The following is a 57,671-nucleotide window of genomic DNA, read 5'->3' as shown; positions in this document are numbered from 1 at the left end:
CGGACGAAGGCGTCCCGCGTCATGCACGGCGTGTGGCTGCTGCTGTTCGCCGCGCTGCTGCCGAACGTCCTCGGCTACATCCCGATCCCGGCCCTCGCGGGCATCCTGGTGTACTCCGGTGCCAAGCTGATCCCCGTGCGCGAGATCGTGTCGCTGTGGCGTGAGCACCGCGGCGAGTCGCTGATCCTGGTCGTCACGGCCGTGTCGATCGTCGCGGTCAGCATGTTCGAGGGCGTGCTCATCGGCCTGGCACTCGCGGTCGTCAAGACCGCCTGGGAGGCCTCGCACATCAAGCTGGAGGTCGTCGACAAGGGCGCAGGGCCCGTACAGGCGTACCTCTCGGGCAATGCGACCTTCCTGCGGCTGCCGAAGATCCTCGACAGCCTGGAGGCGCTGCCCCAGGACCGCCCGGTGGAACTGGACCTGTCCGGGCTGCACCACCTCGACCACGCCTGCCGTACGGCCCTGGAGAACTGGGCCGAGCGGCACAGCGCGGTCGGCACGGAACCCGTGCGGGTCACGGCGCAGTAGCCGTATGACAATGCCCGGTCCGAAACTCGCCCAGAGTCTCGGACCGGGCATATCGTTACATGAGCGCACATAGCGGCGCGCGCGGATGCGAAGGGCCTCTCGACGAGGAGGTCGTGATGGTCGAAGAGCTGCTGGGAGCGGCCGTGGCCGTCGGTGCCGCGGGCCTTGTGTATGTCTCGGCCGCGGCACGGGTCGTCAAGCAGTACGAGCGCGGGGTGGTCCTCCGGCTCGGACGACTGCGTGGCGGGGTGCGACCACCGGGGTTCACGCTGATCATCCCCGGTGTGGACCGGCTGCGTAAGGTCAACATGCAGATCGTGACGATGCCGGTGCCCGCGCAGGAGGGCATCACCTGCGACAACGTGACCGTACGGGTCGACGCGGTCGTGTACTTCAAGGTCGTGGACGCAGCAGCCGCGCTCATCAACGTCGAGGACTACCGTTTCGCCGTCTCGCAGATGGCGCAGACGTCGTTGCGTTCGATCATCGGCAAGAGCGACCTGGACGATCTGCTGTCCAACCGGGAGAAGCTCAACCAGGGCCTGGAGCTGATGATCGACAGCCCTGCCGTCGGCTGGGGCGTGCAGATCGACCGCGTGGAGATCAAGGACGTGTCGCTGCCGGAATCGATGAAGCGGTCGATGGCCCGGCAGGCGGAGGCCGACCGGGAGCGGCGGGCCCGGGTCATCAACGCGGACGCGGAGCTGCAGGCCTCCAAGAAGCTGGCGCAGGCGGCCGGTGTGATGTCCGAGCAGCCCGCCGCGCTCCAGCTGCGGCTGCTCCAGACCGTGGTGGCGGTGGCCGCCGAGAAGAACTCGACGCTGGTGCTCCCCTTCCCGGTGGAGCTGCTGCGCTTCCTGGAGAGGGCGGCTCCGCAGACACCGCAGGAGACGCCACAGCAGGCGCCGCCCCGGAAGACCATCGAGCAGTGACGCGTGCTACCCGCGCGAGGCCCCGAGTGGGGCGAGTTCGCCGGTGTCACCTTCTCCCCCGACGGGCGCACGATGTATGTCAACTGCTGCACAACCGGCACGACGTTCGCTGTGACGGGGCCCTGGCGCAGGTAGCGGGGGCGCAGGGGCGCGACTAGCGTTTCGTACATGCACCGCAGGCTCGTGATCTTCGCCGCCGCGGCGGCAGTGGGGCTCTCCTCGGGGTGCGGGGACGGCGGCGGTACGTCGGTCCCCGCGCCCAGCGCCGCGCGGCGGATCACCGTGACGAGCGGCGCCTTCTCCGAGGGCGGCACCGTCCCCCGCCGCTACACGTGCGACGGGGCGGACGTCTCACCGCCGCTGGACCTGTCCGGCGTCCCGGACACCGCCGCCGAACTGGTCGTGCTGGTCGAGGACCCGGACGCCCCGCACGGCACCTTCGTGCACTGGCTGATGTGGGGAATCGACCCGCACGACACCCACTGGGCCGCCGGAGAGGTACCGAAGGGCGCCACCCAGGGCCGCAACGGCTTCAAGAAGAACGCGTACGGCGGCCCCTGCCCGCCCAAGGGGAAGCCCCACCACTACGTCTTCTCGGTCTACGCCACCGACAAGGCCCTCACCCTGTCCGCCGACGCCACGGCCGACGACGTCAGGCGCGCACTGACCGGCCATACGGCGGCTTCCGGCACCCTGACCGGCCGCTACGGGCGCTGACCGCCGGGCGCTGACCACGGAGTGGTGCGGCGATACGCGATTCGCCCGTTTCATCCATTTATGTTCGTACGATGATCAGTCCCGTACGACCTGTACGCGTACACCATGCAGCCGCCGCCTGTGCACTCGGCGCCGTGCTCACCGCCTGTGGCGCACCCGACGCGCCCCATGCCGCTCGCCCGGCTCCCTCCGCGACCTCCGTCGTGCCGTCCCGGCCCCCGACCCTCGCACCCGGCCCCGCCGGTCTCACCCCCGTCTTCAAGAACGGCCCGCGCACGCAGGGCAGGACGGTCGCGCTCACCTTCGATGCCGACATGACCGCCGACGAGGGGGCGCGCGCCGCGGCCGGCGAGCGGTTCGACAATCCGGAGCTGATCGCGACGCTGCGCGCGCTGAAGGTTCCGGCGACCGTGTTCATGACAGGGCGGTGGGCGGACGAGTACCCGGTGCAGGCGCGGTCCATCGGGCGGGACCCGCTCTTCGAGGTCGCCAATCACTCCTACAGCCACTACAGCTTCACCGGGGACTGCTACGGGCTGCCGACCGTCTCCGGGGACCGGATGCGGTCGGACGTGGAGCGGGCCTACGCCGCGTTCCGCAGGGCCGGGGTGCCGGACGCGATGCCGTACTTCCGCTTCCCGGGCGGCTGTTACGACCGGCAGGCCCTGAGGGCGCTCGCCGCGACCGGCGTCACCGCCGTGCAGTGGGACGTGGTGAGCGGGGACGCGTTCGCGACGGACGCGGACGCGGTGGCCCGGCAGGTGCTGGAGGGGGTGCGGCCGGGCTCGGTCGTCGTGATGCACTGCACGCGCAGCGCCGCCCCGGTGACCGGGCAGGCGGTCCGCCAGATCGTGCCCGAGCTGCGCAGGAAGGGCTTCCGCTTCGTGAAGGTGTCCCAGCTGATCGGGGCCACGAGGGGGCAGCAGTGAGCGGCTTACGCTGGAGGTGTGAGCGAGGACCACTGCACCATCCGCGACGCGGCCGAGCCGCCCCGGGCGGAGGGGCCGCCGTACGCCGAGTGCGTGCTGTGCCGCGAGCCGACCGAGTACCCGGAGTCGTACAAGGGGGTCACGCTGTGCCCGGTGTGCGAGTGGCAGGAGGCTCAGCGCACGGCGTGCTCAGGGTGACCCGCGGGAGCTGAGCGCTCAGGCCGCCCTGCCCCGTGAGCGGCGCAGGGCTGCGTCGATATCGGCTCCGCCGCGTGGTCGGAACAGCCCCCACCGACCCGCAGCGTCATCACTGCTCCCAGCCGACCGCCCGCTCAGGGCGAGCGGCGGGACACGAGGGCGCAGGCAGCCCCCATCGCCGCCGCCGCGATGACGGCTGATGCGGCCAGTGGCACCAGGGGCACGGGGACCCTGCCGGACTGCGAGCCGGCGACCAGGCCGCTGACCGCCGCCTGCGCCGGCGAGCCCGTCGTCACCGCCGACAGCAGCGCCGCGAGCAGCATCGCCGGGACCGCCCGGCCGGGCGCCCGCAGCACCGGCCAGTTGGTGAGCGCGCCGACGGCGGTGCCGAGCAGCGCGCAGGCCTGCGTGGCGAGGAGCCCGGCCAAGGCAGCCGGGAGCACTGCGATCCGGGTCCGGTTGTCGGTGCTCACCGGGGCGCTGATCAGGGTCACGACGAGGACCGCGGCCGTACCGAGCGCCGCCGCCGCGATCAGTGCCACCAGCAGCCGGGCCAGATGCGCCCGCCCGGGCCCGGAGCCCGCGGCCACGCACGCGCGTGCCGCGGGCGGTTCGACGGTGACGCAGATCCGTACCAGCCAGGCGGCGACGGGCAGCAGGGCCGCGGCCGCGTAACCGAGCGAGTCGAGGACGGGCTGCCCGCTCTGCACACCGATGCCGAGGAACGCCGCGTACAGGATGACCGGCGGCAGCCAGCGTTGCGACCGCAGGAGAAGGGCGGCCTGGTAGCGCAGGAGAGCTGTCATCGGCGGCTGTCCTTGTCGAGGGCGTGCACGCTGACCACGTGCCACGGAGGGCGGGCTGTCAGCAGGGTGCGCAGCACGACGTCCGAGTGGGAGGCGGGGACGGTGAGGCGGTATGTGCCCGGCGCGGCCTCCTCGGCCGAGACCAGGGCGCCCAGTGCCTCGACGGGCGGCTGCCCGCCCTGCGGGCCCTGCACCTCGACCACCATCTGAGGGCCGCTGTCGGCCGGTGCGGTGGTCTCGCGCGTACGGCGTTCGAGGCCGCCGTCGCGCACGGTGTACGTGCTGTCGGGCGCCCCGGCGAGGCGGCGTGGATCATGGTCGACGAAGACCACGGCGCAGCCCGCGGCGGTGCGCTCCGCGACGGCCCGCTCCAGCTCGGTACGGGCGGCGGCGTCCAGGCCGGTCCAGGCCTCGTCGAGGACGAGCAGCTCCGGCTCGGCGAGCAGGGCCTGTGCGACGGCGACCTTCTGGCTGCTGCCCTTCGACAGCTGGGCCATGGGGGTGCGGGCGTAGGCGGAGGCTCCGAAGCGGTCCAGCCATTCGCCTGCGGCGCGGGTCGCCGTGCGCCGGGAGAGACCGTGGATGGTGCCGAGGTGGGTGAGGTAGCCGTGCGGGGTGAACGGGAGGGCCGAGGGGAAGCGTTCGGGGACGTAGGCCGTGCGGGGACGGCCGGTGATGCGGCCCTCGCTGGGGGCGTCCAGGCCGGCCAGCAGGCGCAGGAGGGTGGACTTGCCGGTGCCGTTCGGTCCTTCGACGCGGGTCAGCGTGCCGGGCGTCACCGCGAGGTGGACGCCGCGTAAGACCCAGGGGCCGCGGATGCCGTAGCGGCGGCCGACATTGTCGAGCCGAAGATCACGTCGCATAGCGGCATCTTCGCAAAGTGGCACTGCCCGGCACCCCCTTAAGGTTGGCTGATGTGAGCCAAGATGTGACGTCCACCAGTGACAGCCCTTTCCGGTCCGAGCCCAACGAGCGGGATCAGGCACCGCAGTTCGTGCTGCCTCTCGTCGTGCACATCGAGAAGGCCGCGCCGCCCGCCCGTACCGACGCGCTGGAGACCGCCGCCCGGGCCGTTCTGGTGATGCTCAGCGACGAGCGGTCCCTCGGGGACGGGGAGTGGGCCCAGGTCATGCGGGACTGGCAGGACGCCCGGATCCGCAAGGTGGTGCGGCGCGCCCGCGGCGCCGAGTGGCGGCGGGCCGGGGCGCTGCCCGGGATCACGGTGAGCGGCAAGTCGGCCGAGGTACGGGTGTTTCCGCCCGTACCTCTCGACGGATGGCCCAAGGACCTGGCCAAGTTGCAGGTCTCCGGCACCGATCTCGACGACCCGGAGCCGCCGGCAGAGGCGGATCCCGCGGTGCCCGTGCTCTGGCTCAACCCCGACCTCGACATGTCCGCCGGCAAGGCGATGGCACAGGCGGGGCACGGCGCCCAACTGGCCTGGTGGGAGCTGTCGGACGAGGAGCGGGGAGCCTGGCGGGACGCGGGTTTCCCGCTCGCCGTACGGAGCGCCGACCCGGGCCGCTGGGCCGAACTGACCACGAGCGGGCTGCCGTTGGTGCGTGACGCGGGCTTCACGGAGATCGCGCCCGGCTCCTGCACGGTGGTGGCCGATCATCCGGCGCTGCGCTGACCCGGATCGGAATGCCGGACGCCCGCGCTGGACGTGCAGCTTTACCATTCCGTTTGGTTTTTTACCTGTTTTTGAACACTGCGGGCGTCCCGCGCGTACCTCCTGGCATGCGGATCAACGGTACGGCCCTGCTAGTCGCGGCCATCGTCGTCACCCTCGGAGCAATCGCGTTCCCCATGTGGTCGTACGCCGACCGGTTGGGCACCGGTCAGGCGAACGTCGCGGCGGGGACCGTGAACACCCAGTGGGGTCCGCTGACCGCCGCCGACCGCGATCTGATCGTGCGGGTGCGGCTGGCCGGTCTGTGGGAGCTGCCCGCCGGCCAGCAGGCGGTCGAGCGCGCGCCAAGCCAGGCGATCAAGGAGGCGGGCGACCATCTCATCGTCGGCCACACCGACCTCGACAAGCGGGTGCGGATCGTCGCGGCCCAGCTCGGCGTCGCACTGCCGAACCAGCCGAACGAGCAACAGCAGGGCTGGCTGCAGGAGATGACCGCGGCGACGGGCGCGGAGTACGAGTACAAGTTCGTGAACCTGCTGCGCTCGGCGCACGGCAAGATTTTCCCGGCCATCGGCACCGTCCGGAACTCCACCCGCAACACGCTCGTACGGCAGCTGGCCTCGGACGCCAACCAGACGGTCCTCGACCACATCACGGTGCTGGAGAAGACCGGCCGGGTCGACTTCGACGCCATCGCCAACGACGCGGTGGCCACCACGACCGCCAGCCCGACCGGCCCGTCGGCACCGATCCCCGGCCAGGTGGCGCCCTCGGCGCCGGCCGCCGAGGCCACCGGCGACATCGGCACGACCTCCCGGCCGTCGCCGGGCGCGCCGGGCACGGTCAACACGAACCGGCCGGATCCGCAGGACTCGGCGGGCGTGCTGGAGTGAGCGGACCGGGACGGGGGCCCGGGCGGGCCCAACCTCAAATCTTCCTCTGAAGGTGCGCGGGGCCGGGTTCGCCGCCGGTCGCCGGGGCCATACCCCCGTCACGTCCGAGAAGACGACGTCGAAGGAGACGAACGCAGGGCGGACCGGATGAACGCCGAGGAGGGGACGGACCATGGAGCGACTGGGAACGGGCATCGGGTGGCGGCCGGAGATCGCCGACGCCGTGGAGTGCATGCCGGGCATCGACTGGGTCGAGGCCGTGGCCGAGAACGTGTGCCCCGGGCACCTCCCCGAGTCGCTGCGGCGGCTGCGCGCCCGTGGGGTGACCGTCGTCCCGCACGGTGTCTCGCTCGGCCTCGGCGGCGCCGACCGGCCCGACGAGCACCGGCTCACCGCACTCGCCGAGCGGGCCGAGGCGCTCGGTGCGCCGCTGGTCACCGAGCACATCGCGTTCGTACGGGCCGGCGGGCCGCTGACGGCGTCCCCGCTGCTGGAGGCCGGGCATCTGCTGCCCGTGCCGCGCACCCGGGACGCCCTCGACGTGCTGTGCGAGAACGTCCGGATCGCACAGGACGCGCTGCCGGTGCCGCTCGCCGTCGAGAACATCGCCGCGCTGATCTCCTGGCCGGGCGAGGAGATGACCGAGGGACAGTTCCTGTACGAGCTGGCCGACCGGACGGGCGTACGGCTCCTGATCGACGTGGCCAACCTGCACACCAACCACCTCAACCGCGGCGAGGACCCGGCCAAGGCGCTCGCGGAACTCCCCCTGGAGGCCATCGCGTACGTCCATGTAGCGGGCGGCTTCGAACGCGACGGCGTCTGGCACGACAGCCACGCCCACCCGGTGCCGCAGCCGGTCCTCGACATCCTGACCGACCTCGCCGCTCGGGTCTCGCCGCCCGGGGTCCTGCTGGAGAGGGACGAGAACTTTCCCGAACCGGCCGAGCTGGAGGGGGAGTTGGAGGCGATCCGGGGGGCCGTGGAGAAAGGACGGGCGATACGGGAAGAGACAGCGGCAGAGGTTGCGGCGGAGCCCGAGCCGCTGACGGGCTCCGTCGCTCCTGCCTTCGACGCCGCCCGTCAGCGGCTCGGGCTCGCTCAGGCCGCCCTGCTGTCCGCGCTCGTCGCCGGGACGCCCGTGCCGGAGGGGTTCGACCGGGTGCGGCTGGGGGTGCAGGCGCGGGCGCTCGCCGGGAAGCGGGCGGATGTGGTGGCCAAGGTCGCGCCCGAGCTGCCGGAGATTCTCGGGGACACGTACCGGCCCGCCTTCCTCGCGTACGCCCACCGGCACCCGATGACCGGCGGCTATCGCCGGGATGCCCTGGACTTCGCCGGGCAGCTGCTGCTCGACGGGCGCCTGGAGGAGGGCCGGGCCCGGCGGGAGCTCAGGCAGTGGTGGCTGGAGCGGTCGGGGCCAGTACCGCGCTCGCAGCGGCCGGCGGTGAGGATGGCCAGGGCGGCGCGGCGGGTGCTGCTGCACCGCTGAGCCCGCGTCCCTCGAAGGCGTTCGAACTCCTTAGTAATATGCGGTGCCGTAGGAGGCACCATGCGACCGCGACCACCCGTCACCGGCCGAGGCATATTCAGCGGCACCGGGGTCATCATCATCGGCCTGACGGCCACCCTGTTGGCGTTGATCTTCCCGATCTGGTCGTACGCCGACCGGTCCGGAACCGGCGTCGACGTGCTCAACGCCGAGACCGTGTCGACGCAGTACGGGCCGCTGTCCGCGCTCGACCGCGACTTCGTCACGAAGGTCCGGCTGGCCGGCCTGTGGGAGCTGCCCGCCGGGCAGCAGGCCGAGCAGAAGGGCACCACCCAGGCCGTACGGACCGCGGGGCAGCATCTCGTCCTGGGGCACACCTTCCTCGACCAGCGGGTACGGGAGGTGGCGGCCAAGCTCGGGCTGGAGCTGCCCAACGAACCCAACGACCAGCAGAAGCAGTGGCTGGCGACCCTGAACGCGGCGCAGGGCACGGACTACGACAGCAAGTTCGCCAACATTCTGCGACTGGCCCACGGCAAGGTGTTCTCGGTCGTCGCCCAGGTCCGCGCGAGTACCCGCAACTCGCTGGTGCGCGCGCTCGCCGACGACGCGAACACGACCGTGCTGGACCACATCAAGGTCCTGGAGGCCACGGGCTACGTCGACTGGGACGCGCTCGCCCAGGACATGGCCTCAGCGAGCACTCCCCCGCCGGCCGACCCGACCACGGGCCCCGGCCCCGTCGTCCCGCTCGAGCCGTCCTCGTCCGCGACCTACACGCTCCCGCCGGCCGCCTCCAGCCCGCCGCCGTGATCTCTGCCCGGCCACCAAACGGAACGTCACATACCGACAACACTCCGTCCGCATCGTGAACAGACCATGGATTTTCCCCGGGCATCTGGCATAGAAACACGGCATGTTCTGGGTCGTTCTCCTGCTGCTGGCCTGGGCCGCCGCCGGCACCGCGTGCACGCGGTTGTGCCTGGCCGCCGTACGTGCGGCGGCCGGTGACGCGGACGTCAAAGCGCATGCCCGGCGTCATGACCTGACGCTCTACGAGGCCGCCTTCCTGTCCGGCGGGCCCGGCCGGGTCGCCGATCTGACCATGGTCTCCATGGCCCGGCAGCGGCGCCTGCTGCTCGCCCACACGGGCTGGGCGACGGTGGTCGACCCACGCGGCCGGGACGACATGGAGCGGTCCGTCATTGGGGCCATCGGGCCCGAGGGACAGAGCCGCATCGCCCCGGTCCGGGCCGCGGCGGCCTCCGCGGACGCAGTCGCCGGTCTCGGCGACCGGCTCGTCGACGCGGGCCTGGCCGTGCCCGCCGGCGCCCGGACCACCGTCGCGGCCGCAGTGCGCCAAGTGCAACTCGCCGCGGTGGCCGTGCTGGTGCTGGGGGCTGTCGCGCTGCTGGTGCCCGCCCAGCCGGACATGCCGCGCGGCCTGGTCGCCCTGTGGTTCGCCCTGCCGCTCGCGCTGACGCTGAGCTGCCTGGCCATCGCCCGGGTCGAGGCCCACCCGTACTCGCGCTGGGCCTCCCCGGCCGGGCAGCGACTGCTCGGCGCCCTGACCCGGCGCGTCTCGTACGGCGACGACCGTACGTACCTCACCTCCGTCGCCGTACGAGGCGTCCGCGCGATCGGCGAACCGGACCTGCGCGCGGCCTTCGCGCACCGCGACCAGTCCTGGCGTGAACCACACGCCAGGGGCGCATAGGGGGCATTGAGGCCGACACCGCCGAGGCGGTGCTTGCCTTCTGCATGCACCGAACGAAACATCCCTTTTGTCGCTGCCATGCACCGAAGGGATACGTCATGAGAGCTGCCGCCCTCTACTCGGCCGCCGGATCCTTGCTCCTGACCGCCCTCGCGGCCGCCCCGGCCGGCAGCACCCCTGTCGCCCCGGACGCGGCCGAGCTGCACGGAACGGCGGTGGCCGCCGCGCGCGCCAGGGCGGCCGGCATCGAGTTCGGGAAGTGCTCCGCCGCGCAGGACATGCCGGGCACCATGGAGTGCGGCACGGTGTCCGTCCCGCTCGACTACGCGCATCCCCGCGGCAAGCAGATCAAGCTGACCGTCAGCCGGGTCACGGCCACTCACAAGGACCCCCACAACAGCAAGCGACGGGTGCCCCGGCAGGGCGCCCTGGTCTACAACCCCGGCGGGCCCGGCGGCGACGGCCTGTACTTCCCGCTCGTCGGGATGCTCCCGGAGTGGAAGCGGCTCGCGGCGGCCTACGACCTGGTCGGCTACTCCCCGCGGGGCGTCGGCAAGTCCTCGCCCCTGTCCTGCGAGGAACCCAAGCTCTTCTTCAAGGCACCCTCGCAGGCTCCGACGTACCCCTCCGAGGCGTACAAGCAGGAGCGCATCAAGCAGGCGAAGGCCTACGCGACGGGCTGCGCCAAGAGGTCCGGTGGCGGGCTGCAGTACTTCAACTCGCTCAACAACGCCCGTGACCTGGACGTCGTGCGGGCTGCCCTGGGCGAGGGTAAGCTGACGTTCATGGGTGCGTCGTACGGCACCTACTTCGGGGCGTTGTACGCGACGCTGTTCCCCTCGCACGTGCGGCGGATGGTGTTCGACTCGGCGGTGAACCCGGCTCCCGAGCAGATCTGGTACCGCAACAACCTCGACCAGTCGGCCGCGTTCGAGCACCGCTGGGCGGACTTCCGGGAGTGGATCGCCCGGCACGACGACGTGTACGGGCTGGGGAAGACGGCCGACGAGGTGCAGGCCAGTTACGAGAAGGCGAGCGAGCAGCTTGCGGCGAAGCCTGCGGGCGGCAGGGTGGGGCCGGCGGAACTGCAGGCGGCGTTCCTGTCGGCCGGGTACTACGACGACTACTGGCCGACCCGCGCGAAGGCGCTGTCGGCGTATCTGAAGGGTGATGAGAAGCCGCTGGTCGAGCAGGCCGGTCCGGCCACCGAGACGGCCGCCGAGGCGGAGAACACCAACGCGGTGTACACCGCAGTCGAGTGCAACGACGCTCCCTGGCCGACGGACTGGAAGGTCTGGGACGAGGACAACACACAGCTGGCGCGTGTGGCGCCGTTCGAGACCTGGGACAACGCGTGGATGAACCTGCCGTGCGCCTACTGGCCGGCGCCCCGGCAGCAGCCCCTCGATGTGCGGACCGGGCCGGGTGAGCTGCCGCCGACGCTGATCCTCGCCGCCGAGCGGGACGCGGCGACGCCGTACGACGGCGCCGTGGAGTTGCACCGGCGGCTGAGCGGCTCGGTCCTGGTGACCGAGCGGGAGGCGGGCACACACGGCATCGCGGGCGGCCCGAACCGGTGCGTCAACGGCTATCTGGACTCGTATCTGCTGGAGGGCCGGCTGCCGGTGGAGCAGGCGTCCTGCGCCCCGCACACGGAGCCGAACCCCGCCGCAACGGGCGGCCGTTCCCGCCCGGCCCCCGTCAAGGAGAACCTGAAGGAAAAGACCGCCCGGCCCTGACCGCCACGCGACAACCAGGCGCTGCCTGCGCCAGACCCGCGATGAGCTCCGCGAGGTCCTGGCGGCGCCCGGTGCTGCATCTTCCGGGGGACGCCGCAATCGTCAGCCGCTGCGCGGCGGGCCGGACCCCCGGCCGGGCACAGAGCGCCGCCTACGGTCAGGCGAGCCCTTCGACCAGCTCGGCCACGGACTTGCGGCGCCCGGTGTAGAACGGAACCTCCTCGCGGACGTGCATCCGGGCCTCGGAGGCGCGCAGGTGGCGCATGAGGTCGACGATGCGGTACAGCTCGTCGGCCTCGAAGGCCAGGATCCACTCGTAGTCGCCGAGAGAGAACGAGGCGACCGTGTTGGCGCGCACGTCCGGGTAGCCGCGGGCCATCTTGCCGTGGTCGGCGAGCATGCGGCGGCGGTCCTCATCGGGCAGCAGGTACCAGTCGTAGCTGCGCACGAAGGGGTAGACGCTGACGTAGTTGCGGGGCGTCTCGTCGGCGAGGAACGCCGGGATGTGCGAGCGGTTGAACTCGGCGGGGCGGTGCAGCGCCATGTTCGACCAGACCGGCTCCAGGGCGCGGCCGAGCTTGGTGCGGCGGAAGAGGTTGTACGCCTCCTGCAGCTGGTCGCTGGTCTCCGCGTGCCACCAGATCATGAGGTCGGCGTCGGCGCGCAGGCCCGACACGTCGTAGGTGCCGCGGATCGTCACGTCCTTGGCGGCGAGCTGGTCGAACAGCTCCTGGACCTCGTCGGCGTAGCCCGCGCGGTCCTCGGGCAGCACGTCCTTCAGCCTGAAGACGGACCACAGGGTGTAGCGGATGACCTCGTTGAGGTCCTTGGCCAGCTTGCCCTTGTTCGCGATGCGGTCCGGGGCGGTGGTGGGGGCGTCGTCACTCATGCGGCTATTCTCCCGCTCCGCCGTGCAGACTCTGCACCGGGTTGGCGGTGAGCTCCTCCACCCCGCTCAGGTCACCGCCGATCTGGTCGACGGCTGCGTACGCGCTCGCGATGCAGGCCGGGATACCGACGCCGTCGTACTGGGCGCCACAGACGGCGAGGCCGGGCAGCTTGGCGACGTGCTCACGGATGCGGGCGACGCGCGCGTGGTGGCCGACGGGGTACTGGGGCAGGCCGTCGGTCCAGCGCGTGACGCGGGTTTCGAGGGGCGTGGCGTCAAGGCCGGTGGCCTCGCGCAGGTCGTGCCGGGAGACATCCACCAGGCCGGCGTCCTCGCGCTGGAGGATCTCGGTCTCGCCGTACCGGCCGACGGAGGTGCGCAGGACGACCGTGTCCGGGTTCTCCTCGGCGATCCAGCCCCACTTCTGGGAGGCGAACGTCGACGCCTTGATGGTGCGCCCGTCGACCGGCGGGACGAGGAAGCCGCTGCCCTGTGGGAGGGCGGTATCGGTGCGGCGGTAGGCGAGGGTGACCAGGGCCATGGAGGCGTACTCGACGGCGGCGAGTTCCGTGGCCGCCTCCGGGGCTTCCGGGCGCAGGAGGCCGGCGGCCGCGGGGGCGGGGACGGCCACGACGACGGCGTCCGCGTGCAGCACGCGGTCTCCGGCGACGACGCGCCAGCCGCCGGGTGTCTCGCGGCGCAGCTCGGTCACCGGCGTCCCGGTCAGGATCTCGCCGCCGCGCGCGCGGACGGAGTCCGCCACCGCGAGGGGCAGGCTGCCGATGCCGCCCTGGATGCCCATGAAGACGGGGCCGGTCTGCTGGGCGGCGGCCATCCTGGCCTGGAGCTCACGGACGCCCTCCGTGAGCGAGTCGTGGGTCTTCGCGACCTGGTAGAGCTGCGGGACCGCCGAGCGCATCGAGATGCGGTACGCATCGCCCGCATAGACGCCGCCCAGGAGGGGTTCCACCAGGCGGTCGACGACCTCGCGGCCGAGCCGGGCCGCCACATACTCCCCGACCGCCACGTCGTCGCCGACCTCCGTGCGCGGCAGGTCGGCGTCGCGCTCGATGCGGGCCAGGCCCTCGTCGGACAGGACACCGGTCAGCGCGGCGGCGGTGCCGGGGACGCCCATGACGTGGCCCTTGGGCATGGGACGCAGGGCGCCGCGGGTCCAGATCGAGGCCGTCGCCGTGGCCGGCGGCTGCAGCCGGTCGTCGAGGCCCACCTCGCGCGCGAGGGCCACCGCTTCGGGTCTGCGCGCCAGCATCGACTCGGCGCCGAAGTCCACCCGCGCGCCCGCGATCTCGCCGGGCAGCAGCTTGCCGCCGACGCGGTCCGACGCCTCCAGCACGGTCACCCGCGCGCCCCGCTGCAGCAGCCGGTGGGCCGCGGCCAGCCCGGCGATCCCGGCCCCGACGACGACGACCCGCCCGGTGCCCGTACGACTCTCCACTTCGCGCATGTCCTCAAGCCTCTCAGACCCCTCTGACAGCCAGTCCGCGCCCCGGTGTCCTTCACGAGTCCTGACCGTGACCGCATCGGGACCGTCCGGGTCCAACGTCCCGGCCCCTCCGGGCGTCGAAGGAGCGTCAGTCGTCACGAACCCCGGGGGTACACCCACATGCGCGCACGACGTCCCGTACGACCTGTCCCGGCCCTGGCCGCGATCCTGCTCGCCGCGGCACTCGCGCTCACCGGATGCAGCGGGAGCTCCGATTCCGGCGGCAGCAGCGCCGCCGACAAGGCCGTCCAGAGCGACGGGAAGGCAGCCGCGCCGGGCGGTGAGAAGAACGCGAGCGGCGCCGGGGCCAAGCGGGCGCCGAAGCTCACCGCGAGCAGCATCATCCGCACCGCCTCACTGACCGTGCAGGTCAAGGACGTACCGAAGGCACTCGACGAGGCCCGGACCACCACGGAGAGCGCCGGCGGCTATGTCGGCAACGAGACCACCAGCCGGGACGAGAAGGGCCGCGAGCGCACCCGTGTCGTCCTGCGCGTGCCGGTCGACAAGTACGACGAGGTCCTCGCCGGCCTCCAGGGCGCGGGCAAGCTCCTCGACCGCACCGCCAAGGCCGAGGACGTCACCGACCAGGTCGTCGACGTGGACAGCCGTATCAAGTCGCAGCGGGCCAGCGTGGCACGGGTCCGGGAACTGATGGACCGGGCCACCAAGATCGGCGACGTGGTGGAGTTGGAGGGCGAGCTGAGCAACCGGGAGGCCGACCTGGAGGCGCTGCTCGCCCAGCAGGCGTCCCTGAAGGACCGCACGAGCCTCGCGACGATCACCCTGTCGCTTTCGGAGACACCGGTGAAGGCGGCCGCGAAGGACGACAGTCCCGGGTTCGTGGACGCGCTGGCCGGCGGCTGGAACGCGTTCTTGACGATGCTGCGCTGGCTCGCGGTGGCGTTCGGCGCGGTGCTGCCGTTCGCCGCGGTGGCGGCCCTGATCGCACTGGCGTGGCTGCGGCTCGTCCGGCCCCGGCTGCCGCACCGCCCGGCTCCCGCACCCGCGGCCGGCGCACTGGGCCCGCTGCCGACGGCCCGTCCGGCACCGCAGGCCCCGAGCACACGCCAGAACGACGAGGACTGAGCGGCACCGGCACGGGCCTGAAATGCCGCGCCCCCGTAGCGTGTTCGCATGGACATGAGCGCTGCGAGGGAACGACTGGTCGTGATCGGCGGCGACGCCGCGGGGATGTCCGCGGCGTCGCAGGCACGCCGTCTGAAGAGCCCCGACGAGCTGGAGATCGTGGCGTTCGAGCGCGGCCACTTCACCTCCTACTCGGCGTGCGGCATCCCGTACTGGGTGGGCGGCGACGTCGACGAACGGGACCAGCTGATCGCCCGTACGCCCGAGGAGCACCGCGCGCGGGACATCGACCTGCGTATGCGGACGGAGGTCACCGAGATCGACGTGGCGGGCGGCCGGGTACGCGCGCGTGACGTCGATTCCGGCGAGGAGTCCTGGACGCCGTACGACAAACTCGTGATCGCGACCGGCGCGCAGCCGATCCGTCCGGACATGCCGGGCGCCGACGCCCCCGGTGTGCACGGCGTGCAGACGCTGGACGACGGCCAGGCGCTCATCGACTCGCTCACGCGCACGCTTGGCCGTCGCGCGGTGGTCGTCGGAGCGGGCTACATCGGCGTGGAGATGGCGGAGGCGCTCATCAACCGCGGCTACGAGGTGACCGTCGTCAACCGCGGCAGCGAGCCGATGTCCACGCTCGACCCCGACATGGGCCGCCTGGTGCACGAGGCCATGGAGGGCATGGGCATCACCATGGTCGACGACGCCGAGGTCACCAAGGTGCACACCGGCGAGGACGGCCGGGTGCGGGCGGTGGCCACGGAGGACGCCGAGTACCCGGCGGACGTGGTGGTCCTGGGCATCGGCGTACGCCCGGAAACGGCGCTGGCCAAGGCGGCCGGACTGCCCCTCGGCACCCACGGCGGCCTGCTCACCGACCTGTCCATGCGGGTGCGCGGGCACGAGAACATCTGGGCCGGCGGCGACTGCGTGGAGGTCCTCGACCTGGTCTCAGGACAGGAGCGCCACATCGCCCTCGGCACCCACGCCAACAAGCACGGCCAGGTCATCGGCACCAATGTCGGCGGCGGCTACGCCACCTTCCCGGGCGTCGTCGGCACCGCGGTGTCGAAGGTCTGCGACCTGGAGATCGCCCGCACGGGCCTGCGGGAGAAGGACGCGCGCAGGGTCGGATTGCAGTTCGAGACGGTCACCATCGAGTCCACCAGCCGCGCCGGCTACTACCCGAGCTCCTCCCCGATGACGGTGAAGATGCTCGCCGAGCGGCGGACGGGCCGCCTGCTCGGCGTGCAGATCGTCGGCCGCGAGGGCGCCGGCAAGCGCGTCGACATCGCAGCGGTCGCCCTCACGGCCGGAATGACGGTGGAACAGATGACGGCCCTGGACCTGGGCTACGCCCCACCGTTCAGCCCGGTCTGGGACCCGGTCCTGGTCGCCGCCCGCAAGGCGACGGCGGCGGTGAGGAAGGGCACCTCATAACGGGGGGCCGCGGGCAGCGCCCCAATGGGGCGCGGGACTGCATCGACATGCGGCTCCGCCGCGGGGCGCGACCAGCCACGACGAACCCGCAGCCGGCAACACACCAGCACCCCTACGGCGCACCCCGCAAACAACCTACGCCGACCCGTTGATCCGCTCGATCGCCTGCCGCGCCTGCTCCGCCGGAGGCCGCGGCGGCAGTGACGACACCGACGCCGTGGCCGTCACAGCCGCCGGCTGCTCCCCCGCCGGTTTCGCATGCGCAGCATTCCGTACGGACCGCAGCCGGTGGCTCACCGCCTCGTCCAGCGTCACCGGCCGGTGCATCTGCGAAGCCAGCCGTCCGGCCTCCTGGCCGAGCCGGGCGACGTCCTCCCACGGCAACCTCACCACCAGGGAGAGCTCCGCCTCCCCGTCGGGCGTGGCGTGCATCGGAGGAGTAACTCGGTCGTTCATCGTCTGTTCCTCACGTCGTCCCCGCGACCCGCCTTCCCCGTGCCGCGGGTGGTTGACGAGACATACGCACGCGCGTGTGGCCGCGTTCACCGATTCGGCCGGTCCACGGGGGGCACTAATTCCTTGTGGTCATACCCGTCCATGACGTGAACCCGGTGCGCCGCACCCCCTGGGTGACCTACGCACTGATCGCCGCGAACGTGTACGTCTTCCTGTCCACGCCCGGCCTCGCCGGTTCCGTGGCGGGCGACAGCAGCCTGTCCCAGCTGTGCCACCTGCAGGCGTTCCTGGACCACTACGCGGCCGTACCGCGGGAGTTGATCCACCATCAGATGCCCAGGGTGGTCCCCACCGGCGACGTAGGGGTGGGCACTCACGGAGCGGGCTGTGTGGTGGCCCCTCCGAGTTACGACAAGTCGCCCGCCGTGTCGGTCTTCACCGCGATGTTCCTGCACGGCAGCTGGCTGCACCTGCTCGGCAACATGCTCTTCCTGCTGATCTTCGGCAACAACGTCGAGGACCGCATGGGGCACATCAGGTACGCGCTGTTCTACGTCGTCTGCGGTTACGCCGCGTCGTACGGCTTCGCGCTGCTCAACGCCGACTCGTCCGACCCGCTGATCGGTGCGTCGGGGGCGATCGCCGGGGTCCTGGGCGCCTATCTGGTGCTGTACCCGAAGGCCAGGGTCTGGGTCCTCGTGCCGTTCCTGGTCTTCCTGCCGCTGAGGCTGCCGGCCTGGCTGGTGCTGGGCTTCTGGTTCGTGCTGCAGGCCCTGTACTCGTCCGGCGAGGGCGTCTCCACCGCGGGGACGGTGGCGTACGCGGCGCACGTCGTCGGCTTCCTCGTCGGCATGCTGCTCGCCTGGCCGCTCAAACCGGGCACACCCCCGCCGCCGGAACCGCGCGGCCTGCTGTTCGGCAGGAGGGCGCGGCCCCGGCACACGTGGTGAGCCGTCGAAGAGAGGTCTAGCGGGCCGTCTGCGTGTGGACGTAATCCACGAGCCGGGTCAGCGCGTCCGGGTCGGTGGTCGGCATGACGCCGTGGCCGAGGTTGAAGACGTGGCCCTCGAGGCCGGCGGCCGATTCGAGGACCTCGCGGGTCTTGGCCTCGACGGCCTCCGTGGAGGCGAACAGGACGGTCGGGTCGAGGTTGCCCTGGAGCGCCTTGCCGGGGCCGACCCGGCGGGCCGCCTCGTCGAGCGGGACACGGAAGTCGACGCCCACGACGTCCGCGCCCGCCTCGCCCATCAGGTGCAGCAGCTCGCCCGTGCCGACACCGAAGTGGATGCGCGGCACGCCGTACCCGGCGACGGAGTCGAGGACCTTCGCGGAGGCGGGCAGCACGGAGCGGCGGTAGTCGGCCGGGGCGAGGGCGCCGGCCCACGAGTCGAAGAGCTGGACGGCCGAGGCGCCCGCCTCGATCTGCACCTTGAGGAACGTGGAGGTGATCTCCGCGAGGCGGTCGAGCAGGTCGGCCCAGAGCTCGGGGTCGCCGTACATCATCGCCTTGGCGTTCTCGTAGGTGCGCGACGGGCCGCCCTCGACGAGGTAGCTCGCCAGGGTGAAAGGCGCCCCGGCGAAACCGATGAGGGGGGTCGAGCCGAGCTCGCGCGTCAGCATGCCGATCGCCTCGGTGACGTACGAGACGTCCTCGGGGGTGAGGTCGCGGAGCTGGGCCAGGTCGGCGCGGGTGCGGATCGGGTGCTCGACGACCGGGCCGACGCCCGGCTTGATGTCGAGGTCGATGCCGATGGCCTTGAGCGGGACGACGATGTCGCTGAAGTAGATCGCCGCGTCCACGCCGTGCCGGCGCACCGGCTGGAGGGTGATCTCCGTGATGAGTTCGGGGCGGGTGCAGGACTCCAGCATCGGGATGCCCTCGCGGACCTTGCGGTACTCGGGCAGGGAGCGCCCGGCCTGCCGCATGAACCACACGGGCGTGTGCGGCACGGGCTCGCGCCTGCACGCCTTGAGGAAGGCCGATTCGTACGTCGCTGCCTGCTGTGTCCGGGCCTGGCCCGCGGGGCTCTCGTTCGCACTCACGACCGCAAGTCTCGCACGGCGCCCGAGGCGCTACGGCCGGGGTTCATGGGGCACTATCCGGACATGCGGACCCCGCACGGGTGTCCCTCCCTGCGCGAAGCCCCGGTTCCCCTTAATCTTCCCCGCATGGCTGCGGCTCAGGGACGACTGTCGGACGGCGCTGACGGAATGGACGACACCAAGGAGGGGGATCGGAATGGTGGCGGTACGCCTCCGTTGCCCTTCAGGGCTGCCGTCGACGCGCTGCGGACCGCGCGGCTGCGGCCGCAGATCGAGATCGAGCCGGCGCCGGCTCCCAAGCGGCTCGCGCCCTTCGCGTATGCGTTGGAGGCCACCGTCGTCGACGGCGACCAGGACCTGGCCGACGGCCGTCTGGTGCTGCTGTACGACCCGGACGGGCACGAGGCCTGGCGGGGCTCCTTCCGGCTGGTGACGCTGGTGCGTGCGGAGCTGGAGCCGGAGATGGCCGCCGACCCGCTGCTGCCGGACGTCTGCTGGTCCTGGCTGACCGGCGCGCTGCAGGCGCGCAGCCTGTCGTACGGCGAAGCGAGCGGCACTGTCACCCGGGCGAGCTCCCACTACTTCGGCGGTCTGGCGGAGCGCCCGGCCGCCTCGCAGATCGAGATCCGCGCCTCCTGGACGCCCCGCGAGGGTCTGGGCGGGGTACCGGACACGGCATCCCACCTGGCCTCCTGGTGCGATCTGCTGGCCCAGGTCGCGGGGCTGCCGCCGGCCGGTCCGGGTGATGCGTCGGTCGTGACGCTGCCGCAGCGGCGGGACCCGCAGTCACGCTGACGGCAGCTTGGCCGTCGCCTTGACCGTCACTTTGTCGATACGGCCACTTTCGGTCATGAATAGGGCCGCGAACGAACCGATTCGTTCATCGCACGATCGATCGCGTGTCCGAATTGCACTAATTGATACTCACTAAATCGTGATCTTTCCCTAAAGGACTTCGGGTTTGGTGCCGAAGACGACTGTGACCTTGAAAGCCGTCCCGCACCCCAGGAGGCCTGGTGTCCGTTCTCCTCGAGCAGCCCGCAAGCCTGGTCGCCTACCGCCCGAACAAGCCGACCGCCATGGTGGTCGTGGCCGACCCGCGCGTCCGCTCCACCGTCACCCGCCACCTGTGGGCGCTCGGTGTGCGCGACGTCATCGAGGCCTCGTCCATCGCGGAGGCTCGTCCCCGCATCGGCAACCCCCGCGACATCTGCGTCGCCGACGTCCACCTGCCCGACGGCTCCGGCCTCACCATCCTCTCGGAGACCCGCGCGGCGGGCTGGCCCAACGGCCTCGCCCTGTCGGCCGCCGACGACATCGGTGCCGTGCGCAACGCCCTCGCGGGCGGCGTCAAGGGCTATGTCGTCACCGGCACCCGTACCAACGTCGGGCTCCCCACCCGGCCTGGCGCCGCCCCCATTGGATCCGCCGCCGCGCGTATGCACCGCCGCCCCCCGGGTGCCCCGAGTCACCCGGGTGGCTACCGCGAGCTCTCCGGCCGTGAGGTCGAGGTGCTGCGACTGGTCGCGGAGGGCCAGTCGAACAAGGCGATCGGCGTTTCGATGGGCCTGTCCGCGCTGACCGTCAAGAGCCACCTCGCCCGCATCGCCCGCAAGCTCGGCACGGGTGACCGCGCCGGAATGGTCGCGGTGGCCCTGCGGACCGGCATCATCCACTGACCCCCACGTCTCCGCCCTTTACCTCTTCCCCCCTCCCCCGCCCTTTCCCCTGCCCTTTCCCCCGCCCCCTCTTCGCCTCTCTCCCCTGTACATCTCTGCCATTCACGGACGTGAACAGGATCGGCCGCTGATTCCCCGCCCGTGTCCCACCTGTCGTGAACCGGATCTTTCACCGACCTGACTGGTTTACGACCCCCAGGCGCCCGTCGACGGAACGTTACGTCGGCGGGCGCTGTCCATACACAGATACCCTTGACACGTGACCGACGCCCAAGAGACCGCAGCAGACAGCTCACTGCGAACCACCGGAGGCGCCCCTCCGGAAGACGGCGGAACATCTGTTACGGGGGCGCCGAACGCAGAACCGAGCCCGGAACCGATCCCTCTGCTCGAGCCGCGCGAGGGCATTCCGCCCGTGATCGCCGACGCGGACGCGCTGGCCGAGGTGGTCGCCGCCTTCGCGGCCGGTTCCGGCCCCGTCGCCGTCGACGCCGAGCGAGCGTCCGGCTACCGCTACGGCCAGCGCGCCTATCTCGTGCAGCTGCGCCGCGAGGGCGCCGGGACCGCGCTGATCGATCCCGTGGCCTGTCCCGATCTCTCGGCCCTCGGTGAGGCGCTCTCCGGTGTCGAGTGGGTGCTGCACGCGGCCACTCAGGACCTGCCGTGTCTGCGCGAGATAGGCATGGTGCCGACGCGGCTGTTCGACACCGAACTCGCGGGACGCCTCGCCGGGTTCCCCCGGGTCGGCCTCGGCGCCATGGTCGAGAACGTCCTCGGCTTCGTACTCGAAAAGGGCCACTCCGCCGTCGACTGGTCGACCCGCCCGCTGCCCGAGCCGTGGCTGCGGTATGCGGCGCTGGACGTCGAGCTGCTCGTCGATCTGCGCGACGCGCTGGAGAAGGAGCTGGACCGGCAGGGCAAGCTGGAGTGGGCCCGGCAGGAGTTCGACGCGATCGCCTCGGCTCCGCCGCCGGAGCCCCGCAAGGACCCCTGGCGGCGTACGTCCGGCATGCACAAGGTACGGCGGCGCCGGCAGCTCGCCGTGGTGCGGGAGCTGTGGGAGACGCGGGACCGGATCGCCCAGCGGCGGGACGTGTCGCCGGGGAAGGTGCTCGGGGACGCCGCCATCGTGGAGGCGGCGCTGTCGCTACCCAGCAATGTGCACGCGCTGGCCGCCTTGAACGGGTTCGGGAACCGGATGGGGCGCCGGCAGCTGGAGCAGTGGCAGGCTGCGGTGGACCGTGCGAAGGCTCTGGCGGAGGTCCAGTTGCCGGCGCCGGGACAGCCGGTGACCGGGCCCCCGCCGCCGCGCGCGTGGGCCGACAAGGACCCGGCTGCTGCGGCGCGCCTGTCGGCGGCCCGGGCGGCGGTGTCCGCACTGGCCGAGCAGCTGAACATGCCCCAGGAGAACCTGATCACGCCGGACACGGTGCGGCGGGTGTGCTGGGAGCCGCCGAAGGTAGTCGATGCGGACTCGGTCGGTGCGGCGCTCGCAGGTTTCGGCGCACGGACCTGGCAGATCGAGCAGGTGACGCCGGTGCTGGTCGCCGCGTTGTCCGCCTAGGAACACCTCCGTCCAGGAACACCCCCACCTGGCCGCCTCTCTCGTGAAGCCGTTGTCGATGTAGCGCTGCAGGCACAGGAAGACGATCAGTGTCGGCAGTGAGCCGGTTCTGGCCTCCGTCAACCAGCCGGCCGAGGCATGGACGGGCACGCCGACCCTGCGGCGGATGTCGGTGGACGGCGGCGTGGTCGGGGAGGCGGGGATGCGACTGGCCGCCGGGGCGCGGGCGGTCGGTGTCGTCGCCGTTCCCCGCGAGCCGGGCCCCCTCGGTGCCAAGGAGTTCCCGGTGGCGGACGCGGACGGGCTGCGAGCACTGCACTTTCCGGTGCCGGACCGTGAAGTCCCCTACCCGCGGCCCGAGTTCGCCGTCTCGTTGACGCCGGGTGCCGTCACCATCAAGCCATGACGTGCACGGATTCGGCGCGGACGCGGCCCGTACGCTGTTCGGTGTGATCACGGGAGAGGGGGCGGGGTCGCACCCCGTACCCACTCCGGTACTCACTCCCAGAGGCTCGACTGCCCCTCTTCGGGTGTGACCTTCGCCGCTCCGGCCTGCAGGGGTGTGCAGGCACGTTACCCGCAAGTAGCATGGGCCTGAGCGCGCGCTCAGCGCTTGCGCTTGCGCCGTGCAGCAGTGCCATCCCGCATCTGGAGGAGAGCCATCGTGCCTCGTACCGTCAGGGACGTCGTCTTCGTCGACGGCGTCCGTACCCCGTTCGGCAAGGCGGGCCCGAAGGGCATCTACCACGAGACCCGCGCCGACGACCTCGTCGTGAAGGCGATCCGGGAGCTGCTGCGCCGCAATCCCGGTCTCGACCCGAAGAAGATCGACGAGGTCGCCATCGCCGCGACCACGCAGATCGGCGACCAGGGGCTCACCCTCGGCCGCACGGCCGGCATCCTCGCCGGGCTGCCGCAGTCGGTCCCGGGCTACTCCATCGACCGCATGTGTGCCGGTGCGCTGACCGCGGTCACCACCACCGCCGGTTCGATCGCCTTCGGTGCGTACGACGCCGTCATCGCCGGTGGTGTCGAGCACATGGGCCGCCACCCGATGGGCGAGGGCGTGGACCCGAACCCGCGCTTCGTCAGCGAGAAGCTGGTCGACGAGTCCGCGCTGTTCATGGGCATGACCGCGGAGAACCTGCACGACCGCTACCCGACGATCACCAAGCAGCGCGCCGACGAGTACGCGGTGCGCTCGCAGGAGAAGGCCGCCAAGGCGTACGCCAACGGCAAGATCCAGCAGGACCTGGTGCCGATCTCGGTGCGCCGGAGCAACCCGGAGGCCGGTGAGACGGGCTGGGGCCTGGTCACCGCCGACGAGCCGATGCGCCCGGGGACCACCCTGGAGAACCTGTCGGGTCTGAAGACGCCGTTCCGTGTGCACGGCCGGGTCACCGCCGGTAACGCGGCCGGTCTGAACGACGGTGCGACCGCCTCGATCATCGCCTCCGAGGACTTCGCCCGCGAGAACAACCTGCCGGTCAAGATGCGCCTGGTCTCGTACGCCTTCGCGGGCGTCGAGCCGGAGGTCATGGGCTACGGCCCGATCCCGGCGACCGAGAAGGCCCTCGCCAAGGCGGGCCTGTCGATCGAGGACATCAACCTCTTCGAGATCAACGAGGCCTTCGCCGTCCAGGTGCTCGCCTTCCTGGAGCACTACGGCATCGCCGACGACGACGCCCGTGTGAACCAGTACGGCGGCGCGATCGCGTACGGCCACCCGCTGGCCTCCTCCGGCGTCCGTCTGATGACGCAGCTGGCCCGCCAGTTCGAGGAGCAGCCGGAGGTCCGTTACGGCCTCACCACCATGTGTGTCGGCTTCGGCATGGGCGCCACGGTGATCTGGGAGAACCCGAACCACAAGGACGCCGGAGGCAACAAGTGAGCACCACCGAACTCCTGAAGGGCGCGGCCGAGCTGTTCCCGGACGAGGTCGTGACGTCCGCGCACGTACGCCACCTCGACCTGCCGTACGGCGCCGGGCGCTTCGCGCTCATCACGCTGGACAACGGCTTCGACCACACCAAGCCGACCACCTTCGGCCCGGCCTCGCTGGCGAACCTCAACACCGCCATCGACCAGGTCGAGAAGGAGGCCTCGGCCGGCGAGATCGTCGGTGTCGGCATCACCGGCAAGCCGTTCATCTTCGCCGTCGGCGCGGACCTGAAGGGCGTCGAGCTCCTCAAGGAGCACAAGGACGCGCTCGCCATCGGCAAGGGCGGCCACGAGGTCTTCAAGCGCCTGTCGGGCCTCGCGGTCCCGACCTTCGCGTACTACAACGGCGCCGCGATGGGCGGTGGCGTCGAGGTCGGTCTGCACTGCAAGTACCGGACCGTCTCGAAGGCGCTCCCGGCGTTCTCGCTGCCCGAGGTCTTCCTGGGCCTGGTTCCCGGCTGGGGCGGCTGCACGATCCTGCCGAACCTGATCGGTGCCGACAAGGCCGTCTCGGTGATCATCGAGAACAGCCTGAACCAGAACAAGCAGCTCAAGGGTCAGCAGGTCTTCGACCTCGGTATCGCGGACGCGATCTTCGAGGGCGCGGACTTCCTGGAGCAGTCGCTGATCTGGACCGCTCAGGTGCTGAAGGGCGACGTCGAGGTCGAGCGTCCGGTGATCGACCGCGGTGAGGCCTGGGACCAGGCCGTCGCCAAGGGCCGCTTCATCGCGGACAGCAAGGTGCACGGCGCCGCTCCGGCCGCCTACCGCGCCCTGGACATCATCGCCGCCGCCAAGAACGGCGACCTGCAGCAGGGCTACGACGCCGAGGACAAGGCCCTCGCCGACCTGATCATGGGTGGCGAACTGCGCGCCGGCATCTACGCGTTCAACCTGGTGCAGAAGCGTGGCAAGCGCCCCGCGGGTGCGCCGGACAAGAACCTGGCCCGTCCGGTCACCAAGGTGGGCGTCGTGGGCGCGGGCCTCATGGCCTCGCAGCTCGCCCTGCTCTTCCTGCGCCGCCTCGAGGTGCCGGTCGTGCTGACCGACATCGACCAGGAGCGCGTCGACAAGGGTGTGGGCTACGTCCACGCCGAGATCGAGAAGCTGCTCGGCAAGGGCCGTATCAACCAGGACAAGGCCAACCGCCTCAAGGCCCTGGTCACCGGTGTGCTGGACAAGGCCGAGGGCTTCTCCGACGCCGACTTCATCATCGAGGCCGTCTTCGAGGAGATCGGCGTCAAGCAGCAGGTGTTCGCGGAGGTCGAGGCGGTCGCCCCGGCGCACGCGATCCTCGCCACCAACACCTCCTCGCTGTCCGTCTCCGAGATGGCGTCGAAGCTGAAGAACCCCGAGCGGGTCGTGGGCTTCCACTTCTTCAACCCGGTCGCGATCCTCCCGCTCCTGGAGATCGTGCGCGGCGAGCAGACCGACGACGCGTCGCTGGCCACCGCCTTCGCCGTCGCCAAGAAGCTGAAGAAGACCGCGGTTCTGGTCAAGGACGCCCCGGCGTTCGTCGTGAACCGCATCCTCACCCGCTTCATGGGCGAGATCCAGAACGTCATCGACGAGGGCACCCCGGTCGAGGTCGCCGAGAAGGCCGTCGAGCCGCTCGGTCTGCCGATGTCCCCGCTGGTGCTGCTGGAGCTGGTCGGTCCCGCGATCGGTCTGCACGTCTCGGAGACCCTCAACCGGGCCTTCCCGGACCGCTTCACGGTCTCCCCGAACCTCGCGGCCGTCGTCAAGGCGGGCAAGCGCGGCTTCTACGTGTACGACAGCGGGAAGCCGGAGCTGGACCCGGAGGTCGCCGCGCTGCTGAAGCAGGGCGATGTCGTCCTGACCGAGGAGCAGGTCCGTGACCGCGTCCTCGACGCCGTCGCCCAGGAGATCGGGCTCATGCTCGACGAGGGCGTCGTCGCCGAGGCCCAGGACATCGACCTCTGCCTGATCACGGGCGCCGGCTGGCCCTTCCACCTGGGCGGCATCACGCCGTACCTGGACCGCGAGGGTGTCTCGGAGCGCGTGAACGGCAAGAAGTTCCTGGCGCCGGGTGTGGCAAGCGTCCCTGCGTAACGGCACTGCCCTGAAAGGGGGCGGGCCGCCCGGTATCGATCCGGGCGGTCCGCCCCCTTTACCGTGCGTTTACCGTTAGGATCTCCACACAGTCAGATCACATTCTTCACATTCAGTTGCCGTTCCTGATCAGAGACGGGTCGGAACGTATCGATTTCCTGCGGAGGAACTCCGTGGCGTCCACCCGCCGCCGCCAACAACCCCGACGTCGGGTGTGGCCCAAGGTCAAGCTGCTCCTTCTCGTTGCGGTTGTGGCCGCGGGCGCCACGGCGCTGTATCCGATCTGGCGCAAGGCGAACCCGGACCCGCCCGAGCTCACCGTCCGGTACCGGACGGCCACACCCGCGGCGGCCACGACGGCCGAGCCCTCGCTTGAGATCTTCAACGAGTCGAAGAAGCCGCTGCCGCTGAGTGAGGTGACGCTGCGGTACTACTTCACGGCGGACGGCGGCTCGTACGCCTTCAACTGCGTCCAGGCCGCCTTCGGCTGCTCCGACGTCGCCGGGAGCGTCGTCGAGCTGGACAAGCCCACCGGGACCGCCGACCACTGTCTCGAGCTCAGGTTCGCGGACGGGGCGGGCACGCTGCAGCCGGGCGCCAACAGCAAGGGCCTCGACGTCCAGCTGTACCGCGTCGACCACAAGAAGCTCGACCAGTCGAACGACCGCTCCTTCGACGCAGGGAAGACGACGTACAAGGAGTCGAAGACGGTCACCGCGTACAAGCGCGGGGTTCTCGCCTGGGGCGAGGAGCCGGACGGCACGAAGCCCGACGACTCCAAGGGCACCTCAAAGACCGCCGCCCGTCCCCTGCCGACCGTCCCCTCCGGTGTCCTCTTCGACAACTTCCACTACACCGGCCCGAAGGACCCCGCGCTGTTCAGGCACGGCTGGCTGGTCCGCACGAGCGGCGGCGGGCCCGGCATCCACGACACGTGGTCGGCCGACGGCGTCACCTTCCCCTCCGACAAGGACGCCCTGGGCGACGGCCAAGTGCTCGATCTCCGTGCCCGCACGGACGGTACGAAGTCCGGCACCAAGCAGGCCAGTGTGGGCACTTCGGGACGCGAATTCCGCTCCGGGACGTACGCCGCCCGGATCCACTTCAGCGACGACCCCACGTCCGGCAGGAACGGCGACCACGTCAACCAGACCTTCTACACCATCGGCGGCAAGGGCCCGACATACAGCGAGCTCGACAACGAGTACTTGCCGAACGGGGGCTGGGGACGGCTCGGCCCCAAGCTGGACAACGTGACCTGGCACACCGTCGAGGACCGTGTGTACAACACGACCGTCAAGAGCCTGGCCGGCTGGCGCACCGTCGTGATGACGGTCAAGGACGGCGTGGTGACCTACCGCGTCGACGGCAAGAAGATCTACAGCACCAGCGGCAAGTACGCCCCGCGCGCGGGCATGTCCGTGAACTTCAACACCTGGTTCATCGACCTGCCCTTCAAGGGCGGCGAGCGCGCCTGGGACATGAAGGTCGACTGGCTCTACTACAGCGCCAAGGACGCGATGTCGCTCGACGGCATCGACGCGGCGGTCAAGAACTACAGCGAGAACGGACTGAACTACTTCAACACCACATCCTGAGCCGGGGGGCCAGTATGAATTGGGGGGCACGCATGAGCCGTGAAAAGGCCCTGGACGCACAGGGGTTGAGCCGCCGGTCCGCACTGCGACTGGCCGGAACCGCGGGGCTGGTGACGGCCGGCGGTGCCTCGCTCAGTACCGCCTCGGCCGGACCGGTGGCGGCTGTCGGCCCGGGGAGCCTGGGCACACCACCGCCATACGCTCCTTCCGGTCGCCGTCCCAGATACCGGCGCGCCACCTGGTCCCAGCAGTTTCAGTCCGGGCACGGCTGGAGTGCCGCCGGCACCGGCACCTCCTCCGCCGACGTGAACGACACCTCGCTGTTCGTGCGCGGTACCCAGTCGGTGCGGGTGACCACCACGGGCACAGGAAATCAGTCGTACGTCCGCAGGCTCGGCGGTGCGGCGACGAGCCTGACCGGCAAGGCGGTCCGGCTCGTCCTCCGGGTCGACGACACCGCCCACCTGTCGAAGATGTCCTTCTACCTGGGCACCGGCTCACTCGCGAACCACTTCCTCTGGCAGTTCCACACGCACTCCGCCACCGCCACGAACTACGTGCAGTCCGGCGAGTGGGTCACGGTGCACCTGCAGTGGGCCGACGTCACCAGCGCGGCCGGGACGTACTCGATCTCGTCCGCCGGAGTGCCGTCCACCACGACCGGCTTCACGGACATGTCCTTCGCGGTGTACGACAACGCGGGCGGCCCGGTGACGTACCACCTCCAGGCCGTCGAGCTGATCCCGGACACCTCGTCCGTCTTCCCCAAGGGCGTCGTCTCGATCACCTTCGACGACTCGCACACCTCCGTGCACGGGCTCGCCCGGCCGGTGATGGACGCGTACGGCTGCTCCGGCACCGTCTACAACATCGCCGACGCCATCGGCAGCGACACCTTTCTGACGCTTGATCAGATGCGGTCGCTGCAGGACTTCTCGGGCTGGGAGATGGCCGGGCACGCGTACGCGACGAGCGCCCACACGGCGAGCTACAGCGCCCTCACCGCTCAGCAGGTGGACGACGATCTGCGGACCCTGCGGGAATGGCTCGTCGGCAACGGCTTCACCAGCGAGCACTTCGCCTATCCGCACGGCGCCTTCGAGAAGACCACGGACGGCGTGCCGGTGGACCGGATCGCGAGCCGGCACTTCACCACGGCCCGGTCGATCGTCTCCGAGACCATCGAGTCCTTCGCGCCCGCGATGCCGTACCGCCTGAAGGCGCTCACCGGCATCAACGACGGCTCGGGAATCGGCGGTACGGCGCTTGCGAACCTGATCGCGGCCGGCGGCCGGCTCGACCGGTGCGCGCACAGCGGCGACTGGCTGATCCTCTGTCTGCACCGGATCGTGGCCGGGGCTCCGGCGGCCAGCACGGAAATCAGCAGGGCGGGCCTGGACACGCTGATGAAAGCGATCACCGACCGGGGGATTCCCGTGCTGACGGTGGCCGAGGCGATGGCGTACTACACGTAGGGAACGGCCGAGGGGGCGGCCACAACCGCCCCCTCACGCTCACCAGCCCTGGCCGCCCTGCCGCCAGGAGGGATCGACGTACTGGCCTTGGTGGTCCGGGTAGTTGGGGTTCTGCCCGTTGTGGTACGGGTCGTGCTGTCCGCCCTGCCACTGTGGTTCCGGGGTGCCCCAGGACACCCGCTGCTGGGGCGCGTAGGCGTGCTGCTCGTCGTAGCCGGGCAGCGGCTGCGGCTGGCTGGGGATGGCGGGGGCGACGCGGTGGGCCGTGCGGCGCAGCGCCGCGCCCTCGAGACGCATCAGCTGGAGCGTCTCAGTGACCTTCTTGTCGGAGTACGGGTCCTCTTCCTCGAAGATCTCCGTCACGTCGGCCTCGTGATCGCCGGCCACGGACACCTCGACGCCGGCCTGCCGGGTGCCCCAGCTGCCCTTGTGCAGGGTGAGCAGCGCATAGAAGCGGAGCGGGGTCAGCAGCGTCAGCTGGATCACGCCGTAGATCGGTGCCAGCAGGAACATGCCGAAGCGCTTGATGAAGCCCATGCCACGGCGCGGGAAGTCGAGGTAGCGGACGTTGCGGAGGTAGCCCATCAGCACCATGAAGACGAGGTAGTCACCGATGTGGGCGACGAAGCGATCCGGATGCACGATCGGCGTGATGACCATCGAGTAGAACATCGCCGTGCCGAAGACCAGCCACAGCGCTAGTTCCATACAGGTCAGCCAGAAGGCGGGGCGGTACTTCTTCTGGTGCGTGAAGGCCCACAGGGACTCGCGGAAGAAGGACTTGTTCCAGCGGACCTGCTGGCGCAGGAAGTGCGGCAGCTTCTCGGGGACGGCCGTGTAGCCGACGGCGGTCTCCTGGAAGACGACCTGCCCTTCCATGAGGCAGTAGTTGGTCATGCGGCGGTCGTCACCGAAGACGGCCGGCTTGCCCAGGAACTGCTGGTTGAGGAAGTCCGGGAGGTACTTGCGCACCAGCGTGCCGCGGTACGCGGAGAGCGCGCCGCAGCAGCACAGGACCGACTTCAGACGGGAGTACGCGGCCCGCTCGAAGAGGAAGGAGTTGCCGTACCTGAGGTCCTGCAGGCGCGTGAAGATGTTGCTGTCGTGGTTGAGCGCCAGCACCATGCCGGTGGACGCCATGATCTTCTCGTCGGCCAGCGGCAGCAGCAGCTCGCGGACGGTGTCCCGGGACAGAACCGTGTCCGAGTCCACGCACAGGAAGATGTCCGAGTACGGCGCCGCCTCGAAGCCCAGCGCCAGGGCCTCGCGCTTGCCCTTGTTCTCGGGCTGCACGCTGACGGTGTACTTCACACCACGGGCCTCGAACTCGCGGCGCATCTTCTTCGCGGCACGGATGCCGCCTCATTCCCAACCCCGTTGGCACGGCAACAGAAGCGCGGGCGGCTCTCGGCCACCCGCGCGAAAAAAATCGAACAAGTTGGGGAAGGTTAACAAGACCTTCACATCGTCACCACAAGTGCCTCAAGTGCCTCTTGTCACGCACACATCTGTACAACCTTTTCCATACCTTGAGTGTCTCCTGTAACTAACTGCCCCCATGTGATCCCGTTCGGCTGGTAAACGGAACGACCTGAGGCACTCGCCGGGCGACGGCAGGAACCGGCCACAGCGGTAAGCGGAAGCGGACGAGGCGCTGAACCGCGGGGCGTCAGACCTCCCGCCAGGCCTCCAGCGCCAGTCCCGGCTCGTCCTTGCGGCGGGTGAGCAGGAGCTGTCCGGTCGACGGGGACAACGTTGCCGCCACCACCCGCCCATCCTCATCCACCGCGAGTGACACCACGGCGTCCGCCGGAAGCTGTGGTCCCGATTCCGCCCACCACGCCCCTGCCGACTCCTGCTCCGTCGGATACGCGGCAAAGGCGACCCGCCCACTGGAAGAACGCTGCGCGAGCAACGTGCAGTCGTGGCCGTCGAGTTCGCAGCGCACTGCGGAGACGGGGCCGGGTCCGGCGGAGGGCAGCAGGGTGACGGGCTTGGTGCCGGGGCGCCAGGCGCACAGGTCTCCCGACTCGTCGGTGTAGAAGAGGGTCGTACCGTCCGGGGAGGTGGCCAGCGCGTACAGGGTGTCCGGGCGGACCGGCGCCTCCATCGCCTCCTCCAGGCCCGGCTGGGCGCCCGCCTCCTCCTGCCGCCAGTGCAGGATGCCGCCGGGGACGGCCGCGTACACCTCAACGCGGCCCGACTCCCCCGTCACCGCGGCCAACTCCCCTTGTACGTCACGCCCCTTGAGGTCCCGCCAGGGGTCCCAGCCGCCCTTCTCCTTCTGCGCGACCATGCTCACCCCGCCGCCGTTGTTGCGGACGAAGACATGGGCGCGTCCCTCGGCGTCGACCGCGATGGCGGGCGGGCCGGTGCGGGCTCCCTTCTTGTCGGGGTGCCCGACCGGCGCCCAGTCGAGGGCCGCGAGCCGGGGCCGGAAGTGGGTGGAGTGCACGAGGCCCGCCTCGCCGGACACGGTGGGCCGCCAGGAGACCAGATGGGCGTAGGAGTCGCTGCCCTGTCCGACCGCGGGTGACGGGTGCAGCCTCTGCTCGCCGCCGACCCGGTGCGCGTCCGTCCAGGGACCGCCGGGTGAGCGTTCCGCCCGGCACAGGAGGGCGTCGTCCGTGGGGAGGTAGACACTGAGCCGGCCGTCACGGCCGCGTAGGAGCCAGTCGCCGTTCACCGCTTCACTCTAAGCGGGGCGACACGCGGGCCGCGGCCCGGCCCCTGTGTCCTGTGCGTGCGGCCGGACGCAGAGCGGGCAGGCTGTTCCTCAGCAACCACAGCAACAGTGAGAAGGAAGCCGATCTCATGACCGACCAGCTCACCGTGAGCGTCCTCGGCACCGGCATCATGGGCGCCGCCATGGCCCGCAACCTTGCCCGCGCCGGCCACTTGGTCCGCGTCTGGAACCGCACCCGCGCCAAGGCCGAGCCGCTCGCCGCCGACGGAGCGCACATCGCCGACACGCCCGCCGAGGCCGTCCAGGGCGCCGATGTCGTCCTGACCATGCTCTACGACGGTCCCGCGGCCCTGGACGCCATGCGCGAGGCCGCCCCCGCGCTGCGCCCCGGCGCCGCCTGGGTGCAGTCGACCACGGCCGGCATCGGGGCGATCGCGGAACTGGCCGCGTTCGCCGACGAGCACGGCCTCGTCTTCTTCGACGCCCCGGTGCTCGGCACCCGCCAGCCCGCTGAGGCCGGACAGCTGACAGTGGTGGCCGCCGGGCCCGTCGAGGGCCGGGCGGCGGTACAGCCGGTGTTCGACGCGGTCGGCGCCCGCACGCTGTGGACCGGGGACGACGGCGCGGCAGGCAGCGCGACCCGGCTGAAGCTGGTCGCCAACAGCTGGGTCCTCGCCGCGACCGCGGCGACCGGTGAGGTGCTGGCCCTGTCCCAGGCGCTCGGCGTCGACCCGCAGAACTTCTTCGACCTGATCGCGGGCGGTCCGCTCGACATGGGTTACCTCAAGGCCAAGGCCGGACTGGTCCTGAACGACCAGCTGTCTCCCGCCCAGTTCGCGGTGGCCACGGCCGCCAAGGACGCCCGTCTGATCGTCGAGGCAGGCCGCCAGAACGGCGTCCGCCTGGACGTGGCCGCCGCGACCGCCGAGCGCATGGAGCGGGCCGCCGCGCAGGGACACGGCGACGAGGACATGGCCGCCGCGTACTACGCCAGCTTCGACGAGAAGCCGGTGGACTGAGCGGCCGGCAGCGGCGGTTGTGCGAACCTTGCCGCATGAGTGAGAGCGACCCCCTGCTCGTGATCGTCGACGCCGCGAACGTCGTCGGGTCGGTGCCCGACGGCTGGTGGCGTGACCGGCGGGGGGCCGCGGAACGCCTCCGCGACCGGCTCGCGGCCGACGGTCTCCCCGGCCACTCCGGTCCCGTGGAGATCGTCCTCGTGGTGGAGGGTGCGGCGCGCGGGGTGGAGACGGTGCCCGGCGTCCAGGTCGAGTCGGCGCCGGGCAGCGGGGACGACCACATGGTCGACCTGGTCGCCGGGGCGGGGGAACGCCCGGTCCTGGTGGTGACAGCGGACCGGGAACTGCGGTGCAGGGTGCAGGAGTTGGGGGCGGAGGTCTCGGGCCCCCGTACCGTCAGGCCTGCGTGACAAGGGAGTTGACCACTCCCCCTCCCGGCCCGGCGGCTTCAAGACCTCGCCGACCCGGTCTGCTCGCCGCGTGCGAGACGGCTGTGGGAGCGGCCGTAGAGGAAGTACACGAAGAAGCCGATCACCATCCAGATGGCGAACCGGAGCCAGGTCTCGGCGGGCAGGTTGAGCATCAGCCACAGCGAGGCGCACACCGACAGGATCGGGATGACCGGGACCCACGGGGTGCGGAAGGCGCGGGGCAGGTCGGGGCGGGTGTTGCGGAGGATGATCACGCCGATCGCGACGACGATGAACGCGAACAGCGTGCCGATGTTCACCAGTTCCGCGAGTTCGCTGAGGCTGGTGAAGCCCGCGACGATCGCGATGATCACGCCGAGCAGGATGGTCGGCCGGTGCGGGGTCCTGAACCGCGGGTGGACGTGCGAGAAGAAGCGCGGCAGCAGTCCGTCGCGGCTCATCGCGAAGAAGACCCGGGTCTGCCCGAGGAGCAGGATCATGCAGACCGTCGTCAGGCCGACGGCGGCGCCGAAGCTGATGAAGCCCGCGAACCAGGGGTGTCCGGTGGCCTTGAAGGCGTCGGCGAGCGGGGCGCTCACGGACAGCCTGGTGTAGTGCTCCATCCCGGTGACGACGAGCGACACGGCGACGTACAGCACCGTGCAGATGACGAGCGAGCCGAGGATGCCGCGCGGCATGTCCCGCTGCGGGTTCCTGGTCTCCTCGGCGGCCGTGGCGACCACGTCGAAACCGATGAACGCGAAGAAGACGACGGACGCGGCGGTGAAGATGCCCATCACGCCGAAGTTGGAGGGCGCCCAGCCGAACATCAGCTGGATGAGCGGGGCCTTGAGGCTGCCGCCCGCCTCCACCGTCTGCGACTTCGGGACGAACGGCTGGTAGTTGTCGCCCTTGACGAAGAACAGACCCGCGACGATCACGGTCAGAACGACGGTCACCTTGATGGCGACGACGACGGAGGTGACCCGCGCGGAGAGCTTCGTACCCACCACGAGGATCGCGGTCAGCACCAGGACGAGGGCGGCGGCGAGGATGTCGAAGCCGAAGCCGTGCGCCCCCTCCCTGCCGCTCAGCCTCTCGGGCAGATGCCAGCCGGCGTTGTCGAGGAGTGAGGCGATGTACCCGGACCAGCCGACGGCCACCACCGCCGTACCGAGCGCGAACTCCAGGACCAGGTCCCAGCCGATGATCCAGGCGGGCAGTTCGCCCAGGGAGGCGTACGAGAAGGTGTACGCCGAGCCGGCCACCGGGACCGTGGAGGCGAACTCGGCGTAGCAGAGCGCGGCGAGCCCGCAGGCGACGCCGGCCGCGACGAAGGCCAGGGCGACGGCGGGGCCGGCGTTGTTCTTGGCCACCGTGCCGGTGAGAACGAAGATGCCGGTACCGATGATGACGCCGACGCCGAAGACCGTCAGATCGAGCGCGGACAGGGATTTCCTGAGCGCGTGCTCGGGTTCCTCGGTATCGAGGATGGACTGCTCGACCTTCTTCGTCCGGAAGAGGGTGCTGCTCACGGGCTTACCTCCCACGCTTCGTCGTCCTCGACATGATCGAGAGGGGGCGTACTGCGTATGCCCCGGCGCAGGCGGATTCACGCAGATGGGCCGCTTTCACCACCCTTCGCGGTGATGGAAGCGGCCCATCCGGTCGTATTGGGCGGGTCAGTCGCGCGCGGGCTCCACCGAGTCGACCTCCGCCGCCTCACGGTTGAAGCGGCCGTCGAGCCTGGACACGAGGCCGGTGACCTGGCGGGCGATGTCGGGAGCGGTGAGCCCGATCTCCGTCATCACCTCGGCGCGGGAGGCGTGGTCGAGGAAGCGCGGCGGGATGCCGAAGTCGCGCAGCGGTACGTCGACGCCCGCGTCGCGCAGGGCCTGTGCGATCGACGAACCGACACCGCCGACCCGGGAGTTGTCCTCGACGGTGACGACCACGCGGTGCCGCTCCGCGAGGGGCGCCATGGCCTCGTCGACGGGCTTGACCCAGCGCGGGTCGACGACGGTGGTGGAGATGCCCTGCTTGTCGAGCAGGGAGGCGATCTCCAGGCACATGGGAGCCAGGGCGCCCACGGAGACGAGCAGCACGTCCGGCGTGTCCGTCCCCGGCTCGCGCAGGACGTCCATGCCGCCCACCCGTCCCACGGCGGCCACGGCGGGGCCGACGGCGCCCTTGGAGAAGCGCACCACGGTCGGCGCGTCCTTGACCTCGACGGCCTCCCGCAGCTGCGCCCGCACCTGGTCGGCATCGCGTGGCGCGGCGAGCCTGAGTCCGGGCACGACCTGCAGGATCGACATGTCCCACATGCCGTTGTGGGAGGCTCCGTCGGTGCCGGTGATGCCGGCCCGGTCCAGGACGAAGGTGACACCGCACTTGTGCAGGGCGACGTCCATCAGGACCTGGTCGAAGGCGCGGTTGAGGAAGGTGGCGTAGACGGCGAAGACGGGGTGCAGTCCGCCGGTGGCGAGGCCCGCCGCGGAGACGGCTGCGTGCTGCTCGGCGATGCCGACGTCGTAGATCCGCTTCGGGAAGGCGTCCGCGAACTTCTTCAGGCCGACCGGCTGCAGCATCGCCGCGGTGATGGCGACGATGTCCTTGCGCTCCTGGCCGAGCCGGACCATCTCGTCGCCGAACACGGAGGTCCAGTCGGCGCCGGAGGCCTTGATGGGCAGGCCGGTGTCGGGGTGGATGGGGCCGATGCCGTGGAAGCGGTCGGCCTCGTCCTGGAGGGCGGGCTGGTAGCCGCGGCCCTTCTCGGTGAGGCAGTGGACGATCACCGGGCCGCCGAACCGCTTGGCGCGCGCCAGCGCCGACTCCAGGGCCTCGATGTCGTGTCCGTCGATGGGACCGACGTACTTCAGGCCGAGGTCCTCGAACATGCCCTGCGGTGCGATGAAGTCCTTCAGGCCCTTCTTCGCGCCGTGCAGGGTCTCGTAGAGCGGCCTGCCGACGACGGGCGTGCGCTCCAGCAGGTCCTTGCCGCGGGCCAGGAACCGCTCGTACCCGTCGGTCGTACGAAGGGTGGCCAGGTGATTGGCGAGGCCGCCGATGGTCGGGGCGTAGGACCGCTCGTTGTCGTTGACGACGATGACGAGGGGCCGGTCCTTGGCGTCGGCGATGTTGTTGAGGGCCTCCCAGGCCATGCCGCCGGTCAGCGCGCCGTCACCGATCACGGCGACCACGTGGTCGTCGCGCTCCAGGATCTGGTTGGCCTTGGCGAGGCCGTCGGCCCAGCCGAGCACCGTGGAGGCGTGGCTGTTCTCGATGACGTCGTGCTCGGACTCGGCCTGCGAGGGGTAGCCGGACAGGCCGCCCTTCTGCTTCAGCTTCGCGAAGTCCTGGCGGCCGGTGAGCAGTTTGTGCACGTAGGACTGGTGGCCCGTGTCCCACAGCACCTTGTCCTTCGGGGAGTCGAAGACACGGTGCAGGGCGATGGTGAGCTCGACGACGCCCAGGTTGGGGCCGAGGTGGCCGCCGGTCTTGGAGACGGCGTCGACGAGGAAGGTCCGGATCTCCTCTGCCAGCTGGTCCAGCTGCTCCAGGCTGAGCCGGTCCAGATCGCGCGGTCCCCTGATGCGGGTCAGCAGCGGCACCCGTGCCTCCTTGCAGTAGAGCTGTTGCCGGGCTTGTCGAGTCTAATGTTCCGCCTGTGCGGCCGACGCCCGGGCGGTGCGTGATAGGTCACGCGATCGGCTGTACCCAAGATCCGCCGGGCCTATGACATGACTGTGCCCGGCACCGCCATTGGCACCGGGCACAGGTAGAGGGAGGAAGGCCGCCGCAAGGGGCGCCCTGCAGGGGCGCGGGGAACTGCGCGACCAGCCACACACGGCCGGCACCCGCCAATCCACCGCACCCCCACGGCGCGACCGCGTTACGCGCGACCCGCAGCCTTCTGACTCCTACGAGAGACGGAGTCAATGACAACCGCACCGAGCAGAACCGCACCCGTGATCATGTACTGGATGGACGTGTTCATGTTGAGCAGGTCCAGGCCGGTCTGGATCGACTGGATGACCAGCATGCCCAGGAGGGCGGACCAGACCGAACCTCGGCCGCCGAACAGGCTTGTACCGCCGATGACCGCAGCGGCGATGGCGAGCATCAGGGTGTTGCCGCCACCGGCGGTCAGCGTCGCGCTCGCGGTCTGGCCGGCGAAGAACATGCCGCCGATCGCAGCGAACATGCCGGAGATGGCGAACACGGTGATCCGGACCACGGGCACGCTGATACCGGCACGGCGGGCCGCCTCGATGCCGCCGCCGACCGCGAAGACCTTGCGCCCGAAGGTGGTGCGCCGCAGCACGAAGTCGACGACCACGAGACAGGCGAGGAAGATCACCAGGGCGTTGGAGACACCGGCGGCGTTGTTCAGCACCGCCGCGGCCACGAAGGACGCCACTGCAAGCAGAGCGACCCGCACCAGGATCTCGCTGGTGGGGCGGAAGGGCACCCCGGCCGCCCGGCGGCGGCGCTGCTCGTTGAACTGGCCCACGAGCGACAGGACGACACCGAGGCCGGCCAGCAGATAGGCGCCGACGATCGCCTGGTCCATGAAGAAGGAGTTCTGGCCGAAGAGGTGCACCGGGCCGGTGTCGGCCGGGATGTTGATGGTGCCGCTGGAGCCCAGCAGCCACAGCATCAGTCCGTTCCAGCCCAGGAAGCCGGCGAGTGTCACCACGAAGGCCGGCACGCCGATCCTCGCGAAGAAGAAGCCGTGCAGTGCACCGATGCCGATACCGGTGAGGATCGTCAGGACCAGAGCGAGCCAGTCGTTCATCCCGTGCTCGACCACGAACACGGCGAAGATCGTCGAGGCCAGGCCACTGACCGAGCCGACGGAGAGGTCGATCTCGCCGAGCAGCAGCACGAACACCAGGCCGATGGCGAGCATGCCGGTGGCCGACAGGTAGTAGCTGATGTTGGAGAGGTTGTCGGCGCTGAGGAAGCGGTCGTTCTTCAGCTGGAAGATCGTCCAGATGATGATCAGGCCGATGACGACCGGCAGCGAGCCCAGCTCGCCGCCCTTCACCTTGCGCTTGAACTCGGTGAGGTAGCCCTTGAAGCCCTCTTCACGGACCAGCAGTCGCGGGTCGACGACGGCGACACCGGCTGCCGTCGGGTCGTCGGCCGGGGCCGCGGTCCCCTGCTCCGGTGCGGTGCCCGTCTTGGAAACCTTGGACGTGTCACTCACTGTGCCGCCTCCGTGGTGCGACGCCCCGCACGACGGGTCACGGCGTTGTCCGTGGCTCCGGTGATCGCGGCGATGATCTCTTCGTGACTGGTGTCCTTGACGGGGAAGGAACCGTTGTTCCTGCCCAGGCGAAGGACGGCGACGGTGTCTGCGACGGCCTTCACGTCGGCCATGTTGTGGCTGATGAGGATGACGGCGAGGTTCTGCTCGCGCAGCCGCTCGACGAGGTCGAGGACCTGGGCCGTCTGCTCGACGCCGAGGGCGGCGGTGGGCTCGTCGAGGATGACGACCTTGGGCTCGCCGATCAGGGCGCGGGCGATGGCGACAACCTGGCGCTGGCCACCGGAGAGGCTGGCGATCGGGATGCGCACGCTCGGGATGCGGATGGAGAGCGTGCTCAGCAGCTCCCGGGCCTTCTTCTCCATCGACACCTCGTCGATGACACCGCGGTGCAGCAGCTCGCGTCCGAGGTAGAGGTTGCCGACCACGTCAAGGTTGTCGCACAGGGCGAGGTCCTGATAGACGGTCGCGACGCCGAGTCCCTGGGCGTCGTGCGGCTTGTTGATGCTGACCGGCCGGCCCTCCCACTCGATGACGCCGTCATCGATGGGGTGGACACCTGCGATCGTCTTGACCAGGGTCGACTTCCCTGCGCCGTTGTCGCCGACCAAAGCGACGACTTCTCCGGCGTGGACCTCCAGTTCGACATCGGTGAGGGCCTGAACCGCACCGAATCGCTTGGAGACTCCGCGCAACGCCAGCACGGGCGTAGCGGACACGTGAACCATCTCCTTCGCCGCCTGACCGGCGGGGATGCCGCGCTTGGGGTAGTGCGCGGAGAGGTGTGCGAGAACGCACGAGGTTTACAGGATGAACATGCGCGAATCCGCTGCCCTTGGCAACGGTTCCGTCCGGCGCCCGTCCCGGTAGCGGGGTATGAAGGCCGGGACGGACGCCGGACAGGCTTCGCGGGACCGCGGGGCGGTCGCGGCTCGGGTGACTGCCCAGGAGTCCGGGCAGTCACTCGGGTACGTGCCTACTCGAGGCCGGCGGCCTTGCAGGCCTTGGCGTAGGCGGCGGTGCAGATCTGCTTGACGGTGTACAGACCGTCCTTGACGACCGTGTCCTTGATGTTGGCCTTGGTGACCGAGACCGGGGTCAGCAGCTGGGAGGGCACCTTGTCGCCGGAGCCGCTGGTCAGCGTCTCAGTGGCGAGGGAGGAGATGCTCTTGCCCTGGGCCAGGTCGACGGCGAGCGTCGCGGCGCCCTCGGCCTCCGGCTTGTAGGCCTTGTAGACGGTGCTGGACTGGCTGCCCGCGAGGATGCGCTGGATGGCAGCGAGCTCCGCGTCCTGACCGGTCAGCGGGATACCGGCGATGCCCGCGCCCTTCAGGGTGTTGGCGATGCCACCGGCCATGCTGTCGTTGGCGGAGTAGACGCCAGCGATGTTCTTGGCCCCGAGCTGGGTGATGGCCGCGGACATCTTCTGGGCGGCCACGGTGTCCTTCCACAGACCGGACTGCTCGTAGGCGATGTTGACCTTGCCGTCGAGGGCCTGGTGCGCGCCCTTCTTGAACTGCGCGGCGTTCGGGTCGGCGTCGTCACCGTTGATCATGACGACCTTGGAGCTCTTGGTCGCCTTGGAGCCCAGCGAGGTGAGCAGCGCCTGGCCCTGCAGCTCGCCGACCTTGACGTTGTCGAAGGAGATGTACGCGGAGACCGGGCCCTGCGCGAGGCGGTCGTAGGCGACGACCTTGATGCCCTTGTTGACCGCGGTCTGGATCGAGGACTTGATGGCCGCGGAGTCCTGGGCGCTGATCACAATGACCTTGACGCCCTTGGTGATCATGCTGCTGACCTGCTGCGCCTGCTTGGCGGCATCTGCGTTGGCGTTGGCGTACTGAACCGAGCAGCCGGAGCAGAGCGCCTTGACCTTGGCCTCGAACAGCGGCCGGTCGAACTGCTCGTAGCGGGTCTGCGTGTTGTCGGGAAGAAGCAGGCCGATCGAGGCCTTGGTGCCGCCGGAGCTCGAGCTGCCGGAGTCGTTCTTCTTGTCACCGGCCTTGCCGCAGGCGGCCATGGAGAGAGCCATCGAAACCGCAGCCGTGCCGATCACGACTCTACGCATCGTTGCGTTCATGAGGGGTGCCTCCCTGACAGGGCCGCAACGCTGCGGCCGAGGTGGCTGGAAGTCAACTCGGCCACACGTGCGACGTCAAGAAGTAAATACTTAACGAGATGGCAACGGCGTCATGCGTTCTCTAAGTGAAGGCAGGTGTCGCGGTGGACAAGGTGCCGTCCAAAAGGGTCGAATCGCCCATCTCGCTGAGTGCGAGAGCGAGCGCTCCGAGCACCTCCGCACGACCCCCAAGTGCCCCCGGGAGAACGGACAGTTGGCGCGCCGCACTGGGGATCGCATAGCGGCCGACAGACTCTCTGATCGGACCGAGCAGCAGCTCACCGGCCTCGGCGAGATCACCGCCGAGGACGACCCGGCTCGGGTTCAGCAAATTGCAGAGATTGGCGACTCCACTGCCGATGTGGCGGCCGACGTCGGCGATCACCCGACGGCAGCCCGGGTCTCCGTCCCTGGCCAGCCGCACGACACCTTCCATCGTCAGGTCGGTGCCGTGGCTCGGCTGGAGCAACGGAAGTACATAGCGCGCTGCCGCAAAGGTTTCCAGGCATCCCCGGTTTCCGCAGCGGCAGACGGGGCCGGATTCATCGAGTGTAATATGTCCGATTTCTCCTGCAGTGCCGCCGGGTCCCCGGTAGATCTTCCCGTCGATCACCAGACCCGCTCCGACACCGCTCGCGACCTTGATGTACGCCAGGTCCCTGACCCCCCGGCCACTGCCCCAGACCAGCTCGCCGAGGGCGCCGAGGTTCGCGTCGTTGTCCACGTGCACAGGCACGCCGAGCCGCCCCCGCAGCTCCTCGGCGGGCTTGGTACCGGCCCAGCCGGGAAGGATCGCGGACGAGCCGAGGGTGCCGGACTCGACGTCGATCGGACCGGGCACGCCGAGGCCCACGCCCGCGACTTTGGACCGGTCGACACCGGTTGCTGCAATCAGGCGATTGACCAGCTCTTCCGCCCGGTCGAAGCCCTGCGCCGAGGAGGCGTCCACGTCCAGCGGCTCGGACTCCTCGGCCAGCACCTGGTGGGCCAGGTTCCCGACCGCGACGCGCAAATGCGTGTGCCCGAAGTCCACGCCGATGACGATCCCGGCGTCACCGCTCAGGGAGACGCTGCGGGCTCTTCGGCCGCCCGCCGATGTGGGCGTGACCTCGACCGTTCCGCCGTCCTTGAGCTCGCGGACGATGTTGGAGACCGTTGCCGCGGACAGCCCTGTGGTCCTCGCGATCTCCGCCTGCGTGAGTGACCCGGCCAGCCGGACGGCCCGTACGACCCGCTCCAGGTTGGCTCGGTGCAGTGACGACTGCGACCCCGGAGTCTCCACGACGACCTCCTGCGCGCGGGACCGCTTCAATGAGGCCCCGTCTATGTCCAACTAGTGAACTCTAAGCTGAGCCGTTCGGGTCGCCTCCCGTCAAGAGGTTGAACTGTTTCCGGGGGCTTGAACACACCCGGACGCAATGCAGACAGACGTGTGCGCGCCGTCCCCCGGGATCCGGGGTACGGCGCGCACGCCGGGCGTCGGAGCGCTACTTCAGCGCGCCCGCCGTCAGCCCCTGCACCACCTGCCGCTGGAAGATGATGTACGCCGCCAGCACCGGCAGCATCGCCATCACCAGGCCGGCGAAGAGCCCGGACCAGTCGCCCTTGTACCCCTGGCTGGCCGCCAGCTGCACCAGACCCTGGGTGAGCACGCGCTTGTCCGGGTCGGTGTTGAGCACGGTCGGCAGCATGTACTGGTTCCACTGCCCGAGGAAGTTGAAGATCCCCACACTGATCAGGCCGGGCTTGGCCATCGGCAGCATGATCTGGAAGAACGTCCGGCTGTGCGAGGCCCCGTCGACGAAGGCCGCCTCCGCGACCGAGGTCGGCAGGGTGCGGAAGAACGCGGTCAGGAAGAAGACCGTGAACGGCAGCGAGTAGGCGATGTAGACCAGGATCAAACCGTGGATGGTGTTCAGGAGACCCATGTTGTTCACGACGTAGAACAACGGGACCAGCGCCAGCATGATCGGGAAGCTCATGCCACCGATGAAGAGGAAGTAGATGAAGCGGTTGCCCGGGAAGTCGAACCGGGCGAGCACGTACGCCGCCATCGAGCCCAGCACCAGGGTGCCGATGAGCGAACCGCCCACCACCAGAATGGTGTTGAGGAAGTAGTCGCTCATGTTGGCGTCGGTCCAGGCCCGCGCCCAGTTGTCGAAGTGCAGCTTGTCCGGCAGCGCCCAGGGCGAGCTGAAGATGGAGCTGTCGTCCTTGAAGGACGTCATCACCGCCCACAGCAGCGGCATGACGACCATGAACGCCCACAGGACGAGCATCCCGTGGGAGAAGACGTTGAGGACGTTGCCCTCCTTCTTCTCCTTGGCGGGCGCGGCGGACGGCACGTCGACCTTGGAGACGGAGGCACCGGAGCCGGCCGGTACGGAGGCGGGGGTATCGGTCGTCTTCATGATCAGTACTCCAGCCGCTCGCGCCGGCCCAGCCGCATCACGATCGCCGCGAAGGCCAGCGTGACGATGAGCAGGGCGACGCCGATGGTGGTCGCGTAGGCGGCCTGTCCGTCACGGAACGCCTTCTGGTACACGTACAGGACCATGACGGTGGTCGAGTAGTCGGGACCGCCGGGCCCGGTCGTCATGATCTGTACGACCGCGAACGACTCGGCGCCCAGGGCGAGGATGCCCATGTAGACCCAGCCGGACTGCACGGTGTCCCACAGCAGCGGCAGGGTGATCCGGAAGAAGGTGCTGACGCGGTTCGCCCCGTCCAGCAGCGCGGCCTCGTACAGGTCCGCCGGGATGGAGGCCATACCGGCGGAGAAGAGGACCACGAAGAAGCCGACCGAGGACCAGACCAGCACGGCCATCACGCACCACAGGGCCAGGCTCGGGTCGCCCAGCCAGAGCGGCTGGACGCTGTCGAGCCCGATCCCGCGCAGCAGGGAGTTGATCGCGCCGCTGTCCGGGTTGTACGCGAAGGCGAACAGCAGGGCGACGATCGCGATCGAGAGCACCTGCGGGAAGAAATAGACGATTTTGTAGAAGGACGAACCGCGGACCCCGGAAATCACCGGGCCGCCCCGCCTTCTCCGTCCGCCCACATTGATCATGAAGGCGAAGAACAACGCCAGACTGATCGTCACCACCGGCAGCACCAACGCGAACAGCAGGCTGTGCTGCAACGACTTCCAGAAGATCTCGTCGTCGAGCATCCTTTTGTAGTTGTCGAAGCCAACCATCTTGAATTCGGGGCTCAGGCCGGTCCAGTCCGTGAACGAGTAGTAGATGGACTGGATGAACGGCCAGACGACGAACAGCGCATACAGCCCCAGGGGCAGCGCCAGAAACCCCACGATGAACCGGTACTTGCCGTGCTGCATTACTACCTACCCCGATCTCTGGGCGGGTGCTGCCTGTGCTGCCGCCAGGGCCTGCCCTGGCGGATAATGCCGACCCGAGCGGGGTCTGGCACGCACATCTGCGGCCTTGTCGTCACTCTCCCCCACTCTCGACTTCGATCGAGCGGTTGACCCCCGTGAACCCGCTCGGGGCGGCCAAGCAGCACCGCACCTTACAGCCGGCCTGATCCGCCGGACAGACCCTGGTGACGGACCCTCACTGGTGCTTGTAGTGCTTGATCGACGAGTCCTTGGCGGCCGCGTCGGCGAAGCCCTGGATCTTCTTGATGGCTTCGGCCGGGGTGAGACGGCCGGCCATCATCTCGCCGAGGCCCGCCACACCGATCTGCTCCTTCTGCAACTGGACATACCAGTCCTGGAGGCGCGGATTCAGCACGTTGTCCCCGGCCAGCTTCAGCGCCGCGACTCCGGACTTGAGACCCGGGGTCAAAGAGATCCCGCTGGTGCCGCCATTGAACGCGGTCAGCGACTTGACCTTGGTGGTGAAGTTCTTCGAGGAGGCCTCGCTGAGCATGATGCGCAGCTGCTCCATGCCCCCCTCGGGGTTCTTCGCCTTGGCCGGGACGATGAAGGGCTCGCCGCCGGAGGCCCAGATGGTGCCGAAGGGCATCTTGTCGGAGCTGTCGATGCCGGTGGGCGCGGAGACCGCCAGGTTGAAGTCGGCGGGGATGACGTTCGCCGACTCGTTCTCCACCCAGGAGCCGTTCGGGATGAACAGCGCCTTGCCCTTGGCCCACGCGGTCTGCGACTGGATGTGGTCGAGGCCGGGGGTGCCCTTGAGGATGTAGCCCTTCTTGTAGAGCTCGTAGTAGGCGTCGAAACACGCCTTGACGGCCGGGTGCTTCCAGGCGTTCGGCTCGAGGTTGTCGATGGCGTCGAGGACCTCCCGGCCGCCGACCTTGCCGATCATCGGGTAGAGCGAGAAGGGGAGGTAGTACGGGTACTTGCCCGCGTACGTCCAACCCGCCATGCCCTTCTTCTTGGCCTTCTCGCACACGGCGAGCATCTCGTCCCAGGTCTTCGGGTACTGGGCGTCTAGCGAGTCCAGCGCCTTCTGCGAGTACCAGACGCCGTACACCGTGTAGGCGTAGTACATGATCCAGACCGGGTTGCCGTCGAACTGGCCCATCTCCACGATGCCGGGGCGCAGCGTGTCGCGGACCTTCTTGTTCGGGTCGTCGTAGGACGGGGCGTCGAGGAGCGGCGTGAGGTCGGCGAGCTGGTTCTTGCCGACCAGGACGCCCATGTCCATCTGCTCGGCGCCGGAGTTGTCGATGAGGTCCGGCGGGGTGCCCTGGTTGAAGCGGGGCTGGAGCGTGGACTGGATCTTCTGGGTGGCGGAGAACTTCACCTTCGCCTTGGGGAAGTTCTTCTCGTAGATCTTCACGGCGTCCTGGGCGTACTCCTTGCCGAAGCCGCCGTCGAACAGGACGAACTCCATGCCCGCGGTGTCGTTCACGCCCAGCGGGTTCTTGGCGGTCTTCTTGCCCGCCTTGGCCTTGCCCCCGTTGTCGTCGCCGCCACTGCTCGCGCAGGCCGACAGGAAGCTCATGGTGGGTACGGAGATCAGTCCGAGCGCAGCGGACCGCTTGATCAGGTCGCGGCGGCCGACACCCGCGTTGCCGGTGTTCTCGGCGGAAGTGGATCCCATGCTCAAGTCCTCGCCTTCTCCAGGACTCAGGCGGTGAACCGGATCCTCCCCGGCACCGCGGTCAGGTCAGCAGGGTCGTGCAGGAAGTGCGGATGGTGCAGAACGGATCGGGTGAATCGCCGACAGGTATAGTCCACTTCCCGCCAACGGAGCAAGATCGAATGCAAGGTTGGCCAATGGTCTTATCCGAGTTGAGACCTCCAGGAAATATGAGCCGCCTGTGGCCACCTTGCCGGAAAAATCCGCGACATACGCCCCGAATGCCACAGTCAACACCCTTGACATCACTGCTCACTTGACCCACTACTGGTCTCTGCGCGTCGCAGTTGACAACGTTGTCCACAGCGCAGGGAGGGTGGTGTCGGCGTATGCGGCACAGAGCTCGGGACAGATGGCACAGATGGAGTCCGGCGGTCGTGATCACGGCCGCCTTTGTCATGGCGGTGGGCTCGCAGGGGGCGGCGGTCGCCCTGCCCGACGCGCCGTCCAAGGCCGACCGGGAGTTCGCCTCCTCCTTCGAGGCGGGCGATCCGGCACCCGACTGGCTCAACACCGTCGACACCGCGGCGGACGGCAGCAAGCGGGCCTCCGGCGTCGACGGTGGCTACAGCACCGGCATCCCGGGCAACGTGACCGACCATGTCACGGACGTGCGCGCCAGTGCCGAGAACACGGACGGCGGCGAGGTGAAGGAGAACCTCGTCGACGGCGAGTCCGGCACCAAGTGGCTGACCTTCGATCCCACCGGCTGGGTGGAGTTCGACCCGGACAAGCCGATCAAGCTGGTGACGTACGCGCTCACCTCGGCCAACGACTTCGCCGAGCGCGACCCGAGGGACTGGACCCTGCAGGGCTCCACGGACGGCAAGGACTGGAAGACCGTCGACACCCGCTCCGGCGAGTCCTTCTCCGAGCGCTTCCAGACGAGGTCGTACGATCTCGCCGAGCCGGCCGAGTACCAGCACTTCCGGCTCGACATCACGAAGAACAACGGCGCGGACGACATCCTGCAACTGGCCGACGTGCAGTTCTCCACGGGCGGCAGCGGCGGTCCGGTCCCACAGGACATGCTCTCGCTGGTCGACCGCGGCCCGAGCGGATCGCCCACCGCGAAGGCGGGCGCCGGGTTCACCGGAAAGAGGGCCCTGCGTTACGCCGGCCGGCACACCGCCGACGGGCGGGCGTACTCGTACAACAAGGTCTTCGACGTGAACGTGGCCGTCGGCCGGGACACCCGGCTCTCGTACCGGATCTTCCCGTCGATGGCGGACAGGGACCGCGACTACGACGCCACGAACGTGTCGGTGGACCTCGCCTTCACGGACGGCTCCTACCTGAGCGATCTGGGCGCCACGGACCAGCACGGGTTCACTCTGTCGCCGCAGGGCCAGGGCGCCTCGAAGGCCCTCTACGTCAACCAGTGGAACAACGTGGCCGCGCGGATCGGGTCGGTCGCGGCCGGAAAGACGGTCGACCGGATCCTGGTGGCGTACGACTCCCCCAAGGGCCCGGCGAAGTTCCGCGGCTGGCTCGACGACATCGCGATCAAGCCGGTCGCGCCCGAGCCGCCGAAGGCCCACCTGTCCGACTACGCGCTGACCACCCGTGGAACCAACTCCAGCGGAGGGTTCTCCCGCGGCAACAACTTCCCCGCGACCGCCCTGCCGCACGGCTTCAACTTCTGGACGCCGGTGACCAACGCGTCCTCGCTGAGCTGGCTGTACGACTATGCACGCGCGAACAACGCCGACAACCTGCCGACGATCCAGGCGTTCAGTGCCAGCCACGAGCCGAGCCCGTGGATGGGTGACCGGCAGACCTTCCAGGTGATGCCGTCGGTCGCCCCCGGCACCCCTGACACCGGCCGTCAGGCCCGTGAGCTGGCCTTCCGGCACGAGAACGAGACCGCGCGGCCGTACTACTACGGGGTGCGGTTCGAGAACGGCCTTAAGGCCGAGATGGCCCCGACCGACCATGCGGCGGCGCTCCGGTTCACCTACCCCGGCGACGACGCGAGCGTGATCTTCGACAACGTGACGGAGCAGGCGGGGCTCACGCTCGACAAGGACAACGGGATCGTCACCGGCTACTCGGACGTGAAGTCCGGGCTGTCGACGGGCGCGACCCGGCTGTTCGTGTACGGCGTGTTCGACAAGAAGGTGACGGACGGCTCTTCGAGCGGGGTCAAGGGCTATCTGCGCCTCGACGCCGGCGACGACCACACGGTCACCCTCCGCCTCGCCACCTCGCTCATCAGCGTCGACCAGGCCAAGGACAACCTCCGCCAGGAGATCCCGGACGGCACGTCCTTCGACACGGTGAAGGACCGCGCCCGGCGGACGTGGGACCGGCTGCTCGGCAAGGTCGAGGTCGAGGGTGCGACGCAGGACCAGCTGACCACGCTGTACTCGTCCATGTACCGGCTGTACCTGTACCCCAACTCCGGCTTCGAGAAGGTCGGTTCGACGTACCAGTACGCCTCCCCGTTCTCGCCGATGCCCAGCCAGGACACACCGACGCACACCGGCGCGAAGATCGTGGACGGCAAGGTGTACGTCAACAACGGCTTCTGGGACACCTATCGGACCACCTGGCCCGCGTACTCCTTCCTGACGCCCTCTCAGGCGGGCGAGATGGTCGACGGGTTCGTGCAGCAGTACAAGGACGGCGGCTGGACCTCACGCTGGTCCTCCCCCGGCTACGCGGACCTGATGACGGGCACCTCCTCGGACGTGGCGTTCGCGGACGCGTACGTCAAAGGCGTGAACTTCGACGCGAAGGCGGCGTACGACGCGGCCCTGAAGAACGCGACGGTCGTGCCCCCGGAGTCGGGCGTGGGCCGCAAGGGGATGGGCACCTCCCCCTTCCTCGGCTACACGAGCACCGACACGCACGAGGGCCTGTCGTGGGCGATGGAGGGCTACGTCAACGACTACGGCATCGCGCGGATGGGCCAGGCCCTCTACAGGAAGACGGGCGAGAAGCACTACAAGGAGGAGTCGGAGTACTTCCTCAACCGCGCCCAGGACTATGTGGATCTGTTTGATTCCAAGGCCGGTTTCTTCCAGGGGAAGGACGCCAAGGGCGACTGGCGGGTGGACTCGTCCAAGTACGACCCCCGCGTGTGGGGCTACGACTACACGGAGACCAACGGCTGGGGCTACGCCTTCACCGCCCCGCAGGACAGCCGGGGCCTCGCCAACCTCTACGGCGGCCGCAGCGGCCTCGCGGACAAGCTCGACGAGTACTTCGCCACCCCCGAGACGGCGTCCCCGGACTTCGTCGGCTCGTACGGCGGTGTCATCCACGAGATGACGGAGGCGAGGGACGTCCGGCTGGGCATGTACGGGCACTCCAACCAGGTCGCGCACCACGTGATCTACATGTACGACGCGGCCGGGCAGCCCTACAAGGCGCAGAAGAACGTCCGCGAGGTGCTCTCGCGGCTCTACACCGGCAGCGAGATCGGGCAGGGCTACCACGGCGACGAGGACAACGGCGAGCAGTCGGCCTGGTACCTCTTCTCCGCGCTCGGCTTCTACCCGCTGGTGATGGGCAGCGGCGAGTACGCCGTCGGATCCCCGCTGTTCAAGAAGGCGACAGTGCATCTGGAGAACGGCGAGGACCTGGTCGTCAAGGCACCGAGGAACAGCACGAGGAACGTGTACGTGCAGGGACTGCGGGTCAACGGCCGTACGTGGACGTCGACTTCGCTTCCGCACTCGTTGCTCTCGCGGGGCGGGGTCCTGGAGTTCGAGATGAGCTCGAAGCCCTCCTCCTGGGGCACCGGCAGGAACGCGGCGCCCGTGTCGATCACCCAGGACGACAAGGTGCCGACGCCGCGGGCGGACGTGCTGAAGGGTGCCGGGCCGCTGTTCGACAACACTTCGGCGACACACGCGACGGTCACCTCCGTGGACCTGCCGGTCTCCGGGCCGGTCAAGGGCCTTCAGTACACGGTGACTTCGTCGTCGGACCACACGAAGGCGCCGACCGGCTGGACGCTCCAGGGCTCCGACGACGGCACCACCTGGCAGACCCTCGACAAGCGGTCCGGCGAGTCCTTCCCATGGGACCGGCAGACACGCGCGTTCACCGTGGCATCCCCGGGAACGTACGGGAAGTACCGGCTGGTCCTGGACGGCGAGGCGGTGGTGTCGGAGGTCGAACTGCTCGCCTGAGCAGCCGCGTTGGGGGGCCCGTCCGCGTCAACTGGTTTGACAGCGTTGTCGGTTGAGGCGGTAGGGTTTGATGCAGGCCACGCGACAACGTTGTCGTCGCCACTTCGGTGTCGCCCCAAGCCAGCACCCCCCGGGCAGGTACTCCCCCGGCCTGCACCGGCTCGCGGACCCGGTGGAACGACCCACCACCACCGGGTCCGCCCTGAGCGGCGGTTCAGCCCACCCGGCAGGGCAGGCTCGTCGCCGGGTCACCGCCGGCGCCCGCGACGACGTATCCGAAGGTCGTGCTCTTCCCCGGATCCAGCGAGCCGTTCCAGTCGGCGTTGTGGACCATCACGCCCTGGCCGTTGTAGGTCGCGTTGCCGTTCCACAGGCTGTCGACCTTCTGGCCGCTCGGCAGCGTCCAGTCGACCATCCAGCCCAGCATCGGGACGTCGCCGGTGTTGGTGACGGTCACCTCGGACTCGTAGCCGCCGCTCCAGCTGTTGGTGGTCCTGCGGACGGCCTCGCACTTGCCCGGCACGGGGTCGGTCGGGTTGCCGGGGTCGTGGATGCCCGTGACTTCGCCGTTGCCGCCGTCGAAGACGACGTCGGAGCAGGAGTAGAAGGTCTCCGCGCTGTCCGAGCGCTGCCAGACCATGTAGATGATGTGGCGGCCCGACTTGTTGGCGGGCAGCTGCCCCGTCCAGGAGTAGTTGGCCTCGACCGTGCCCGGGGTGCCGTTGAGGGGCGGGTGGTCGACGCTGAGGAAGGGCTTGTCCTCGATGGCGTCCCAGGAGAGCGGCTTGGTCGGGTCGAAGCCGTCCTTGGTGATGTAGACGTGGAACCAACCCGGGTGCGCCGCCCAGGCGTTGTACGAGAAGTCGACGGTCGCGCCGGAGGTCAGATGGGTGAGCGGCCAGTCGTTGCGCGGGAGGTTGAAGCCCGTGAAGTTGGGATTGCCGCCGCTGCACAGCTGCCCGTCCGGGACGAAGCCGCGGGTGCGGCCGGCGCCGTCGGAGCGCAGCACGGAGAACCAGTTGTAGAACGGCGTGGTGCCGCTGACCTGTTGGGCCGCCTTGCAGGCCGGGTTGATCGGCTTGATCTGACCGGTGCCGGTGAGGCCGTCCTGCCAGCAGAGGAAGGTACGGCTGCCGGGTTTCATGGGAGTGCCGTGGGCTTCCGCCTCGCCGCCCGCCGTGACGACGAGGGCGAAGGCGGGGATGGCGGCGAGGAGCGAGACGAGGACGAAGAAGAGAGCCCTGGTGGTTAATCGGCGCGCCGGTCGGCGCACTTTTGTCAGGATCATGACATCTGAGCCCTTCAGGTACGGCCGGGTGGATGCGGGTGTGCAGGTATGGGCGGGGCGGGGGCGACCCGAGGGCGTCGGGTTCCGGTCCGTCGCCGTATGGGAGCGCTCCCACCCCGCGTGTGGGGAAAATAGCGCTGGTTGGGTCAGTTGTAAACGGGGGGCGCGGGGGCCGTATGGCGTGACGGGGGGCTCGACGCGCGTCAACCGTGTGCCGTGGCTCCCCCAGGGCCTTAAGGGCCTGGGAGGTACCCCCATCCGCTTCGGGTGGCGGTACCTTCGTACGTACGATCATGCCGCGTATCGGCGTCCACACTGGCGTCCATGGGAGCAGTGATGACCACACCCCAGCAGGGACGGGCCACCGAGGAGACCTGGATGTTCCCGCCGGCCGACGGCTGGACCTTCGACCAGGTCAAGGACTTGGAGCTGCCCTTCGACTGGGAACTCGTGGACGGACGGATCGTGGTTCGAGGACAGACCAAGTTCTGGCACAACCGTGTACGGGACAAGATCGCGGCCGCCCTGGAGGCGGCACGTACCCAGCCCTACGAGGTCGTGGCCGAGCAATGCGTCATGGTCGATGACCAGAACACGCCCAAGCCCGACGTGATCGTCTTCGATCCACGGAAGCTGGACTTCTTCGAGCTTGAGTGTGTCCCCGTGGGGAAGGTGTCGCTCGTCGTGGAAGTGGTCTCCCCCGGCTCCCGCCAGGACGACCGCGTACGCAAGCCCGCGCTCTTCTCCGCGAGCAAGGTCCCCTACTACTGGCGCGTGGAACTGGACCGGGACCAGAAGCTGGCGGTGCACGAGTACTGGCTCAACGCGGACACGCTCTCGTACTTTCCCGCGCCGTCGCATCCGGTGCACCACGACAAGCTGGTCACCGAGTTGCCGTTCCCCGTCGAGATCGACCTCGCCGCACTCCTCGGCTTCTGATCCCGCCGGCTCAGCGCACTCGCTCCACCGGATACGCCGCCTGGAAGGCCAATCGCGCGTCGGCGTCCTGGCCGATGGCCGTGAGCAGGTCGTCAAAGGACAGGAACTCTTCCCAGACCGTCCGTCCGCTCGCTTCCGCGAGACGCGCGACGACCAGGTCCTCCAGCTCCTGGACCCGCTTGCCCTTCCAGATCTTGTCGGCGACGCTCACCAGCAGCTCTTCGAGGTCGACGTCCGGCCGGGTCCAGGTGGCGTGCGTCGCCGCGAACCGGGCCAGCTCCGGGGCTGTGCCATGGGCCAGCAACAACTCGCGCCCGGCGGCCTCGTGAGAGGAACCGGGGCCCGACAGCTCGGCGGGGTGGGCCGTCTTCCCGATGTCGTGCGTGGCCGCCCCGAACAGTGTCGCATCGCGGTCCAGTCGGATCGACGGATGCTCCCGTGCCATCCAGTCCAGGAGTTGATGCGTCACGTCGTGGACGGCTCTGAGATGGGCCGCCAGGCGGGGCGGCGCGTCCAAGTCGCGCAGGAGCTGGGTCACTTGGTCGGGCAGAGGGCGCAGGGGCGGGTCGCCGCGGTCGTGGAGTGCGCGTCCCAGTAACCCGCTGCTCATCTTCCGCACCTCATTCCGGCATCAACACGCCGCTGACAGTGTTCCATGTCGCCGGTGAAGTGCGTGATCGAGTTGTCACCTGGAGGCAACAGCTCTTGTCCGTTCCGCGCACGCGACGCCCGCCGGCGGTAGCTCGATGGTGAACTCGGTGCGCCCCGGGGCGCTCTGCACCTCGCTGCGGCCCCCGTGCGCCGAGACGATGGACTCCACAATCGCCAGCCCCAGCCCCGACCCGCCGTCCGCCCCCGGCGTCCGGGTACGGGACATGTCCGCACGGGTGAACCGCTCGAAAACCCTCGGCAGCAATTCGGCCGGAATACCGGGCCCGTCGTCCCGCACCCGGACGACACACCGTTCCGGCGTCGCTTCAACCTCCGCGACCACCGTCGTGCCCGCGGGCGTGTGCACACGGGCGTTGGCCAGCAGGTTGGCCAGCACCTGGTGGAGACGGGCCTCGTCGCCGGTGACCAGGGCCGGGGCCTCGTCGAGGGAGAGGGCGAGTTGCCAGTCGTGGCCGCTGCCTGCCGCTCGGGCGTCCCAGAGGGCCTCGGCGACCACGGCCGCGAGGTCGACCTCGGCGGACTGGAGGGGCCGGCCCTCGTCAAGGCGAGCAAGCAGCAGCAGGTCCTCCACCAGCCCTGTCATACGGGCCGACTCCGCCGAGACGCGGCGCCAGGCCAGCACCGGCTCGATGCGGTCCGTGCCGCGGTTCATCAGTTCCGCGTAGCCCGCGATGGACGCGAGGGGGGTCCGCAGTTCGTGGCTCGCGTCGGACAGGAAGCGCCGCATGCGTTCCTCGCTGCGCCGACGTTCGGCGAGGGAGGACTCGACGTGGTCGATCATCCGGTTGAGGGCGGCGCCGACCTGGCCGACCTCGCTGGCGGGGTCGGTGTCCCGGGTGGGGACGCGGGTGAGGCCGGTGACCTCGCCGCGGCCGAGCGGGGAGCGGGAGACCTCCACCGCGGTGGCGGCGACCCGGCCGAGGGGGCGCAGCTGGCGTCGTATGACCACCGCGCAGACGATGCCCGCGAGGGACAGGCCGGCGGCCGCGACGACCGCCTCCGCCTCGAGCAGTCCGTCGATCATGTTCTGTACGTCGTCCATGGGGAGTCCGGCGAGGACGCGGATCCCGTCCGAGTCGAGCCCGGCGATCCGGTAGGTGCCGAGGCCGGGGACGGCGACGGTGTGCTTGGAGCCGCCCGGCGCGATGCCCTTCAGGGCGGTGCGCTGGGCGGTGGTCAGGTTCTGCGGCGGGGCGTCCTGGCTGACGATCGCCGCCGAGATGACCCTGCCGTGGTCGTCGAGGCGGGCGGCGAGCATGCCGACGGGCTGGCCGTTCTCGGTGAGGAAGGAGAGGTTCGCCTCGTCGCCCGGGTGCAGAGCGGCCCCGCCCAGGCTGCGCTCGGCGGCGTTGGTGACGCGGCCGTCCAACTCGCCCATGAGGGAGGACCGTTGGACCACGGCGGTGGTGAACGTCATCGCCGCGCACACGACGACGAGGGTGGCGCCGACGAAGAGCAGCAGGCGGGCGCGCAGGGAGCGGGCGACCGGGCGGGCGGTCATCTGCCGTACTCCGTGGGCCTGATGGTGTACCCCGTCCCCCGCACGGTGTGGATCATCGACGCCCGGCCCTTGTCGATCTTGCGGCGCAGGCTCGAGATGTGGACCTCGACGAGGTTGCCGCCGCCGTCGAAGGAGCTGTTCCACACGTGGTCGAGGATCCGGTCCTTGCCGAGCACCTGGCGCGGGTGGTCGAGGAGGAGGCTGAGCAGGTCGAACTCCCTGGCCGTGAGCCTGATCGGCCGGCCTGCGCGGTGCACCTCACGGGTCTGTCCGCTCAGCACCAGGTCGCCGAGGACGCGTACGGAGTCGTCGGCCCGGGTGCCCTCTGTGCCGGCCCGGCGCAGCAGGCCGCGCAGCCGGAGGACGACCTCCTCCGGGGAGAAGGGCTTGGTCACGTAGTCGTCGGCGCCGTTGTGGAGGCCGTCGATGCGGTGCTCCACGGCGTCGCGGGCGGTGAGCATGAGGACGGGGAGCTTCGGGTTCTCGTACCGGAGCCGGCGCAGGACCTGGATGCCGTCCAGGTCGGGCAGCATCCCGTCGAGCACGACGGCGTGCGGGGCGCAGCCGCGGGCGATCCGCAGGGCGCTGCGACCGTCGGCGGCCGGGTAGGGCCGCCGGCCCGCCTCGGTGACGGCGACGGACAGCACTTCGGTGAGCGCGGGTTCGTCGTCGACGATGAGGACACGGACCCGGCCGGTTCGGGACGCGGAGGTGCCTGACATGTCTCGATACTGTCCCGGTCCGCTGAGGGAACCCTGTGTTCCACCTGAGGGTGGGTGATGACCTGGGATCTCCCGGCATGGACGCGGCGAGGGCCGCACCCCCGGCGTACCGGGGATGCGGCCCTCAACTGCCCTGCTGCGCCGCTTACTTGCGGATCAGGCTGCGCAGCACGTACTGCATGATGCCGCCGTTGCGGTAGTAGTCGGCCTCACCGGGGGTGTCGATGCGGACGACCGCGTCGAACTCGACGCCGGTGTCGGTGGTGACCTTGACGGTGCGCGGCGTGGTGCCGTTGTTGAGCTCCTCGACGCCCGCGAAGGAGAAGGTCTCCTCGCCGGTCAGACCGAGGGACTCGGCGTTCGCACCCTCCGGGAACTGCAGCGGCAGGACGCCCATGCCGATGAGGTTCGAGCGGTGGATGCGCTCGTACGACTCGGCGATGACGGCCTTGACGCCGAGGAGCGCGGTGCCCTTGGCCGCCCAGTCGCGGGACGAGCCGGAGCCGTACTCCTTGCCGGCCAGGACGACCAGCGGGATGCCCTGCTCGATGTAGTTGCGCGAGGCGTCGTAGATGAACGACACCGGGGCGTCGGCCTGGGTGAAGTCGCGGGTGTAGCCGCCCTCGGTGCCCGGCGCGATCTGGTTGCGCAGGCGGATGTTGGCGAACGTACCGCGGATCATGACCTCGTGGTTGCCGCGGCGGGAGCCGTAGCTGTTGAAGTCGCGGCGCTCGACGCCGTGCTCCGTGAGGTACTTGCCGGCCGGGGTGTCGGCCTTGATCGCACCGGCCGGGGAGATGTGGTCGGTGGTGACCGAGTCGCCCAGCTTGGCGAGGACGCGGGCGCCCGTGATGTCGGAGACCGGGGTGGTCTCCATCGTCATGCCCTCGAAGTACGGGGGCTTGCGGACGTACGTCGACTCGGCGTCCCACTCGAAGGTGTTGCCGGTCGGGATCGGCAGCGCCTGCCACTGGGCGTCGCCCGCGAAGACGTCCTGGTAGGACTTGTTGAACATGTCCTCGCCGATGGCGTTGGCCACGACGTCGTTGACCTCGGCCTCGGAGGGCCAGATGTCCTTGAGGAAGACCGGGTTGCCGTCCTGGTCGATGCCCAGGGCGTCCTTGGTGATGTCCACCTTCATGGAGCCGGCGAGGGCGTATGCGACGACCAGCGGCGGGGAGGCCAGGTAGTTCATCTTGACGTCGGGGTTGATACGGCCCTCGAAGTTCCGGTTGCCGGAGAGGACCGAGGTGACCGCGAGGTCGTGGTCGTTGACGGCCTTGGAGACCTCCTCCGGCAGCGGGCCGGAGTTGCCGATGCAGGTGGTGCAGCCGTAACCGACGAGGTTGAAGCCGACCTTGTCCAGGTACGGGGTCAGACCCGCCTTGTCGAAGTAGTCGGTGACGACCTTCGAACCCGGGGCGAGGGTGGTCTTGACCCACGGCTTGCGGGTCAGGCCCTTCTCCACGGCCTTCTTCGCGACGAGCGCGGCGGCGACCATGACGTACGGGTTGGAGGTGTTGGTGCAGGAGGTGATGGCCGCGACCGTCACCGCGCCGTGGTCGATCTCGTACGTCGAGCCGTCGGGGGCGGTCACGGTGACCGGGTTGGACGGGGCGCCGTTGGGGTGGATGGCCGGGGCGTCGGAGGCCGGGAAGGACTCCTGGCCCGCCTCGTCCACGGTGTCGACGTAGTTGCGTACATCCTGCTTGAACTGCTCGGCGGCGTTCGCGAGGACGATGCGGTCCTGCGGGCGCTTCGGGCCGGCGATGGAGGGGACGACCGTGGAGAGGTCCAGCTCGAGCTTCTCGGAGAAGTCCGGCTCCGCCTTCGGGTCCAGCCAGAGGCCCTGCTCCTTGGCGTACGCCTCGACGAGCGCGAGCTGCTGCTCGGAGCGGCCGGTGAGCTTGAGGTACTTGATGGTCTCGTCGTCGATCGGGAAGATCGCGGCGGTCGAGCCGAACTCCGGCGACATGTTGCCGATGGTGGCGCGGTTCGCGAGGGAGGTGGCAGCGACGCCCTCGCCGTAGAACTCGACGAACTTGCCGACGACGCCGTGCTTGCGGAGCATCTCGGTGATGGTCAGCACGAGGTCGGTGGCGGTGGTGCCGGGCTTGAGTTCACCGGTCAGCTTGAAGCCGACGACGCGCGGGATGAGCATCGAGACCGGCTGGCCGAGCATGGCGGCCTCGGCCTCGATGCCGCCGACGCCCCAGCCCAGCACGCCGAGGCCGTTGACCATGGTGGTGTGCGAGTCGGTGCCGACGAGGGTGTCGGGGTACGCCTGGCCGTTACGGACCATGACGGTACGCGCGAGGTGCTCGATGTTGACCTGGTGGACGATGCCGGTGCCCGGCGGGACGACCTTGAAGTCGTCGAAGGCGGTCTGGCCCCAGCGCAGGAACTGGTAGCGCTCACGGTTGCGGCCGTACTCCAGCTCGACGTTCTGCGCGAACGCCTCGTGGGTGCCGAACTTGTCCGCGATGACGGAGTGGTC

General features: G+C 69.7%; 47 protein-coding genes and 3 pseudogenes (2 of these 50 only partly in view). 28 read left to right on the top strand and 22 right to left on the bottom strand.

The features are described 5' to 3' along the window. The 6 genes and pseudogenes from IH68_RS0126920 to IH68_RS0126900 all read left to right on the top strand — a co-directional run. A protein-coding gene (locus IH68_RS0126920) for a SulP family inorganic anion transporter (protein ID WP_030939887.1) crosses the window boundary here: on the top strand, positions 1-531 show its end. The gene continues 936 nt to the left of window position 1, outside the view; the window shows 531 of its 1,467 coding nt (coding positions 937-1,467); its start codon lies beyond the left edge, outside the window; the stop codon is at positions 529-531. A gap of 116 nt (positions 532-647) precedes the next feature. Next, a complete protein-coding gene (locus IH68_RS0126915; RefSeq protein WP_030939884.1) occupies positions 648-1,463 on the top strand; it encodes a slipin family protein in 816 nt (271 codons plus the stop codon). Positions 1,464-1,484: 21 nt separating this feature from the next. Further along, positions 1,485-1,598 (top strand): annotated as a pseudogene (locus IH68_RS55490) (alkaline phosphatase PhoX); the annotation flags it as partial. 33 nt (positions 1,599-1,631) lie between these two features. After that, positions 1,632-2,180 carry a YbhB/YbcL family Raf kinase inhibitor-like protein gene (locus IH68_RS50180; RefSeq protein ID WP_030939881.1) on the top strand — a complete coding sequence of 183 codons (549 nt, stop codon included), beginning with the start codon at positions 1,632-1,634 and terminating at the stop codon, positions 2,178-2,180. A gap of 71 nt (positions 2,181-2,251) precedes the next feature. Then, positions 2,252-3,109 carry a polysaccharide deacetylase family protein gene (locus IH68_RS0126905; protein WP_030939878.1) on the top strand — a complete coding sequence of 286 codons (858 nt, stop codon included), beginning with the start codon at positions 2,252-2,254 and terminating at the stop codon, positions 3,107-3,109. Between the two features lie 18 nt (positions 3,110-3,127). Next, positions 3,128-3,307: a hypothetical protein gene (locus IH68_RS0126900; protein ID WP_030939876.1), complete on the top strand. Its 180-nt coding sequence runs from the start codon at positions 3,128-3,130 to the stop codon at positions 3,305-3,307. Between the two features lie 134 nt (positions 3,308-3,441). On the opposite strand, the gene IH68_RS0126895 is transcribed toward IH68_RS0126900, so the two are convergent. Continuing rightward, positions 3,442-4,113, bottom strand: a complete 672-nt coding sequence (locus IH68_RS0126895) for a hypothetical protein (protein ID WP_030939873.1) — start codon at positions 4,111-4,113, stop codon at positions 3,442-3,444. After that, positions 4,110-4,976: an ABC transporter ATP-binding protein gene (locus tag IH68_RS0126890; protein ID WP_030939870.1), complete on the bottom strand. Its 867-nt coding sequence runs from the start codon at positions 4,974-4,976 to the stop codon at positions 4,110-4,112. The genes IH68_RS0126895 and IH68_RS0126890 overlap by 4 nt, the downstream gene beginning before the upstream one ends. Before the next feature lie 65 nt (positions 4,977-5,041). Between IH68_RS0126890 and IH68_RS0126885 the strand changes: the two genes are divergently transcribed. The 6 genes from IH68_RS0126885 to IH68_RS0126860 all read left to right on the top strand — a co-directional run bounded on the left by IH68_RS0126885 (position 5,042) and on the right by IH68_RS0126860 (position 11,584). After that, the gene (locus IH68_RS0126885; RefSeq protein ID WP_234341609.1) at positions 5,042-5,746 is read left to right on the top strand and encodes an aminoacyl-tRNA hydrolase; all 705 of its coding nucleotides are present in this window, start codon (positions 5,042-5,044) and stop codon (positions 5,744-5,746) included. Positions 5,747-5,853: 107 nt separating this feature from the next. Then, positions 5,854-6,639 (top strand): DUF4142 domain-containing protein, encoded by a 786-nt coding sequence (locus IH68_RS0126880; protein WP_030939864.1) that lies wholly within the window; start codon positions 5,854-5,856, stop codon positions 6,637-6,639. Between the two features lie 172 nt (positions 6,640-6,811). After that, complete coding sequence (locus IH68_RS0126875) at positions 6,812-8,128, top strand: DUF692 domain-containing protein (RefSeq protein WP_030939859.1); 1,317 nt, start codon at positions 6,812-6,814, stop codon at positions 8,126-8,128. A gap of 60 nt (positions 8,129-8,188) precedes the next feature. Beyond that, positions 8,189-8,941, top strand: coding sequence for a DUF4142 domain-containing protein (locus tag IH68_RS0126870; protein ID WP_030939856.1), 753 nt, complete (start codon positions 8,189-8,191; stop codon positions 8,939-8,941). Between the two features lie 103 nt (positions 8,942-9,044). Next, positions 9,045-9,845: a TIGR04222 domain-containing membrane protein gene (locus IH68_RS0126865; protein WP_030939853.1), complete on the top strand. Its 801-nt coding sequence runs from the start codon at positions 9,045-9,047 to the stop codon at positions 9,843-9,845. Between the two features lie 98 nt (positions 9,846-9,943). Beyond that, the gene (locus IH68_RS0126860; protein WP_030939849.1) at positions 9,944-11,584 is read left to right on the top strand and encodes an alpha/beta hydrolase; all 1,641 of its coding nucleotides are present in this window, start codon (positions 9,944-9,946) and stop codon (positions 11,582-11,584) included. Between the two features lie 157 nt (positions 11,585-11,741). Here IH68_RS0126860 and hemQ read toward each other — a convergent pair whose 3' ends face one another. Further along, the gene (gene hemQ, locus IH68_RS0126855) at positions 11,742-12,473 is read right to left on the bottom strand and encodes a hydrogen peroxide-dependent heme synthase (RefSeq protein ID WP_030939846.1); all 732 of its coding nucleotides are present in this window, start codon (positions 12,471-12,473) and stop codon (positions 11,742-11,744) included. Positions 12,474-12,477: 4 nt separating this feature from the next. Further along, positions 12,478-13,938 (bottom strand): protoporphyrinogen oxidase, encoded by a 1,461-nt coding sequence (hemG, locus tag IH68_RS0126850; protein WP_030939843.1) that lies wholly within the window; start codon positions 13,936-13,938, stop codon positions 12,478-12,480. Between the two features lie 159 nt (positions 13,939-14,097). On the opposite strand from hemG, the gene IH68_RS0126845 reads away from it, so the two are divergent. Beyond that, positions 14,098-15,066 carry a DUF4349 domain-containing protein gene (locus tag IH68_RS0126845; RefSeq protein WP_030939840.1) on the top strand — a complete coding sequence of 323 codons (969 nt, stop codon included), beginning with the start codon at positions 14,098-14,100 and terminating at the stop codon, positions 15,064-15,066. A gap of 48 nt (positions 15,067-15,114) precedes the next feature. Next, a complete protein-coding gene (locus IH68_RS0126840) occupies positions 15,115-16,506 on the top strand; it encodes an FAD-dependent oxidoreductase (protein ID WP_030939837.1) in 1,392 nt (463 codons plus the stop codon). 135 nt (positions 16,507-16,641) lie between these two features. On the opposite strand, the gene IH68_RS0126835 is transcribed toward IH68_RS0126840, so the two are convergent. Continuing rightward, positions 16,642-16,962, bottom strand: a complete 321-nt coding sequence (locus IH68_RS0126835; RefSeq protein ID WP_030939833.1) for a hypothetical protein — start codon at positions 16,960-16,962, stop codon at positions 16,642-16,644. Positions 16,963-17,087: 125 nt separating this feature from the next. On the opposite strand from IH68_RS0126835, the gene IH68_RS0126830 reads away from it, so the two are divergent. Further along, complete coding sequence (locus IH68_RS0126830) at positions 17,088-17,912, top strand: rhomboid family intramembrane serine protease (protein ID WP_030939831.1); 825 nt, start codon at positions 17,088-17,090, stop codon at positions 17,910-17,912. A gap of 16 nt (positions 17,913-17,928) precedes the next feature. On the opposite strand, the gene hemE is transcribed toward IH68_RS0126830, so the two are convergent. Continuing rightward, entirely contained in the window at positions 17,929-19,005 is a 1,077-nt protein-coding gene (gene hemE, locus IH68_RS0126825) for a uroporphyrinogen decarboxylase (protein ID WP_030939828.1), read from the bottom strand. Between the two features lie 126 nt (positions 19,006-19,131). Here hemE and IH68_RS0126820 point away from each other — a divergent pair, with 126 nt between their 5' ends. The 9 genes and pseudogenes from IH68_RS0126820 to IH68_RS0126785 all read left to right on the top strand — a co-directional run bounded on the left by IH68_RS0126820 (position 19,132) and on the right by IH68_RS0126785 (position 29,335). Further along, positions 19,132-19,800 (top strand): DUF3000 domain-containing protein, encoded by a 669-nt coding sequence (locus tag IH68_RS0126820; RefSeq protein ID WP_107057536.1) that lies wholly within the window; start codon positions 19,132-19,134, stop codon positions 19,798-19,800. Between the two features lie 221 nt (positions 19,801-20,021). Then, a complete protein-coding gene (locus IH68_RS0126815; protein WP_030939825.1) occupies positions 20,022-20,684 on the top strand; it encodes a response regulator transcription factor in 663 nt (220 codons plus the stop codon). A 259-nt stretch (positions 20,685-20,943) separates the two neighbouring features. Next, on the top strand, positions 20,944-22,248 hold the full coding sequence (locus IH68_RS0126810) for a ribonuclease D (RefSeq protein WP_199931931.1): 1,305 nt from the start codon (positions 20,944-20,946) through the stop codon (positions 22,246-22,248). A 97-nt stretch (positions 22,249-22,345) separates the two neighbouring features. Then, a pseudogene (locus tag IH68_RS0126805) lies at positions 22,346-22,645 on the top strand (glycoside hydrolase family 2 protein); the annotation flags it as partial. Further along, positions 22,638-22,784, top strand: a pseudogene (locus tag IH68_RS58290) (LacI family transcriptional regulator); the annotation flags it as partial. The pseudogenes IH68_RS0126805 and IH68_RS58290, both read left to right, overlap by 8 nt. A 128-nt stretch (positions 22,785-22,912) precedes the next feature. After that, the gene (locus IH68_RS0126800; protein WP_030939819.1) at positions 22,913-24,139 is read left to right on the top strand and encodes a thiolase family protein; all 1,227 of its coding nucleotides are present in this window, start codon (positions 22,913-22,915) and stop codon (positions 24,137-24,139) included. Continuing rightward, a complete protein-coding gene (locus IH68_RS0126795) occupies positions 24,136-26,262 on the top strand; it encodes a 3-hydroxyacyl-CoA dehydrogenase NAD-binding domain-containing protein (RefSeq protein WP_030939818.1) in 2,127 nt (708 codons plus the stop codon). Before IH68_RS0126800 ends, IH68_RS0126795 begins: the two co-directional genes overlap by 4 nt. A 173-nt stretch (positions 26,263-26,435) precedes the next feature. Further along, positions 26,436-27,860: a cellulose binding domain-containing protein gene (locus IH68_RS0126790; protein WP_030939816.1), complete on the top strand. Its 1,425-nt coding sequence runs from the start codon at positions 26,436-26,438 to the stop codon at positions 27,858-27,860. A 32-nt stretch (positions 27,861-27,892) separates the two neighbouring features. Then, positions 27,893-29,335, top strand: coding sequence for a polysaccharide deacetylase family protein (locus IH68_RS0126785; protein WP_030939814.1), 1,443 nt, complete (start codon positions 27,893-27,895; stop codon positions 29,333-29,335). A 39-nt stretch (positions 29,336-29,374) separates the two neighbouring features. Here the strand turns inward: IH68_RS0126785 and IH68_RS0126780 are convergent, their stop codons facing one another. Continuing rightward, positions 29,375-30,673: a glycosyltransferase gene (locus IH68_RS0126780; RefSeq protein WP_234341607.1), complete on the bottom strand. Its 1,299-nt coding sequence runs from the start codon at positions 30,671-30,673 to the stop codon at positions 29,375-29,377. Between the two features lie 331 nt (positions 30,674-31,004). Further along, the gene (locus IH68_RS0126775) at positions 31,005-32,021 is read right to left on the bottom strand and encodes a hypothetical protein (RefSeq protein WP_030939811.1); all 1,017 of its coding nucleotides are present in this window, start codon (positions 32,019-32,021) and stop codon (positions 31,005-31,007) included. Between the two features lie 128 nt (positions 32,022-32,149). On the opposite strand from IH68_RS0126775, the gene IH68_RS0126770 reads away from it, so the two are divergent. Then, complete coding sequence (locus IH68_RS0126770; RefSeq protein WP_030939809.1) at positions 32,150-33,040, top strand: NAD(P)-dependent oxidoreductase; 891 nt, start codon at positions 32,150-32,152, stop codon at positions 33,038-33,040. Between the two features lie 35 nt (positions 33,041-33,075). After that, entirely contained in the window at positions 33,076-33,450 is a 375-nt protein-coding gene (locus tag IH68_RS0126765; RefSeq protein WP_030939807.1) for a hypothetical protein, read from the top strand. 38 nt (positions 33,451-33,488) lie between these two features. Here the strand turns inward: IH68_RS0126765 and IH68_RS0126760 are convergent, their stop codons facing one another. From IH68_RS0126760 to ngcE, 9 genes are all read right to left on the bottom strand, one after another. Further along, positions 33,489-34,985, bottom strand: coding sequence for an amino acid permease (locus IH68_RS0126760; RefSeq protein WP_030939805.1), 1,497 nt, complete (start codon positions 34,983-34,985; stop codon positions 33,489-33,491). A gap of 147 nt (positions 34,986-35,132) precedes the next feature. Further along, positions 35,133-37,061, bottom strand: a complete 1,929-nt coding sequence (gene dxs, locus IH68_RS0126755; protein WP_030939802.1) for a 1-deoxy-D-xylulose-5-phosphate synthase — start codon at positions 37,059-37,061, stop codon at positions 35,133-35,135. Positions 37,062-37,342: 281 nt separating this feature from the next. Beyond that, a complete protein-coding gene (locus tag IH68_RS0126750; protein WP_030939800.1) occupies positions 37,343-38,662 on the bottom strand; it encodes a sugar ABC transporter permease in 1,320 nt (439 codons plus the stop codon). Beyond that, the gene (locus tag IH68_RS0126745; RefSeq protein ID WP_030939798.1) at positions 38,659-39,450 is read right to left on the bottom strand and encodes an ATP-binding cassette domain-containing protein; all 792 of its coding nucleotides are present in this window, start codon (positions 39,448-39,450) and stop codon (positions 38,659-38,661) included. Before IH68_RS0126745 ends, IH68_RS0126750 begins: the two co-directional genes overlap by 4 nt. 248 nt (positions 39,451-39,698) lie before the next feature. After that, positions 39,699-40,802 carry a sugar ABC transporter substrate-binding protein gene (locus IH68_RS0126740; RefSeq protein ID WP_234341604.1) on the bottom strand — a complete coding sequence of 368 codons (1,104 nt, stop codon included), beginning with the start codon at positions 40,800-40,802 and terminating at the stop codon, positions 39,699-39,701. A gap of 121 nt (positions 40,803-40,923) precedes the next feature. Further along, positions 40,924-42,123: an ROK family transcriptional regulator gene (locus tag IH68_RS0126735; RefSeq protein WP_030939794.1), complete on the bottom strand. Its 1,200-nt coding sequence runs from the start codon at positions 42,121-42,123 to the stop codon at positions 40,924-40,926. A 205-nt stretch (positions 42,124-42,328) separates the two neighbouring features. Then, a complete protein-coding gene (locus IH68_RS0126730; protein WP_030939792.1) occupies positions 42,329-43,252 on the bottom strand; it encodes a carbohydrate ABC transporter permease in 924 nt (307 codons plus the stop codon). Between the two features lie 2 nt (positions 43,253-43,254). Beyond that, positions 43,255-44,181 carry a carbohydrate ABC transporter permease gene (locus tag IH68_RS0126725; RefSeq protein ID WP_030939790.1) on the bottom strand — a complete coding sequence of 309 codons (927 nt, stop codon included), beginning with the start codon at positions 44,179-44,181 and terminating at the stop codon, positions 43,255-43,257. Positions 44,182-44,416: 235 nt separating this feature from the next. Continuing rightward, complete coding sequence (gene ngcE / locus IH68_RS0126720) at positions 44,417-45,871, bottom strand: N-acetylglucosamine/diacetylchitobiose ABC transporter substrate-binding protein (protein WP_030939788.1); 1,455 nt, start codon at positions 45,869-45,871, stop codon at positions 44,417-44,419. A 437-nt stretch (positions 45,872-46,308) separates the two neighbouring features. Between ngcE and IH68_RS0126715 the strand changes: the two genes are divergently transcribed. Further along, positions 46,309-50,052: a GH92 family glycosyl hydrolase gene (locus tag IH68_RS0126715; protein ID WP_030939785.1), complete on the top strand. Its 3,744-nt coding sequence runs from the start codon at positions 46,309-46,311 to the stop codon at positions 50,050-50,052. Positions 50,053-50,266: 214 nt separating this feature from the next. On the opposite strand, the gene IH68_RS0126710 is transcribed toward IH68_RS0126715, so the two are convergent. Further along, positions 50,267-51,340 (bottom strand): lytic polysaccharide monooxygenase auxiliary activity family 9 protein, encoded by a 1,074-nt coding sequence (locus IH68_RS0126710; protein WP_030939783.1) that lies wholly within the window; start codon positions 51,338-51,340, stop codon positions 50,267-50,269. Between the two features lie 324 nt (positions 51,341-51,664). Here IH68_RS0126710 and IH68_RS0126705 point away from each other — a divergent pair, with 324 nt between their 5' ends. Then, positions 51,665-52,279, top strand: coding sequence for a Uma2 family endonuclease (locus tag IH68_RS0126705; RefSeq protein WP_030939781.1), 615 nt, complete (start codon positions 51,665-51,667; stop codon positions 52,277-52,279). Between the two features lie 10 nt (positions 52,280-52,289). On the opposite strand, the gene IH68_RS0126700 is transcribed toward IH68_RS0126705, so the two are convergent. From IH68_RS0126700 to acnA, 4 genes are all read right to left on the bottom strand, one after another. Then, the gene (locus tag IH68_RS0126700; protein ID WP_030939779.1) at positions 52,290-52,889 is read right to left on the bottom strand and encodes an HD domain-containing protein; all 600 of its coding nucleotides are present in this window, start codon (positions 52,887-52,889) and stop codon (positions 52,290-52,292) included. A gap of 75 nt (positions 52,890-52,964) precedes the next feature. Then, positions 52,965-54,452, bottom strand: coding sequence for a sensor histidine kinase (locus IH68_RS0126695; protein WP_030939778.1), 1,488 nt, complete (start codon positions 54,450-54,452; stop codon positions 52,965-52,967). Then, on the bottom strand, positions 54,449-55,174 hold the full coding sequence (locus IH68_RS0126690; protein WP_030939773.1) for a response regulator transcription factor: 726 nt from the start codon (positions 55,172-55,174) through the stop codon (positions 54,449-54,451). Before IH68_RS0126690 ends, IH68_RS0126695 begins: the two co-directional genes overlap by 4 nt. 145 nt (positions 55,175-55,319) lie before the next feature. After that, a protein-coding gene (acnA, locus tag IH68_RS0126685) for an aconitate hydratase AcnA (RefSeq protein ID WP_030939771.1) crosses the window boundary here: on the bottom strand, positions 55,320-57,671 show its 3' portion. 366 nt of this gene lie beyond the right edge of the window; only the last 2,352 of its 2,718 coding nucleotides appear in the window; the start codon falls outside the window, past its right edge; it ends in the stop codon at positions 55,320-55,322.

This window comes from Streptomyces sp. NRRL S-646 (assembly GCF_000720765.1).
Classification (GTDB): Bacteria; Actinomycetota; Actinomycetes; order Streptomycetales; family Streptomycetaceae; genus Streptomyces.
This window is presented reverse-complemented; position numbering and strand designations above follow the sequence as displayed.

Coding starts and splice junctions, on each gene's coding strand:
- IH68_RS0126915 (WP_030939884.1), top strand. CDS start 648: ATGGTCGAAGAGCTGCTGGGAGCGGCCGTGGCCGTCGGTGCCGCGGGC.
- IH68_RS50180 (WP_030939881.1), top strand. CDS start 1,632: ATGCACCGCAGGCTCGTGATCTTCGCCGCCGCGGCGGCAGTGGGGCTC.
- IH68_RS0126905 (WP_030939878.1), top strand. CDS start 2,252: ATGATCAGTCCCGTACGACCTGTACGCGTACACCATGCAGCCGCCGCC.
- IH68_RS0126895 (WP_030939873.1), bottom strand. CDS start 4,113: ATGACAGCTCTCCTGCGCTACCAGGCCGCCCTTCTCCTGCGGTCGCAA.
- IH68_RS0126890 (WP_030939870.1), bottom strand. CDS start 4,976: ATGCGACGTGATCTTCGGCTCGACAATGTCGGCCGCCGCTACGGCATC.
- IH68_RS0126880 (WP_030939864.1), top strand. CDS start 5,854: ATGCGGATCAACGGTACGGCCCTGCTAGTCGCGGCCATCGTCGTCACC.
- IH68_RS0126875 (WP_030939859.1), top strand. CDS start 6,812: ATGGAGCGACTGGGAACGGGCATCGGGTGGCGGCCGGAGATCGCCGAC.
- IH68_RS0126870 (WP_030939856.1), top strand. CDS start 8,189: ATGCGACCGCGACCACCCGTCACCGGCCGAGGCATATTCAGCGGCACC.
- IH68_RS0126865 (WP_030939853.1), top strand. CDS start 9,045: ATGTTCTGGGTCGTTCTCCTGCTGCTGGCCTGGGCCGCCGCCGGCACC.
- IH68_RS0126860 (WP_030939849.1), top strand. CDS start 9,944: ATGAGAGCTGCCGCCCTCTACTCGGCCGCCGGATCCTTGCTCCTGACC.
- hemQ (WP_030939846.1), bottom strand. CDS start 12,473: ATGAGTGACGACGCCCCCACCACCGCCCCGGACCGCATCGCGAACAAG.
- hemG (WP_030939843.1), bottom strand. CDS start 13,938: ATGCGCGAAGTGGAGAGTCGTACGGGCACCGGGCGGGTCGTCGTCGTC.
- IH68_RS0126845 (WP_030939840.1), top strand. CDS start 14,098: ATGCGCGCACGACGTCCCGTACGACCTGTCCCGGCCCTGGCCGCGATC.
- IH68_RS0126840 (WP_030939837.1), top strand. CDS start 15,115: ATGGACATGAGCGCTGCGAGGGAACGACTGGTCGTGATCGGCGGCGAC.
- IH68_RS0126835 (WP_030939833.1), bottom strand. CDS start 16,962: ATGAACGACCGAGTTACTCCTCCGATGCACGCCACGCCCGACGGGGAG.
- IH68_RS0126820 (WP_107057536.1), top strand. CDS start 19,132: ATGGCTGCGGCTCAGGGACGACTGTCGGACGGCGCTGACGGAATGGAC.
- IH68_RS0126785 (WP_030939814.1), top strand. CDS start 27,893: ATGAGCCGTGAAAAGGCCCTGGACGCACAGGGGTTGAGCCGCCGGTCC.
- IH68_RS0126780 (WP_234341607.1), bottom strand. CDS start 30,673: ATGCGCCGCGAGTTCGAGGCCCGTGGTGTGAAGTACACCGTCAGCGTG.
- IH68_RS0126770 (WP_030939809.1), top strand. CDS start 32,150: ATGACCGACCAGCTCACCGTGAGCGTCCTCGGCACCGGCATCATGGGC.
- IH68_RS0126765 (WP_030939807.1), top strand. CDS start 33,076: ATGAGTGAGAGCGACCCCCTGCTCGTGATCGTCGACGCCGCGAACGTC.
- IH68_RS0126745 (WP_030939798.1), bottom strand. CDS start 39,450: ATGGTTCACGTGTCCGCTACGCCCGTGCTGGCGTTGCGCGGAGTCTCC.
- IH68_RS0126740 (WP_234341604.1), bottom strand. CDS start 40,802: ATGAACGCAACGATGCGTAGAGTCGTGATCGGCACGGCTGCGGTTTCG.
- IH68_RS0126730 (WP_030939792.1), bottom strand. CDS start 43,252: ATGAAGACGACCGATACCCCCGCCTCCGTACCGGCCGGCTCCGGTGCC.
- IH68_RS0126725 (WP_030939790.1), bottom strand. CDS start 44,181: ATGCAGCACGGCAAGTACCGGTTCATCGTGGGGTTTCTGGCGCTGCCC.
- ngcE (WP_030939788.1), bottom strand. CDS start 45,871: ATGGGATCCACTTCCGCCGAGAACACCGGCAACGCGGGTGTCGGCCGC.
- IH68_RS0126715 (WP_030939785.1), top strand. CDS start 46,309: ATGGCGGTGGGCTCGCAGGGGGCGGCGGTCGCCCTGCCCGACGCGCCG.
- IH68_RS0126710 (WP_030939783.1), bottom strand. CDS start 51,340: ATGATCCTGACAAAAGTGCGCCGACCGGCGCGCCGATTAACCACCAGG.
- IH68_RS0126705 (WP_030939781.1), top strand. CDS start 51,665: ATGGGAGCAGTGATGACCACACCCCAGCAGGGACGGGCCACCGAGGAG.
- IH68_RS0126700 (WP_030939779.1), bottom strand. CDS start 52,889: ATGAGCAGCGGGTTACTGGGACGCGCACTCCACGACCGCGGCGACCCG.
- IH68_RS0126695 (WP_030939778.1), bottom strand. CDS start 54,452: ATGACCGCCCGCCCGGTCGCCCGCTCCCTGCGCGCCCGCCTGCTGCTC.
- IH68_RS0126690 (WP_030939773.1), bottom strand. CDS start 55,174: ATGTCAGGCACCTCCGCGTCCCGAACCGGCCGGGTCCGTGTCCTCATC.